A 50335-nucleotide genomic window follows, 5' to 3' on the forward strand; every position below is an offset into this window, starting at 1 on the left:
CGAGGCCGGACAGCGTGCCGTTGGGCGCGGTCACGTCGGCGACCGTGAAGCCCGTGACGGCCTCGGTGAACGCGAACGTGACGGTGGCGCTGTCGCCCACCTTGAGCGCGGTGTCCGAGAGCGTGATGGCCGAGGCCAAAGTAGGACGAGCCGTGTCCACCGCATAGTTGCCGCTGGTGGCCGTGCCCGTGCCCGCGTTGCCGGCCAGGTCCGCCAGTCCAGTGTAGTCCAGCGTGAGGACATTGCTGGCCGCCGTGGTGCCGGCACTCGGGGTCAGCGTGGCGGTCCAGGTGATGCCGCCGTCGGCGCTGGCGAGGCTCGACAGCGTGCCGTTGGGCGCGGTCACGTCGGCGACCGTGAAGCCCGTGACGACCTCGGTGAACGCGAACGTGACGGTGGCGCTGTCGCCCACCTTGAGCGCGGTGTCCGAGAGCGTGATCGCCGAGGCCAAGGCGGGGCGCGTGCTGTCCAGCGCGTAAGCCTGCGAGGCCACCGTGCCGTCATTGCCTGCGGCATCGGTGACCTTGAGCTTGAGCGTGCTGGAGCCCGTCAGGGTGACGCCCGTCCAGCTCAGGGCGGTGCCGCTGACCAGGCTGGTGACGTCCACCCAGGTCGCGCCGTTGTCCAGCGAGCCAAAGACCTTGTCGGTGCCCGCCGGGGTGCCGCTCAAGGTGGCGCTGATGGTCTGGGCGGCGGTGTGGGTGATGAAGTCCGAGGCGCTGGTGCCGGTGTCGGCGCCAAACGCGATGCCGCTGAGAGTGATGATGGGCGCGGTCTTATCGAAGTTGACCGCCGAGCTGTTGGTGGTGGCAGTGACCGCCGTCATGGCGTTGCCTACAGCGTCGGATGCATGGATGGCAAAGACCACCGCTCCTTCGGTGTCACCGCTGACCAGGGTGTGGGTGGCGGTGTAGGTGTTGCCGCTGCTCAGGCTGACTGTGGCGACCTGCCCGGCGATGGTGGCCGTGGGGATGCCGCTGTGCGTGCCATCGGTGGTGAAGGTCACGGTGATGGTGTCGCCCACCTTGGCCAGCGCCGTGTTGGCGTTGCTGCTGGCGATGCTGACGGCGGTCAGTGCGGGCGCCGTGTGGTCCAGCGTGTAAGTCTGACCGCTGGTATAGCCCGAGGCAATCGCTGCGCTGGTGCCACTAATCACAATGTCCGTGCCCGAGCTGTTCAAGTCCAGGCGCAGCGTGCCATCGCCACCCAGGCTGTTGACCGTGACGGTGTAGGTGCTGCCGCTGCCGCTCACGCTGCCGACCGATCCACTGGCAGTGCCTGTGGCGCCTGTCACGGCGAAATCGGTCGCATCCACCCCCGTCACCGCCTCGCTGAACGTCACGGTGTAGTCGACCGAAGTCGCGCTGCCTGCCACCGTGGCGCTGCCTGCGGGCACGATGCTGCTGACCTTGAGGCCGTTGGCGACCGCGATGTCGAAGCTATCCGTCACGCTCAACGTGCCAGTGCCGTTGTCCGTGGCGGTGACCTTGACGCTCAGGGTGCCCGCATCGCCCACTGTGGGCGTGCCGCTGAAGGTGCGCGTGGCGGGGGTGAACGTCAGCCAGGTGGGCAAAGCGGTGCCGTCTGACCGGGTGGCGGTGTAGGTCAGCGTTTGAGCGGGGATGTCTTGATCGGCAAAGCTGTCGTTGGCAAAAACATAGCTGAACGCCTGCGTGGCGGAAGCCGTTTGGTCCACCAGCGCGTTGGCAACGGTGGGCGCGTCGTTCACATCGGTCAGCGCCACCGAGAAGGTCTTGTCATGGGTGGCATTGCCCGCATCGGTGGTGCGCACCGTGACGCTGTAGCTGTTTTGGGCCTCGTAGTCGAGCACCGTGCCGGCCTTGAACTGCAGGTTGTTACCGCTGATCTGAAACACGCCTTGATCGCTGCCGCCCACGATGCTGTAGCTGAACAACGTGTCGCCCGTATCCACATCGGTGCTGCTCAGCGTGCCCACGTCCACCGCGCTGGTGGTGGAGGTGTTTTCTGCAAGGCTGCTGGCAGAGAGCGTGATGTTGCTGGGCGCGTCGTTCACGCTGCTGACCACAAGGCTGGCCGTGGCCATGCCGGCGGAAAACGCCCTATTGCCGCCGCCGATTGGGTTGGTGGCAGTTTGCGGAGTGCCGTTGCTAGAGGCCGTGCCACTGGTCTGGTCCCAGGCGCGGAAGCTGAGCGTGGCGAATCCGCCGTTGTTGCCGTCTGGCACATAGCGCACTTGACTGGTGCTGGCCAGCAGCAGCGCCGCTGCGGAAGTGACGGTGCCAAAAGCCGTCCAGTTGGTGCCATCGGTGGAGTATTGCCAGCTGCCGTTGCCCCCTTTGGTGGTGACCGCCATGCCCGAAAGCGCGCCGCTGTCCACATCGGCATACCGGCCCGCCAGAATGGTGGAGACCAGGGTACCGCTGCTACTGGTGTCTTCGTCGGTGCTGGTCAGGCTGTAGGGGCTGCCTGAGAGCGTGGGCGCGTCGTTCACGGCCGCCACATCCACCGCCACCTGCACGGCGGTGGCGGAGGCCAAGCCGCCGTCATGCGCCTTGACGGTGAACGCATTGATGGCCAAGCCATTCGCGTTGGCTGCGGGCTTCCACACCAGCGATTCGCCCGTGCCCAGCAGGGTAGTGCCCGGCGTGACGGCAACCCCCCCCTTGGTCAGCGTGCCGCTGGCGACCGCTTCGACCCTGAAGCTCAGCGTGGCGCCCTCGGCATCGGCTTCGTTGGCGGCGGCGGCCAAGTCGGCATGGCTGATGGTGTAGGCCGTGTCTTCGATGGCGCCGGTGAGGGTGCTGACGCTGGTCAGCGTGGGCGTGTCATTCACGCCTGTCACCCTGACTTTCAGTTCTGCCTGCTTGGTCGCCCCCACGGCGTCCTGCATCGTGTAAGTGAAAACATCATCAACAGTTTCCCCTAGGTCGAGTGCATGCGCATTGTTGGCTTGATAGGTAACGGCGCCGAATGAGTTGATCGTGAGAACGCCGTAAGTCCCCGTGAGCGGACTGCCCAAGGTGCCAGCCGTACCCGAATCGGCAACTGCACCGGTGCGGATCGCGGTCAGGCTCAATTTATCGCCTTCAGGATCCGTGTCATTGAGGAGCACACCGCCCACAGCAGGCTCGACATAAGTTTTGAACCACAGATCCCACGCAAGATTTCCGCCATAATCACTATGGAACAAGTTACCGCCGGCGTAGGACGAGGCCTCTGCTCCCACGATGTTTGCGGTGGCAGACGTGGAGTAAATATTCAGGGTGTAGACCTGATTTTCTTTCAAATAGGCTGGCGCTGAAAAGGTGACGGTTCTTTCATTGCTAGTTTCTGAGGATGAAGCGCTAAGCCAGATAATGTCAGACGTGCTTAATAGCGCACCACCCAGTCCCGCTCCTTCATAAATGCGAATGCTTGAGGAAGTCTCTGTCTCTGGCAAACCATTTTGATACAGCGTGATGCTTTTTAAATCCCCCGTCTTACCGGCCGTAAAGGTCTGATAGACAACGGCATTGGCTCCCAAAGGAATACCTGTATCAAAAGTCGTCTGCGACTGATCCAGTACGGGCACCAGACTTATCGATAACGTTGCGTTTTGCTGAACGTCGTACAGGTCATTGACCGCTGTCGGCGCTTCGTTCACGTCGTTGAGGTTGACCGTGATCGTCGCTGTCGCATCCGCCGTGGTGTCGGCATCTTCGTCATCCACGGCCACCGTCAGGCTGTAGCTGGCGCTGCCTTCGTAGTTGATGGGGTTGGCAACGGTAATCTCGCCGGTGCTGCTGTTGATGGCGAAGACGCTGCCGGTATTGCCGCTGGTGATGCTGTAAGCAAGCCCGTTGGTGTCGCCCGTCGCGCTCACCGTGCCGACCGAGGTGCCGTTGCTGGCGTTCTCGTTGACCGAAAGCGTGGCGTTGGAAATGGACGGGTTGACGTCGTTGACCGTGACGTTAACCGTACGCGTCGCCGAAGCACTGCCATCGCTCACCTGGACGGTAAAGCTGTCCGAACCGGCATAGTTCGTCGTCGGCGTGTAGGTGATCGTGCCACCGGGGGTAACGTCCGAGCTGCCCGAACTGGTGCTAGCGCTCGAAAAGCTCAGGCTACCGTGACTGGGCGCGCTGCTCTCTGTCCAGGTCAGCGTTTGCGAGCCATCGCTGTCCGACGCATGCAGCAGCGATTTGATATCTGTCGCCGAGGTACCTTCGTCCACCGTCAGGGTGGTGGTGGCACCCACGAAAGCGGGGCTGACGTTGAGCACCAACGGCGTGAAGTTGGCCAGGTCAAAATGATTGTAGCCGTAATACGGGGGCTCAGCGGTTCCATCCGAGGCTTCAATAATCACGCGATTGACTTGCTTGCCGTTGCCGGTGAATTTTGAGCCAATATCTGCTGCCGCTGTTCCGGTTCCGTCAGAACTGTTAATCACCACGGTATCCACCAGGACACCTTTGTAATAGCCCTTGATGGTGTAGGTTCCGATGTTACTAGCTACGGAATCGACGAAATCGACGAAATCGGCGAAATAGGTGAAATCGGAAAAATCAAAAGAATGGGTCAAGGATTCAATAATGAAACTCGACTCATCGTTATAGGAGCTATTTGCGTCGCGCAGCGTCGGGACAAACAGCACATCGCCTGTTGATGCATCACCGTACAAATTGGAGGTGGCCGCATTAAAGGCCGCCGTGGTGGTGCCCAGGGGAACCGATCCGAATGTCACGGTGACCGGATCGCCTGTCCCAAGCCCTGTCGCATCCTTGGTCATCACGGCTGAACCATCGGTCACCGTCTGGAACTCATCGTAGGCGTTGCCGGTGATGGTGAACAGATCGCGGTACGTCACCGCAAAGGTCTTGGCACTCGTGTTGGCGGCCACGGCGTTGCCTGCCAGGTCTTTTACCGAATTGCCGACGATGCCGATGGTGTAGGTGCCCGCATCGGCAGAGTCCCAGCTGCCGCCGGGTGGGGTGACGGTGTAGGTCACGGTATTGCCGCTGGCCGTTGCGTTGCTCACCGTCAGGCTGTTATTGGACGGGTCTTTGACCGTGACATTGCTCATGCCAAACGTGCTGCTGTCCAGGCCCGCACCGCTGGCATCGTCGTAGCTGACGCTGAAGGTGAACGATGTGCCGGTGGGCGCCGCCAGATCGGCCCGCACTGGGGTGGCTGCCGTGGGCGCGGTGGTATCAATCACGATGGCTTTGTTGGCCCCGAGCGAGTTGGCAGCGCCAGAGCTTGCCAGCGTCAGCGTGGCGTTGTTGCCAGCTGCATCTTTGATGGTGCCGCTGTTGAGCGCCAAGGCGGTGGTGCCCGCATAGTCCAGGTCGGCAGAGCTGTCTCCCGCCTGCACTGTGTAGGTGAATGTCAGGGTGTTGGTGCCGGTGCCGCTGACATAGTTGACAACGCGGTCGATGGCCCCCGTCTCCAACGTGAGCTGCGGCGTGCCTGTGACGGTGACCGATTCGCTGAAGGCCACCTGAATGCTGATGGTGTCGCCTTCGTTGTAGGCACCGTTGCTGGTGCTGGAGGTGATGCCGGTGACGGTGGGCAGCACGCCATCCACCAGCACGCCGGTCAGCGTGGGGGCGGTATAAGTCAAGGTCAAGTCGTTGCTGCTGCCGTCTTTCAGCGTGCCACCGTTCAAATCAATCGACGTGGCAATGCCAATCCCGTTGGTGTCGAGCTCGCCGCTGGCAACGGTGTAGCTGAAGGTCAGCGAGCTGGTGCCGGAGCCACTGGCATAGGTGGCATGGACGGTGCCGCCGGTGTCCAGGGTGAGGGCGATGCGCGGGGTGCCCGTGACGGTGATGGCGGCCGATGTGGCGACGGTGAAGCTGAGGACGTCGCCGGTTTGGTAGCTGCCGTTGCTGGGGGCGGTGACGCTGGAGATGGTGGGCAGCTGGTTGCTGGCAGTGGTGAAGTTGAGGGTGGATGATTGGCTGATGCCCTGAAATGTCATGCCATCAGCGTCAAAAAAGGCAGCCTGGCCGATCAAAACGTAGTAATCCGTGCCATCCGCAAGCGTCGCGGCTGGATTGATCGTGACTTGAGCGCCGGAAATTCCGACCTTCCCGCTGTCGTTACCCGCGATGCTTTCGACCAATGAATTATCGGATGCCTTGTAAATACGGATCGCACCAGAGCCCACCGACGAAATGGTTTCGTCGAACGTCAAAACAATGTTTGAACTTCCGGCAATACTCGTCGCGTTATCAGTAGGGCTTGAAATGAAAATTCGTGGCGGACGGTCATTGGTGCCGGCGACAGTCCCATAGTGACTGAAATAACTTGAAGTATTTACATAACCATCAGGGGCCAGGATATCCTGATCACCATCGTTGTCAAAATCCGCGATGGTATATTCGGCACCATAAACGAAAGGCAAGGAAACACCGAGGTTGACGGCGTCAAATGAACCGCTGCCGTTGTTGCTGTAAAATTGGTAAGGCGATCCATTGTAAGCAATGAAGTCGGTATCACCATCGACATCGTAATCAATGGCGCTGACCAACTTGACGTCACCAGATCCCGTCCGCGCGCCTGCTGCGGCCAGGGGGTCGGCGCCTGGAGTGAAAATTCCGTTGCCGTTGTTTATGAAATAACTTGAAGTACCTGTATCAGGATCAGGGGCCAGGATATCCTGATCGCCATCGTTGTCAAAATCCGCAATGGTGTATTCACGGCCATAGGCAAGAGGCAAGGCAACGCCGGGGTTGACGGCGGCAAATGAACCGCTGCCGTTGTTGCTGTAAAACTGGTAAGACCATCCATTGTAAGTAATGAAGTCGGTATCACCATCGGCATCGTAATCAATGGCGCTGACCGACTTGACGCCGCCAAATGCCGTCTGCGCGCCTGCTGCGGCCAAGGGGTCGGCGCCTTGAGTGAAATTTCCGCTGCCGTTGTTTATGAAATAACTTGAAGTATATGCATCAGGATTAGGGGCCAGGATATCCTGATCGCCATCATTGTCAAAATCCGCGATGGTGTATTCACGGCCACTGACAAAAGGCAAGACAACACCGAGGTCGACGGCGGCAAATGAACCGCTGCCGTTGTTGTTGTAAAACTGGTAGAAAGATGACGAACTGTCGACGGCAATGAAGTCGGTATCGCCGTCGGCATCGTAGTCAATGGAGGCAATCGACTTGAAACCATCAAATGCCGTCTGCGCGCCTGCTGAGGCCAGGGGATCTGGAATATTGACATATTGGGTTGCAAGCAACCCTTCAAATGCAGCGTTGGAAAGGCTTGGTACATTGATATTGCCAGAAACACTCTCCAATACCCAATCCCCCCCACGCAATGCCGATCCAGTCGTGTCAACCGAAGCGGCCACATCAGCCCCGGTGATCTGCGCCAGTTTCGCCACAAAGTCCAGGCCCACCTGTCCCTCGGCCACGTCGCAGCCATAGAGCAGTAAATCGCCATCCGCCGTCAGTGCCTGGCCTAAGGCGGCCAGTTTTTCTTGCACATCTTGGTTGGCAAGACTGGCATGGGTAACGCTATCGCTACCCAACAGCACTGCACCTTGCGCGCCATGGCCCAAGACATGGATGGCGTCGTAGCCTGAATGGTTTGCCGCCCATTCGGCCATTTGCGCCAGGCCGCTCTGCCCTGCGTCAAGCAACACCACGTCCACCCCAGGGCGCACGCCCCCTGCCAAGGTCTCCCAGCCGGTGACGCCTGTGTCAATGAAGGCGACTTCCTTGCGGTCAGGGGTGGGTGTATTGGTGATTTCAAGAGTGGAGAGGGTGTCGCTCATTTTTACAGGGGGCTATGGGTTGGGTTGAGAGAGGCTTGATTTGCCGATCAGTCTCGGGTTGGATACGTGCCGTAGTAGGCAATACAAGCGGTCAGCGCTTGTTGCGGCGGCAAAGTTGGCACCGATACTTGTGCGGCTCCGGCATTTGCATTGACGGCTAAGTTAGTCCTGAGAAATTTTTCGATCCATGTCCCTGTTTTAGCCAGCCATCGGTTCTAATCCTGCCCAGTGCGGCAGGTGCCGCGTCATGAGGACAAGGGAAACGGATGGGCAAGCGACTCGACACCCGGCTGAGCGAAGCAGACCGGCTGGCACTGGAGCAGGTGGTCAGGAAGTCAGCGGACTGGCGCGCGCGCGAGCGCGCCAAGACCTTGCTGCTGCTGTCGCAACCCCTGCTCAGTCGCGAGGTGGCCAAGCTGCAGAACCTGCACATAGAAACCGTGCGCATGACTTGGCAGCACTGGGCTAGATCGTACCCGCCGCCAGCGGGGTGACGGGTGGGTTTTTCAACGGCCTGTTAATTCGGCTGAACGTCAGGTGATGAACAACCGCTTACGTTTCATCATGCTTGATAGCCGGCAAGGAAGTTTTGCACCACGGTACGAATCCTTTGTATAGCTGCAATTTTTTAACTATTCAGCCGATGATTACGCAACGACAGGCAAGAACGACAAAACCGTTCTGTCAGACTTGCTCATTCATGTACAAACATGAACAAAGCTGACTTCCTGCTTCGCCGAGGCCGGTTTCGCCTTCGTCTTGCGACCAAGGCCAGAGCCTTCCTCTCCACAGGCTGACACGGTGGAACTCACCGCCAAATTTCTTAAATTGATCGCCGCGTTCACATCGCGGTCGTGGTTTTCGCCACAGTGCGGGCAGGTCCACGCCCGCATCGACAGCGGTAAATCGTCCAGCTTATGTCCGCAGCCCGAGCAGGTCTTGCTGCTGGGATACCAGCGGTCCGCGACGATGACTTGCCCGCCACGCATCGCGGCCTTGTATTCCAGCTGCCGCCTGAACTCGAAGAATCCCATGTCGGCGATCGAGCGGGCCAGGCGACGGTTTCTGACCATGCCCTTGACGTTCAGGTCTTCGATGCCGATGGTGTGGAAGCGCCGCGTGAGGTCCGTCGTCAGCTTGTGCAGCGCGTCCGAGCGAATCGCCGCGATGCGCGCATGGAGCTTGGCCAACCTGGCCCTGGCCTTGTTGCGATTGGCCGACCCCTTCTGCTTGCGCGACAGACTCCTGGATAACCGGCGCAAGCGGTCCAGCAGCGCCTGGTGCGGCTTGGGGCCGGGGACGCTTTCCCCCGTCGAAAGCGTTGCGAGTGCCTTGACACCCAGATCCACCCCCACCGCGCCTTGGTTCTCGGCTTGGGGTAGAGGTGAATCGTCCTGGGTATCGACGGCAAGGCTGACATACCAGCGATCCGCCACGCGCGAAACCGTGGCTGACAGGAGCTTGCCCGCAAAGCGCAACGTCTCGCGCATGCGTACCCAGCCCAGGTTGGGGATGCGGATGCGTGAACCGTCGAGAGCGAACTGGTCGTTGCTGAGGCTGAAGCGGTCGTGCTGACCCTTCTTGCGGAATTGTGGATACTTGGCACGCCCGGCAAAGAAGTTCTGGAACGCCTGCCCCAACTGGATGATGGCCATCTGCGGCGCGTTCTTCGTCACCTCCATCATCCACGGGAACTGCTCGCGCTTGACGGCGTTGAGTTGGCGGCGCAAGGCAGCTTGCGAGGGCTTGGGCAGCGTCAGATCCAGCTTGTGGGCCTCGTACTGGCGCTTCCACTCGGCCAGCGCCCAGTTGTAGGCGAAGCGTGCCACGCCCGCCGCGCGGGCCAGATAGGTGGCCTGTGCGTTGTTCGGATCGAGAGCAATCTGGTGCGCGATCAGCATGGCTGCATAATTCTGGCACGAACCCACACGGCTTGAACAGGGCTACGGTTCTTCTCGTCATGCCGTCACAGTGCGTGAGCATGAAAAAGAAGAATTGAGCAGGTTTTACGGTAACTGAATGAACCCCTCGGGGCGGCGCGAATCGAGCACGCCATCCCGAGGGGTTTCGTCTGTCTGCGGACGGCCGCGAAGGCCGCCCGTTGGCGATCAGGCCTGTGCCTTGTCGTAGGCGGCGATGCCGTCGGTGATTTCCAGATGGGCGGCTTCCTTGCCTTCCCAGCCCAGCACCTTGACCCACTTGCCGGCGTCGAGGTCCTTGTAATGCTCGAAGAAGTGCTTGATCTGGGCCAGCTGGATCTCGGGCAGGTCGTCGAGCGACTCGATCTTGGCGTACAGCGGCAGGATCTTGGCGGTCGGCACGGCGATGACCTTGCCGTCGACGCCGCCTTCGTCTTCCATCTTCAGGATGCCAAGCGCGCGGCAGGGCACGACCACGCCCGGGGGCAGCGGCACCGGGGTGATGACCAGCACGTCGACCGGGTCGCCGTCGCCCGCGATGGTCTTGGGCACGTAACCGTAGTTGGTCGGGTAGTGCATGGCGGTGTTCATGAAACGGTCGACGAAGACGCAGCCGGATTCCTTGTCGACTTCGTACTTGATCGGGTCGCCGTTCATCGGGATCTCGATGATGACGTTGAACGCTTCGGGCAGCTTGCTGCCGGGGGTGACGTGGTCGAGGGACATGGTGTCGGTCTGGATGGAGTTGAGGAAATCCGGGCACGCGGCGCGCGCCGATCGCGCCCATTTTAGCGGCCCATCCTACCCCGGCCTTACGGACGACGGCAGGCTTCGCCTTGGTGTAACCTTACACCCCATGGCAGAACGCGTCATTCCCCTGGTCGACCTGCGCAGCCCGGTGCTCGCAGCCCCCCGCCCCCTTGAGGCCATTCCCCCCAGCGGGCAACTGCTCGACGGCCTGGGTCGTCCGCTGCGCGACCTGCGCATCAGCGTGACCGACCGCTGCAATTTCCGCTGCAACTACTGCATGCCCAAGGAAATCTTCGACCGGAATCACCACTACCTGCCGCACGGCGCGCTGCTGAGCTTCGAGGAAATCACCCGCCTGGCGCGGATCTTCGTCGCCCACGGCGTGCGCAAGATCCGCCTGACCGGCGGCGAGCCGCTGCTGCGCAAGGGCCTGGAGCACCTGGTCGAGCAGCTCGCCGCGCTGCGCACCCCGGACGGCCAGCCGCTGGACCTGACGCTGACGACCAACGGCAGCCTGCTGGCGCGCAAGGCGCGCGCGCTCAAGGACGCCGGCCTGCAGCGCGTGACCGTGAGCCTGGACGCGCTCGACGACGCCATCTTCCGGCGCATGAACGATGTGGATTTTCCGGTGCGCGACGTGCTCGCCGGGCTGGAGGCGGCGCAGGCCGTCGGGCTGGGGCCGATCAAGGTCAACATGGTGGTCAAGCGCGACACCAACGACCAGGAGATCCTGCCGATGGCGCGCCATTTCCGAGGCAGCGGCGTGACGCTGCGCTTCATCGAGTACATGGACGTCGGCGCGACCAACGGCTGGCGCATGGACGAGGTGCTGCCCAGCGCCCAGGTGGTCGAGCGCATCCAGCAAGAGTTGCCGCTGGTGCAGCTCAGCCCCAACGCCATTGGCGAGACCGCCGAGCGCTGGGGCCATGCCGGTGCCGACGGCCAGCACGACCCGTCGCTGGGCGAGATCGGCGTCATCAGCAGCGTGACCCAGGCCTTCTGCGGCGACTGCAACCGGGCGCGGCTGTCGATGGAGGGCCGGCTCTACCTGTGCCTGTTCGCCGGCCAGGGCTACGACCTGCGCGCGCTGCTGCGCGGCGACATGGACCACGGCATGGGCCGCGCGAGCGACGCCGAGATCGCCTCGGCGCTGGCAGCGATCTGGCAGGGGCGCACCGACCGCTATTCCGAGCTGCGCGCCGCCCTGCCAGCGGCAGCGGGCGCGGCCGGACGACGGATCGAGATGAGCTACATCGGAGGCTGAACTTTGAACATCGGACAGGTGGATGCGCTGCTGCTGGCCGGCGGCCAGGGCTCGCGCATGGGCGGGGTCGACAAGGGGCTGCAGCAGCTGGGCGGTCGCCCCCTGGCGGCGCACGCGCTGGAGCGCTTGCGGCGCCAGCAGGGTGACCGGCTGGCCGGCTGCATGGTCAACGCCAACCGCAACCTCGACCGCTACCAGGCGCTGGGCTGGCCGGTCTGGCCCGACGCCCGGCCCGACTTCCCCGGCCCGCTGGCCGGCTTCCTGGCCGGGCTCGAACAGGCCAGCAGCCCCTGGCTGCTGACCGTGCCCTGCGACTCGCCGCTGTTCCCGCTCGACCTGCTGGAGCGGCTGGCACAGGCCGCCGAACGCGAGGGCGCCGACCTCGCGCTGGCGCTGGGCCGCGACGAGCAGGGCCGGCTGCGCCGCCAGCCGGTGTTCTGCCTGCTCCGGCGCGAGCTGGCCGACAGCCTGCGCGCCTACCTGCGGGCCGGCGGACGCAAGATCGACGACTGGATCCAGTCGCAGCACCATGTCGCGGTCGCCTTCGACGCGCCCGGCGACGACCCGCGCGCCTTCTTCAACGCCAACACCCTGGCCGAACTGCACGCGCTGGAAATTGGTCTCTGACCCCAATTAAAGATGAAAACCATCGAACAGATCGCCTCCGAACTGCAGGGCTATGACCCCGCCGCGCTGCGTGCCGACGCGGTCAACCAATTCCTGGCCCGGCTGGTCGAGCCGCTGCGCGAGACCGAATCGGTTGGCGTGTTCGACGCGCTCGGGCGCGTGCTGGCCGCTGACCTGATCTCGCCGATCAGCGTGCCGCCGCATGACAACTCGGCCATGGACGGCTACGCCTTCGCCGGCTCGCAGCTGCGGTCCGGCCAGGCGCTGACGCTGCGCGTGATCGGCACCGCCTATGCGGGCGCGGCCTGGCAGGGCGAGGTGGCTGCGGGCGAATGCGTCAAGATCATGACCGGCGCGGTGATGCCGGCCGGGCTGGACACCGTGGTGCCGGTCGAGCTGACCCGCCTGGATGGCGAGCGGGTGACGCTGGCGGCCGACAGCCTGCGCGCCGGCGACAACCGCCGCCTGCTGGGCGAGGACCTGATGGCCGGCCAGCCCGCGCTGCGCGCCGGCACCCGGCTGGGTCCGGCCGCGCTGGGCCTGATCGCCAGCCTGGGCCTGGCGACAGTCACGGTGCGCCGCCGCGTCAAGGTGGCCTTCTTCTCGACCGGCAACGAGATCCTGAGCCTGGGCGAGGCCGCGCGCGAAGGCGCGGTCTACGACAGCAACCGCTACACCCTGTTCGGCCTGCTGAGCCGGCTCGGCGTGGAGCCGATCGACCTGGGCGCGGTGCGAGACGATCCGGCCAGCCTGGAGGCGGCGTTCCGGCGCGCGGGATCGCAAGCCGATGTGGTCATCACCAGCGGTGGCGTCAGCGTCGGCGAGGCCGACCACACCAAGGCGATCATGCGGCAGCTCGGCGACATGGCCTTCTGGCGCATCGCGATGCGCCCGGGCCGCCCGATGGCGGTCGGCCGGCTGCGCCAGGACGGCGGCAGCGCGCTGCTGTTCGGCCTGCCCGGCAATCCGGTCGCGGTGATGGTGACCTTCCTGGCCTTCGTGCGCCCCGCCCTGCTGCGCCTGATGGGCGCTTCAGACAGCGCGCCGCTGCTGGTGCCAGCGCACAGCCTGGAGCCGATGCGCAAGAAGCCGGGCCGCACCGAATTCCAGCGCGGCATCGCGAGCCGTGGCGCCGACGGTCGCCTGCGGGTGCGCGGCACCGGCAGCCAGGGCTCGGGCGTGCTGCGCTCGATGGCCGAAGCCAACTGCCTGATCCGGCTGGATCACGATCAGGGCGATGTGGCCATAGGCGATATCGTTGACCTGATGCTGTTCGACGGGCTGATCTGAACTGAACGGAACTGCCTGGGGATCAGCGCGCTGGCACGCCACGGTTGGCCAGCGCATCGGCGCGCTCGTTGCCCGGGTCGCCGGCATGGCCGCGCACCCAGTGCCACTCGATCTGGTGGCCGCGCCCCTGCACGATCTCGTCGAGCCGCTGCCAGAGGTCCTGGTTCTTGACCGGCTCCTTGGAGGCGGTCTTCCAGCCGCGCGCCTTCCAGCCCGCCAGCCACTCGGTGATGCCCTTGCGCACATACTGGCTGTCGAGGTAGAGGCTGACGCGACAGGGCCGCTTGAGCGCGCTCAGGCCCTCGATCACCGCGGTCAGCTCCATGCGGTTGTTGGTGGTCTCGCGCTCGCCGCCGTAGAGCTCTTTTTCGGCCGCGCCCGAGCGCAGCAGCGCGCCCCAGCCGCCCGGGCCGGGGTTGCCCTTGCAGGCGCCGTCGGTGTAGATGGTGACAGGATTCATCGGTTTTTCGAGAGGGGATGTTTTTGCGCCACCGCGACCGGCTTGAGGCCGGCGCGGCGCGGCTGCCAGGCCGGCCCCAGCAGGTGCATGCCGCGCACGCGCTTGACCGCGACCAGGAAATAGACCGCGCCCGGCATTGGCCAGCCACGGGGCCCGAGGCGGTCCAGCCAGGCCCAGCGCTGCAGCCAGGTCTCGCTGCGCACGGCGGGGCGCCAGCAGCCCTGGGCCTGGGATTCAAGCTCGAAGCTCAGCAGCCGCAGCCAGTCGCGCACGCGGCGGGGGCTGATGAAGTCGCCCGAATCGGGCAGGAACAGCTGCGCCGCCTCGCCACGGCAGCCCAGGCGGGCCGCCCAGCGCGCGCGCCACTGGCGCAGGCCCCAGAGGCTCCAGGGATGGAAGCCCGAGATCACGACCCGGCCCTCGGGCACCAGCACCCGCTCGACCTCGCGCAGCACGGCATGCGGATCGGCGCTGAACTCCAGCGTGTGCGGCAGCACCAGCAGGTCCAGGCTGCTGGCGGGAAAAGGCAGCGCGGCCGCGTGCGTGACGAGGGCCACGGCGGGCCCCGGATCGGAACCGGTCTCGTCGGGCCACGGGAAGGCGCCGGCCGACTCGGGCAGCGCCAGCCAGCGGTGCGGCATGCGGTTGGCGCGCAGCGCGCCGAGTTCGGGCAGCCCCAGCTGCAGCGCGTGGTAGCCGAACAGGTCCGTGACCGCCTGATCGAACCGCGCCTGCTCCCAGGCCAGCAGATAGCGACCCGGCGGCGTGGCGAACCAGGCCACCAGTTCCCGACCGGAGACACTCCACTCGTTCATGCCGTCCCCGGCAGGGATCAGCCGGCGACCGGCAGCTCCTGCGCCGGTGACGGGGCCAGCACGGTGGCGCGGATCAGCTCGCGCATCGCCTTCTTCTCCTGGAAGCTCAAGGTGCGCGCCAGCTCGCGGCGCACGCGCAGCAGCAGGTGGCGATCGGTCTCGGGCGGCACACCCTGGCTGTTCTGCATCTCTTCCTGCAGGTCGAGGCGGGCGTCCGAGGTCTCCTCGGTCCACCAGGACTGGATCACCTGCCTGACCTGCTCCAGCCAGTCGTCCGAGGGCGCGGCATTGCTGAAGTAGCTCTCGGAGGAGTCGGCGTCGCGCTCGTGCTGCGCAGCCGGCGGCTGGAAGGCGACGGGACGGCTGGACTGCAGCACGGCGCCCGGCACGGTCAGCGCCTCCCAGGCCGGGGCACCCAGCGCGAGACGGCGATCAGCCTGCAGCAACATGCGGGCCCAGCTCGGAGCCTCGGTCATGAGCTTGGGCATGTCCAGGCCACCCTCGTCGCTGACCAGCGCCACCTTGAGTCCGCGCCACTGCGCCTCGTCGATATAGGGGATCAGCCGCTCGTCATCGCTGACGATCAGCACCAGGCCGGCGCCGCCATGTTGCGCGAACTGGTTGAGCTCAAGCCCGAGCGAGCGCACCAGACCCAGGCCATCATCGACCGCGTGCGGGGGCACGCTGCGCACGACGACGTCATCGCAGAGTTCGAGCACCTGCTGCTCGCAGAACAGGTAGGCGCGCAACAGTTGCGCGTCGGGCGCGCTCTGGCGCAACAGGTCGGTCAGCACCGGCATCAGGTTGTGGCGCTGCAGCTGCAGCGGTGCGCTGCCGTGCTGTCCGGCCAGCCATTTGAGATAGCGCTCGTCGACCAGCGCGACGGCCTGGGTCATGCCGCTGGCCTGGTGGCTGGAATGGAGGTGGCGCGGCAGGTTGCGTTTGCCCAGATGGAACTTCATTTTCATAAAATTAATGGCCCGATATAGGGGCTCTGATAGGAATAAGAGGCGCGATTGTGACATGGTTCAATCGGCGCGGACCGGGCTTGGCTTTATGCTTTGGGGGGTGAACTTCTTCCAGCTGCTGCTCCCCGACTTCTCGCTGATCCTGTGCGGCCACCTGCTGTGCCGCCACAGCGCGCTCAACCGCCAGGTCTGGGACCAGGTCGACCGCCTGGTCTACTTCTTCCTGTTCCCGGTGCTGCTGTTCCATTCCATCGTCAGGCACCCGCTGGACTGGCAATCCGCCCGGCCGCTGATGGGCGCCGGTCTGTGCATGGCCGTTGGCGTCATCGCGCTGGCCTACTCGCTGCCGCGCTGGCCACTGCTGGGGCGCGGCCTGGAGGGCCGGCTGCACGCCGCGGGCGCCCAGGTGGCCTTCCGCTTCAACTCCTTCATCGCGCTGGCGCTGATCGATCGGGTCGCGGGCCCCGAGGGCCTGCCGCTGCTCGCGCTGCTGATCGGGCTGCTGGTGCCGGTCTTCAATATCGGCGCGGTGCTGCCGATGGCGCGCCACGCCGGCGGCCGGCTCTGGCGCGAACTCGCGCGCAACCCGCTGATCCTGGCCACCGCCAGCGGCCTGTGCGCCAATCTGCTCGGGCTGCAGCTGCCCGAAGCCATGACGCCCACGCTCACGCGCATCGGCCAGGCGGCGATCGTGCTCGGGCTGCTGGCCGCAGGCGCGGGCATGCAGATCGGCGCCATGCGCGAAGGCAAGGCGCTGAGCGTCGCGCTGCTCTCGATCAAGCACCTCGGGCTGCCGCTGCTGGCGCTGCTGATGGCGCGCCTGTGGCAACTGCCCGAGCTGCCGACGCGGGTGCTGCTGATGCTCGCCGCCGTACCGACCGCCACCAGCTGCTATGTGCTGGCGGCGCGCATGGGCTACAACGGCCCCTATGTGGCGGGCCTGGTGACGATCTCGACCTTGCTGGGCATGCTCAGCCTGCCGCTGGCGCTGGGCTGGCTGGCGTACTGGTGAACCTGTCCTGCGCCAGCGCCCAATCTACAGACTCGCGCACCAGCTCGCTCGGATGCCCTGCCCTCGCCCGCAGCGCCGCGCGCAGCGACGGGAGATCGCCCGGGTCGGCCGCGCGCAAGGCATTGCCCAGCGCCAGCGCGAGGTTGCGCAGCCAGCGTTCGTGGCCGATGCGGCGAATCGGACTGCCCTCGGTGTGACGCAGGAACTCGGCCTCGCTCCAGGCGAACAGCTCGATCAGGCCGCGCCCCGTCAGCTGGGCGCGGGCATCGAAATCGGGCAGCGCGCTGTGCTGGGCGAACTTGTTCCAGGGGCAGGCCAGCTGGCAATCGTCGCAGCCGTAGATCCGGTTGCCCAGCGAGGGCCGGAATTCGAGCGGAATCGGCCCGGCGTGCTCGATCGTCAGGTAGGAGATGCAGCGGCGCGCATCGAGCCGGTAGGGCGCGACGATGGCGCGGGTCGGGCAGGCATCGAGGCAGGCGCGGCACTGGCCGCAGTGCGCGCTGACCGGCGCGGTGGCGGGCAGCGCGCGGTCGACGAAGATCTCGCCCAGGAAGAACATCGAGCCGGCGTCACGGCTCAGCGTGAGCGTGTGCTTGCCGCGCCAGCCCAGGCCGCTGCGGCTGGCGAGCTCGACTTCGAGCACCGGCGCCGAATCGGTGAAGACGCGATAGCCCAACGGGTCCAGCGCGGCCGCCATCCGGTCGGCTAGCTGCTGCAGGCGCTGGCGCAGCACCTTGTGGTAGTCCCGGCCCCGCGCGTAGACCGAGACCACGGCCTCGCCAGGCTCGCGCCGGCGCTGCCATTCATCCTGCAACCAGCCCGCTGGCGTGGCGCGCGGCAGATAATCCATCCTGGCCGTGACCACGCTCAGCGTGCCCGGCAACAACTCGGCCGGCCGCGCCCGCTTCAGGCCATGCGCCTGCATATAGTGCATCGAACCATGAAAACCCTGCTCCAGCCAGGCCAACAGGCCGGATTCAGCCGCGGACAGTTCGACATCGGCCACGCCGATTTGGGAGAATCCGAGTTCTCGGCCCCAGGCCTGGATTTGCGAGACGAATTGAGCAGCATCGACCATAAGACCGTTCTACCAGACTTGCTCATTCATGTACAAACATGAACAAAGCTGACTTCCTGCTTCGCCGAGGCCGGTTTCGCCCCCGTCTTGCGACGGCGGCCAGAGCCTTCCTCTCCACAGGCTGACACGGTGGAACTCACCGCCAGATTTCTCAAATTGATCGCCGCGTTCACGTCGCGGTCGTGGTTCGCACCGCAGTGCGGACAAGTCCACTCGCGCGCCGACAGTGGCAATTCGTCGAGCCGATACCCGCAGCCCGAACAGGTCTTGCTGCTGGGATACCAGCGGTCCGCGACAATCACCTCCCCCCCACGCATCGCCGCTTTGTACTCCAGTTGCCGCCGCAGCTCGAAGAATCCCATGTCGGCAATCGAGCGGGCCAGTCGACGGTTCCTGACCATGCCTTGGACGTTCAGGTCTTCTATGCCGATGGTGTGGAAGCGCCGCGTGAGGTCCGTCGTGAGCTGATGTAGCGCGTCCGAGCGGATGTTGGCGATACGGGCATGCAACTTCGCCAGCCTGGCCCTGGCTTTCTTTCTGTTGGCTGACCCCTTCTGCTTGCGCGACAGGCTCCTCGATAGCCGGCGCAAGCGGTTCAGCAGCGCCTGGTGCGGCTTGGGACCGGGGATCGTCTCTCCCGTCGAGAGCGTCGCCAACGCCTTGACGCCCAGATCCACACCCACCGCGCCTTGGTTCTCGGCTTGGGGTAGAGGTGAATCGTCATGGGTATCGACGGCAAGGCTGACATACCAGCGATCGGCCACGCGCGAAACCGTGGCTGACAGGATCTTGCCCGCGAAGCGCAACGTCTCGCGCATCCGTACCCAGCCCAGGTGGGGGATGCGGATGCGCGAGGCGTCGAGACTGAACTGGTCGTTGCTGAGACTGAAGCGGTCGTGCCGGCCTTTCTTGCGGAACTGCGGATAGCGGGCGCGGCCGGCAAAGAAGTTCTGGAACGCCTGGCCCAGCTGGATGATCGCCATCTGCGGCGCGTTCTTGGTGACTTCGAGCATCCACGGGAACTGCTCGCGCTTGATAGCATTCAACTGGCGGCGCAGTGCGGCCTGGGAAGGCTTGGGCAGTGTCGGATCGAGCTTGCAGGCCTCGTACTGGCGCTGCCACTCGGCCAGCGCCCAGTTGTAGGCGAAGCGCGCCACACCCGCCGCGCGGGCCAGGTAGGTGGCTTGCGCGTTGTTCGGATCGAGAGCAATCTTGTGTGCGATCAGCATGGCCGCATAATTCTGGCACGAACCGACACGGCTTGGACAGGGCTGCGGTTGTTCTCGTCATGCCGTCACAGTGCGTGAGCAGGTATGCGCATGAAAGATAAGAATTGAGCAGTTTTTACGGTAACTGAATGAACCCCATTGTAGAAAGCGCGCAAGCCGCGCAGGCCCCCAGCCTGGCGCAGCGCACCGTGCTGTGCGCGAGCGAGGACGACACGACCGCGCTGGCCGCGGCGCTGGCGCTCAGCCCCGCGCTGGCCAACGCGACCCTGACCTTGCACGGCGACCTCGGTGCCGGCAAGACCACTTTCGTGCGTCACCTGCTGCGCGCGCTCGGCGTGAGCGGACGCATCAAGAGCCCGACCTACGCCGTGGTCGAGCCGCACCGCGCGCCGCCCGCGCCGGCCTGGCCCACCGGACTGGCGGTGTCGCATTTCGACTTCTACCGCTTCGGCGACCCGCGCGAGTGGGAGGATGCCGGCTTTCGCGAGGTCTTCGCCGACCCCGGCTTGAAGCTGGTCGAATGGCCCGAGAAGGCGCGGGGCCTGATGCCGGCGCCCGACCTCGGCATCGAGCTGGCGCCACAGGCGGACGAGAGCCGCCTCGTCACGCTCAAGGCGCACAGCCAGAGCGGGCTGAAACTGCTGGAGGCCCTCGCACCATGAAACGACGTCATCTGCTCGGCGGCGGCCTGCTCGCGCTCTGGCTCGGGCCGGCGCAGCTCGCGCGCGGCGCCAGCTTGCTCGCGGTGCGCGCCTGGCCGGCGCGCGACTACACCCGCCTGACCATCGAGTCGGATGCGGCCCTCAAGACCAGCCAGACCTTCATTCCCGACCCGCCGCGGCTGGCGGTCGACATCGTTGGGCTGGATCTGCTGCCGGGACTCAGAGAGCTCGTCAGCAAGGTCCAGCCCAACGATCCCAATATCTCGGGCGTGCGCGTCGGACAGAACGCGCCCAACGTGGTGCGGCTGGTGGTCGACCTCAAGCAGCCGGTCAAGCCCCAGGTCTTCAGCCTCAAGCCGGTCGAGCCCTACCAGCACCGGCTGGTGCTCGACCTCTATCCGGCCCGCGCGGTCGACCCGCTCGAAGAGCTGATCCAGCAGCGGCTGCAGGGCCTGGAAGCCTCGATCGCCGCCGGTCCCGCCACCCAACGATCCGCACCGCCCCCCTCGGCCATCGCCCCCGTGCTCAAGCCGGACCCGCTCGAGGAACTGATCCAGCAGCAGATCGACAGCGGCAAGAGCGGCGGCCAGAAAACCGAAATCCGGACCGACAGCAAGGCGCCCGGCAAGTCCGACGCCCAGCCTGGCCCTGGCAGCGTGGCATCGGGCACCAGCGAGCCGCGCAAGACGGCCACGACTCCGGTGCGCAACGAACCCGAGCCGCGCGACAAGACCGATCGCCTGATCGTGATCGCGCTCGATCCAGGCCACGGTGGCGAGGACCCGGGCGCGATCGGTCCGGCCGGCACCCAGGAAAAGGACGTGGTGCTGCAGATCGCGCTCAGGCTGCGCGACCGGCTCCAGGACCTGGAGATCAAGGGCAACCCGGTGCGCGTCTTCCTCACGCGCGAGGCCGACTTCTTCGTGCCGCTGCAGGTGCGGGTCGAGAAGGCGCGCCGCGTGCAGGCCGACCTGTTCGTGAGCCTGCACGCCGATGCCTTCTACACGCCCGACCCGCAGGGCGCCAGCGTCTACGCGCTGAGCGAGCGCGGCGCCTCCAGCGCGGCGGCGCGCTGGATGGCCAATCAGGAGAACAAGTCCGACCAGGTCGGCGGCATCAACATCAAGGTCAATGACGCGCATGTGCAGCGCGCGCTGTTCGACATGAGCACCACGGCCCAGATCAACGACAGCCTCAAGCTCGGCGGCGCGCTGCTGGGCGAGATCGGGCGCGTCGGCCGCTTGCACAAGCCACGGGTCGAGCAGGCCTCGTTCGCGGTGCTCAAGGCGCCCGACATCCCGAGCATCCTGGTCGAGACCGCCTTCATCAGCAATCCGCAGGAGGAGGCCCGGCTGCTCGACCCGGACTTCCAGGACCGGCTGGCGCGGGCGTTGCAGCGCGGCATCACGCGCTACTTCGCCGCCAACCCGCCGCTGGCGCGCAGCCGCCAGCTCTGACGCCGGCCCGCATAATCGAACCCCCGGCCTGGCGCCGGACAGCCAAAGAGGAAAGAACTTGTTCAAGAACGTGATGGTCTACCGCCTCGCCCCGGACTGGGCGATGGAAGTCGAAGCCATGGAGGCCGCGCTGGCCAAGCTGCCCTTCCAACCCTGCGGCGCGACGCAGCCCGAGTCCCACGGCTGGGCGCCAGCGCGCGGTCAGGCGAACGGCGCGCTGGTCGAACTGGTCGCCGGCCAGCGCATCCTGCGCTTCATGCACGAGAGCAAGGCCGTGCCGGGCTCGGTCGTCAAGCGCCGGCTCGAGGAGCGCTGCGCGCAGATCGAGCAAAAGGAAGGCCGCAAGCCGGGCCGCAAGGAAAGCCGCGAGCTGCGCGACGAGCTGGTGCGGGAACTGCTGCCGATGGCCTTCGCGCGCACCTCCAGCGTGCTGGTCTGGCTCGACCTGGCCAACGGCCGGCTGGTGCTCGACTGCGCCAGCCAGGGCAAGGCCGACACCCTGGTCACCGCGCTGGTCGAATGCCTGGCCGGGCTGCGGGTGTCCTTGCTCAACACCCAGGTCTCGCCACAGGCCGCGATGACGCAGTGGCTCAGCGGCAGCGCCGACGAATGGCCCGAGCACTTCGCGCCCGGGCGCGAGGTCGAGCTCAAGAGCGGCGACGAGATGAACTCGGTCGTCAAGTTCACCCGCCATCCGCTCGAAGACGAGGAGATGAAGCGCCACATCGCGCAGGGCAAGCTGCCGACCAAGCTCGCGCTCGACTGGGAAGGCCGCGTCAGCTTCGTGCTGACCGAGGGCACCCAGCTCAAGAAAGTCGCCTTCCTCGACGGCGTGTTCGAGGAGCAGGCCGGCGCCGAGGACAACGGCGGCTTCGACAGCGACGTGGCGATCGCCACCGGCGAACTCGCCGCGCTGATCACGGATCTGACCACGGCGCTCGGCGGCGAGCTGGCCTGAGGCCGCCGCCGCGGACGGGCCGGGAGTTCAGCGGGCAGCGTTGGGGAAAAACAGCTGCTCGCCATTGATCTTGTAGCTGGCAATCGAGGTCTGACCAGCCGGCGACAGCAGCCAGTCGATGAACCGCTGGCCCTCGGCCGACTTCACATGCGGATGCCTGGCCGAGCTGACCCGCATCACGCCGTAGGGGTTGAACAGGCGCGGATCGCCTTCGACCAGCAGCGCCAGATCGGCCTTGTTCCTGAAACTGAGCCAGGTGCCACGGTCGGCCAGCAGGTAGCTGCCGGTCGCGGCCGCCATGTTGAGCGCCGGCCCCATGCCGCAGCCGCATTCGCGGTAGCCGCCGCCCTTGTCGGCTGCGGCCAGTTGCCAGAAGCGCAGTTCGGCCGCGTGCGTGCCGCTGCGGTCGCCGCGCGAGACAAAGGGCGCCTGGCTGGCGGCCACCTTCCGCAGCCCCGCGACGATGTCCTGGCCGCGCACCCGGGCCGGATCGGCCCTGGGGCCGACCAGCACGAAGTCGTTGTACATCACGTCGAAGCGGCGCGGCGCGAAGCCATCGGCGACGAACCTATCCTCGGCCGGCCGGTCATGCACGAACAGCACGTCGGCGTCGCCACGGCGCGCCATGTCGATGGCCTGGCCGGTGCCCAGCGCCACCACCTTGACGTCGATGCCGGAGGCTTTCTTGAACTCGGGCAGGATATGGCCGAACAGGCCGGACTGCTCGGTCGAGGTGGTGGAGGCCACGACGATGGAGGGCGCCTGCGCGGCCGCCGGGCCGCCCCAGCCCAGCGCGCCCAGCACCAGCGTGATGGCCGCCGCGCTCCAGGCGCGCCGGGTCGGCGGCAACCGGCCCTTGTCAGTGACTTTGATCAAATCGCTTCTCCTCGGACAAAAGACTGCGCTTCGGGATAATTATCCGCCAGCAGCGCATCGTTGAAAAAATCGTGCACCGGCAGGTCGGCCAGGACCCGGCCACCCTCCAGATAAAGCACCCGGCTGGCCAGGCGCTTGACCTGGCCCAGGTTGTGGCTCGCGAAGACGAGCGTCACCGGCTGCCCCGCCACCTGGCCCCGGCTGAATTCGCCAAGCAGCTGCTCGACCTCGCGCTTGGCGTGCGGGTCCAGGCTGGCGGTGGGCTCGTCCAGCAGCAGCAGATGCGGCTCCAGCGCCCAGGCCCGCGCCAGCGCGACGCGCTGCAGCTGACCGCCCGACAACGTGCTGGCGCGGCGCGGCGCCAACCCTTCGAGACCAACCCGCGCCAGCGCGCTCAGGGCGCGCTCGCTCGCCTGGCGCCAAGGGGTGCCGGCCAGCCACAGGGCCAGCGCGACGTTGTGCCGCACCGAGCAGCTCAGCATGTGGGGCCGCTGGAACAGCATGGCCTGGCGCAAGGGCTGGCTCAGGCTGCGGCTGCCAACGGTCGGCGCGCACAGGCCATGCATGACCCGCAGCAAACTGGTCTTGCCGCTGCCGTTGGCGCCGACCAGGGCCAGTCGCTCGCCCGCGCGCAGCTGCAGGCTCACGTCCTGCAGCGCCCAGACCTGGCCCAGGCGCAGCGACAGCCCCTGCAGCTGCAGGATGGGGACGCTCACCGGTTGGTCCCCTGCACGCCGACCGACAGCGCAGCGCTCAGGCGGCCGCCGGCAGTCTGAAGGGTGGAAACCACAGCCGGTGCGACGGAGCGGTCGCGCCAGCGGCGCAGGCCGGCGATGCCAGCATTGAGCAGCAACACCACGGCCAGCAAGACGCCGCCCAGGGCCAGGGCCAGCGGCAGGTCGCCCTTGCTGGTCTCAAGCGCGATGGCCGTGGTCATGACCCGGGTGAAGCCGTCGATGTTGCCCCCGACCACCATCACCGCCCCCACCTCCGAGATCGCGCGGGCGAAGGCCGCGATCAGCACGGTCAGCAAGGCGTAGCGCTCGTCCCAGGCCAGCAGCAGACCGCGCAGCCCGGCACTGGCACCGAGCGAGGCCAGCTGCTCGCCATGGCGCCGCTCGGCGTCGTCCACCAGCTGGCGCGTCAGGGCCGTGATGACCGGCAGCACCAGCAGGGTCTGCGCCAGCACCATGGCCTGGAAGCTGAACAGCCAGCCCAGGAACCCGAGCGGCCCCGTGCGCGACAGCAGCAGGTAGACCACCAGCCCGAGCACCACCGAGGGCACGGCCAGCCAGGTGTTGAGCAGCGCCAGCAGCCCCTCGCGGCCACGAAAGCGCGCCACCCCCAGCCAGGCCCCCAGCGGCAGGCCGGCCACACAGGCCAGCGCGCAGGCCGTGGCACTGACCGCCAGCGAACGAGCGACGATGGCCCACAGCACGGTATCGCGCTCGACGAGCAGCTGCAGCGCCCCGAGCGCGGCCTCGGAAAAGGCGGACATCGCTCTCAGGCCACGGGAGTGTTCAGCGCGCGGCGGCCATCCGGCGCGCGATCTCGGCCACCAGCTGGCGCGCCAGATCGGTCTTGCTGGCGTGCGGCAGCTCCTGCGCACCCTGGGCATCGACCAGCAGCAGCGCGTTGTCGTCCTTGCCGAAGGTGGCCGGGCCGATGTTGCCGACCAGCAGCGGCACCTGCTTGCGCGCGCGCTTGGCCTGGGCATTGGCCAGCAGGTCCTGGCTCTCGGCGGCGAAGCCCACGCAGTACAGCTGCCCGTTGCGCGCGCGTGGGCTCGCCGCGACGCCGGCCAGGATGTCGGGGTTCTCGACGAAATGCAGCGCCGGCGGCAGGCCCGAGCCATCCTTCTTGATCTTGTGCTCGGCGGCCGAGGCCGGGCGCCAGTCGGCCACCGCCGCCGCCGCGATGAAGACCGTGGCCGTCTCGACCTCGGCCCGCACTGCGTCGCGCATCTGCAGCGCCGACCGCACGTCGATGCGCCGCACACCCAGCGGTGTCGGCAGATGCACCGGCCCGGCCACCAGCGTGACCTCGGCGCCCGCCTCGCGCGCGGCGCGGGCGATCGCAAAGCCCATCTTGCCCGAGCTGTGGTTGGTGATGCCGCGCACCGGGTCGATCGCCTCGAAGGTCGGACCGGCGGTGACCAGCAGCTTCTGGCCGGACAGCAGCTTGGGCTGGAAGGAAGCGATCAGCCATTCGAGCAACTGGGCGGGTTCGAGCATGCGGCCGTCGCCGGTCTCGCCACAGGCCTGCTCGCCCTGCCCCACCGGCAGCACGGTCGCGCCGTCGGCCTGGCATTGCGCCAGGTTGCGCTGCGTCGCGGGGTGCGCCCACATCTCGCGGTTCATCGCCGGCGCCAGCAGCAGCGGCACGCGCTCGATCGGCCGCGCCAGGCACATCAGCGTCAGCAGGTCGGCCGCGCGGCCCTGCGCCAGCTGCGCCATCAGGTCGGCGCTGGCCGGCGCGACCAGGATCGCGTCGGCCTCGCGGCCCAGGTTGATGTGCGCCATGTTGTTGGGCTCGCGCGCGTCCCACTGGCTGAGCACCACCGGCCGGTTGCTCAGCGCCTGCATCGTCACCGGGGTGATGAACTGCGCAGCCGCCTCCGTCATCACCACCTGCACGGTGGCGCCGGCCTTGCCCAGCAGCCGGCACAGCTCGGCCGACTTGTAGCACGCGATGCCCCCCGAGAGGCCCAGAACGATATGTTTTCCTGCCAGATCCATCATGGCGAGCACTGTACACCAGGCACCGCATCGTTGCGGCCCGGGCCCAAACCGGGCAGCCGCTTTTATAATCCCCATTTCACACTCCTGCGAGCCCCTCGGGCTCGTCTGCGACATGACCAAATTTGTGTTTGTTACCGGCGGCGTGGTGTCCTCTCTGGGCAAGGGCATCGCCGCCGCCTCGCTGGCCGCGCTGCTCGAATCGCGCGGCCTCAAAGTCACCCTGATCAAGCTCGACCCCTACCTCAACGTCGATCCGGGCACCATGAGCCCGATGCAGCACGGCGAGGTCTTCGTGACCGACGACGGCGCCGAGACCGACCTCGACCTGGGCCACTACGAGCGCTTCATCACCACCCGGATGAAGAAGACCAACAACTTCACGACCGGACAGATCTACAAGTCCGTGCTCGAGAAGGAGCGCCGTGGCGACTACCTCGGCAAGACCGTGCAGGTGATCCCGCATGTGACCAACGAGATCCAGGACTTCGTCAAGCGCGGCGCCGGCTACAACACCCCGGAAGCGGTGGACGTCGCGATCGTCGAGATCGGCGGCACCGTCGGCGACATCGAGTCGCTGCCCTTCCTCGAAGCCGTGCGCCAGTTGAGCCTGCGCCTGGGTCCCAACAACGCGGCCTTCGTGCACCTGACCTATGTGCCGTGGATCGCCGCCGCCGGCGAGCTCAAGACCAAGCCGACCCAGCACACGGTGCAGAAGATGCGCGAGATCGGCATCCAGCCCGACGCGTTGCTGTGCCGCGCCGACCGCCCGATCCCCGACGACGAGCGCGAGAAGATCAGCCTGTTCACCAACGTGGCGCAGTGGGGCGTGATCTCGATGCCCGACGTCGACACCATCTACAAGGTGCCGCGCGTGCTGCACGAGCAGGGCCTCGACGGCCTGATCTGCGACAAGCTGCGCCTGAACACCCCGCCGGCCAACCTCAAGCGCTGGGACGACCTGGTCTACGAGACCCAGCACCCGCAGGGCGTGGTCAGGATCGCCATGGTCGGCAAATATGTCGAGTTGTCGGACAGCTACAAGTCGGTCAACGAGGCGCTGCGCCACGCCGGCATGAAGAACCATGTCAAGTCCGAGATCACCTACGTCGACTCCGAGACGCTGGAATCCGGCGACGTCGCGGCCAAGCTCGGCGGCTTCGACGCCATCCTGGTGCCGGGCGGCTTCGGCAAGCGCGGCGTCGAGGGCAAGATCGCGGCGGCGCGCCACGCCCGCGAGCATGGCGTGCCTTATCTGGGCATCTGCCTGGGCATGCAGGTCGCCACCATCGAGTTCGCGCGCCATGTCGCCGGCCTCGAAGGCGCCAACTCGACCGAGTTCGAGCCCCAGACCCCGCATCCGGTGATCGCGCTGATCGACGAATGGCAGAACGCCGACGGCAGCATCCAGAAGCGTGACGCCAGCTCCGACCTAGGCGGCACCATGCGTCTGGGCGCGCAGAGCTCGGACGTCGCTCCGGGCACGCTGGCGCACGCCATCTATGGCGATGTCGTCACCGAGCGCCACCGCCACCGCTACGAGGCCAACACCCAGTACCTCGACCGCCTGCGCGCGGCGGGCCTGGTGATCTCGGCGCTGACCCAGCGCGAACACCTGACCGAGATGGTCGAGCTGCCGCAGGATGCCCATCCCTGGTATGTCGGCGTGCAGTTCCACCCCGAGTTCAAGTCCACCCCCTGGGACGGCCACCCGCTGTTCAACGCCTTCGTCAAGGCCGGCCTGACCCAGCACCGTTCCAGGAAAGGCTGAGCATGAAACTCTGTGGCTTCGATGTCGGGCTGGACCAGCCCTTCTTCCTGATCGCCGGCCCCTGCGTGATCGAGTCCGAGCAGCTGCAGATGGATGTGGCCGGCCAGCTCAAGGAGATCACCACCGAGCTCGGCATCCCCTTCATCTTCAAGAGCAGCTACGACAAGGCCAACCGTTCCAGCGGCAGCACCTTCCGTGGTCCCGGCATGGACAAGGGCCTGGAGATCCTGGCCAAGGTCAGGCGCGAGCTCGGCATTCCGGTGCTGACCGACGTCCACACCGAGGCCGAGATCCCGGCGGTCGCCGCAGTGGTCGACGTGCTGCAGACGCCCGCCTTCCTGTGCCGCCAGACCGACTTCATCCGCGCCGTGGCGCAGTCGGGCAAGCCGGTCAACATCAAGAAGGGCCAGTTCCTCGCGCCGCACGACATGAAGAACGTGATCGACAAGGCCCGCGCCGCCGCGCGCGAGGCCGGCCTGCCGGAAGACAACTTCATGGCCTGCGAGCGCGGCGCCAGCTTCGGCTACAACAACCTGGTGTCCGACATGCGCAGCCTGGCGATCATGCGCGAGACCGGCGCGCCGGTCGTGTTCGACGCCACCCACAGCGTGCAGCTGCCGGGCGGCCAGGGCACCAGCAGCGGCGGCATGCGCGAGATGGTGCCGGTGCTGTCACGCGCGGCGGTCGCCGTCGGCGTCGCCGGCCTGTTCATGGAAACCCACCCCAATCCGCGCCAGGCCATGAGCGACGGCCCCAACGCGGTGCCGCTCAAGCACATGAAGGCGCTGCTGGAAACCCTGGTCGCGCTCGATCAGGTCACCAAGCGCCACGGCTTCCTGGAGGACCGCTTCGGCGAGTTCTGACCCCACCCTTTTTTCATTAGCTCCAAAGGTAAGACATGAGTGCAATCGTTGATATCGTCGGCCGTGAAGTGCTCGACAGCCGCGGCAACCCCACGGTCGAATGCGACGTGCTGCTGGAAAGCGGCGTCATGGGCCGCGCGGCCGTGCCGTCGGGCGCCTCCACCGGCAGCCGCGAGGCCATCGAGCTGCGCGACGGCGACAAGAGCCGCTACCTCGGCAAGGGCGTGCTGAAGGCGGTCGAGAACATCAACACCGAGATCTCGGAAGCCGTGCTGGGCCTGGACGCCTCCGAGCAGGCCTTCCTCGACAAGACCCTGATCGAACTCGACGGCACCGACAACAAGGGCCGCCTGGGCGCCAACGCCATGCTGGCCGTCTCGATGGCCGTCGCGCGCGCCGCCGCCGAGGAAGCCGGCCTGCCGCTGTACCGCTATTTCGGCGGCATGAGCAGCGTGCAGATGCCGGTGCCGATGATGAACGTCATCAACGGCGGCGCCCACGCCAACAACAACCTGGACATCCAGGAATTCATGATCATGCCGGTCGGCGCGCCTTCGTTCCGCGAAGCCATCCGCTGGGGCGCCGAGGTGTTCCACGCGCTCAAGAAGATCATCCATGACAAGGGCATGAGCACCGCGGTCGGCGACGAAGGCGGCTTTGCCCCCTCCGTCAACGGCCACGAAGCCGCGATCCAGCTGGTGCTCGAAGCGATCGAGAAGGCCGGCTACGTCGCCGGCGAGCAGATCGTGCTGGCGCTGGACTGCGCCGCCTCCGAGTTCTGCAAGGAAGGCCCGGACGGCTCCAAGGTCTACCACCTCGAAGGCGAAGGCCTGGTGCTGAGCGCCGAGCAGTGGACCGACATGCTGGCGAGCTGGTGCGACAAGTACCCGATCATCTCGATCGAGGACGCGATGGGCGAAGGCGACTGGGACGGCTGGAAGCACCTGACCAACGTGCTGGGCCAGAAGGTGCAGCTGGTGGGCGACGACCTGTTCGTGACCAACACCAAGATCTTCAAGGAAGGCATCGACAAGGGCATCGCCAACTCGATCCTGATCAAGATCAACCAGATCGGCACCCTGACCGAGACCTTCGCCGCCATCGAGATGGCCAAGCGCGCCGGCTACACCGCCGTGATCTCGCACCGCTCGGGCGAGACCGAGGACAGCACCATCGCCGACATCGCCGTCGGCCTGAACGCCGGCCAGATCAAGACCGGCTCGATGAGCCGCTCGGACCGCATGGCCAAGTACAACCAGCTGCTGCGCATCGAGGAAGACCTGGGTGACGTCGCCGTCTATCCGGGCCGCGACGCGTTCTACAACCTGCGCTGATCGGGGACACAGGCCATGCTCGCGCCGCGCTACTGGACCGCGCTGGGACTGGCCAGCCTGCTGGGCCTGCTGCAGTACCAGCTCTGGCAGGGGCGCGGCAGCCTGCCGCAGGTCGAGTCCTATCGCCAGCAGCTGGCCGAGCAGACCCGCGCCAACGAGCAGGCCCGGCTGCGCAACGAGCAGCTGGCCGGCGAGGTGCGCGACCTGCAGGAGGGCCTGACCATGGTCGAGGAGATCGCGCGCTACGAGCTCGGCATGGTCAAGCCCAACGAGGTGTTCGTGCAGGTGGGCACGCACAGCGGTCCGCCGCGCGAGGCTCCGCCTCAGCCCACCAAGCCCTGAAAACCAGGACGGCCACCATAGAGGGTGGCCGTTTTTCATTCCAGCTCAGCCCCTCGGGAGCTGAAAGCGAGACCTCAGTGGACCTGGTCGCCCGTCGGCGGCTGACGGTCCTGCTGCAGGAACAGGCGGGCCGCATCGACCGGGTCGAAGCGGTACTGCGCGCCGCAGAAGTCGCAGCCGACCTCGACCTCGCCGCGCTCGGCCAGAATCGAATCGATCTCGTCGATGCCCAGCCCCTTGAGCATGGTGGCGACCCGCTCGCGCGAGCAGCTGCAGGCAAAGCGGGGTGCGATCGGGCCGTCCTCGGGCTGGAAGCGCAGCAGATCCTCCTGCCAGAACAGGCGATGCAGGATGGTCTCGGCATCCAGCGTCAACAGCTCCTCGGGCTTGAGGCTGGCGGCCAGCATCGCGATGCGGTGGTAGTCCTCGTTCTCGCCCAGCGCGTCGCCCTCGGCCTGCACCGCCGCCGAGCTGCCAGCCAGGTTGTCCTGCCCGGTCGAGGGCAGACGCTGGATCAGCAGGCCGGCGGCGACCTCGCCATTGGCCGCCAGCACCAGCTTGGTGTCGAGCTGCTCGCTGCGCCGCATGTAATGCTCCAGCACCTCGGCCAGCGACTCCAGCTTCTCGTGCTGGTCGCCGCTCAGCGGTACCACGCCCTGGTAGGGCTGCTGGCCCGGCAGGCGGTCCTTGGGGTCGAGCGTGATCGCGCAGCGGCCCTGGCCGTTGACGTTGACCATGTGGCTCAGCGGCACGCCGTCGGCCACCTCGCCGTTGACAGTGGCCGTGGTGCGGAAGCTGAAGTCGGGCTGGACCTCGGTCACCGCGACCTTGACCGGGCCGTCGCCGAAGATCTGCAGCACCAGCGCGCCGTTGAACTTGATGTTGCCCTGCATCAGCAAGGCGGCCGCCGACATCTCGCCGAGCAGCTCGGTCACGGCTTGCGGGTAGCCGCCGCCGTCGCGGTGGCGCCGCAGCACCTCCTGCCAGGAATCGGTCAGGCGGACCAGCATGCCGCGCACCGGCAGGCCTTCGAACAGGAACTTGTGCAATTCAGACATGGTGGACCTCAGGCCAGTGGCTTCAGCCCGGCGCGGTGGCGGCGGGCGTTGTCGATGTAATGTTCGGCACTGCGGCGCAGGCCTTCGATCTGCTCGGGCGTGAGCTGGCGCACCACCTTGGCCGGGCTGCCCAGGATCATGGAGCCGTCCGGAAACTCCTTGCCCTCGGTCACCAGCGAGCCGGCGCCGACCAGGCAGTGGCGCCCGATCCTGGCGCCGTTGAGCACCACCGCGCCGATGCCGATCAGCGTCTCGTCGCCGATGGTGCAGCCGTGCAGCATGACCTGGTGGCCCACGGTCACGCGCTCGCCAATGGTCAGCGGGTAGCCCTTGTCGGCGTGCAGCACGCTGGCGTCCTGGATGTTGCTGCCGGCGCCGACGCTGATGCGGTCGCTGTCGCCGCGGATCACCGTGCCATGCCAGACGCTGCTGTCTGCGGCCAGGCTGACTTCGCCCATCACCTGCGCGCTGTCGGCCACATAGGCGCTGGGGTGGATCTCGGGCACGAGGTCGTCGAGTTGATAGATGCTCATGTCTAGAATTGTAAGGATGGAAGCCACCCAAACCGGACCGCAAGGTCTTGTCACCACCGAACTGCGCGCGCAGGCCCTGGCCGCGCTGTGCTGCCCCGACATCGAGCGCAAGCGCGAACTGACCTGCGCGCTGTACGCCGCGGCCGAGCGAACGCCGCTGAATCCCGCTGTCCGGCTGGCTCCGCCCGCTGGCGTCACCCTGCCCGGCCGGCCCGCGCTACCGCGCCTGGTCCAGCCCAAGCAGGTCGCGCAGCGCTCGCCGTTCACGCCCGAGGGCCGCGCCGCGCTGATCCATGCGATCTGTCACATCGAGTTCAACGCGATCAACCTCGCGCTCGACGCGGTCTGGCGCTTCGCCGGCATGCCGCGCCAGTTCTACCTCGACTGGCTGCGCGTGGCGGCCGAGGAGTCCTACCACTACGGCCTGCTGCGCGAGCACCTGCTGACCATGCCGCACGCGCAAGCGGGCCAGCACTGGGACTACGGCGACTTCGACGGCCACGACGGACTCTGGACCATGTGCGAACGGACGGCGCACGACGTCACCGCGCGCATGGCGCTGGTGCCGCGCACGCTGGAGGCGCGCGGCCTCGACGCCACGCCGCAGATCCAGGCCAAGCTCAGACGGGTTGGCACGGCGGATGCGCTGCAGGCGATGGCGCTGCTCGACATCATTCTGCGCGACGAGGTCGGCCATGTCGAGATCGGCAACCGCTGGTACCGCTGGCTGTGCCAGCGCGAGGGACTGGACCCCGTCGCGCTTTACGGCGAACTGGTGCGGCGGCACCAGGCCCCACCCCTGCGCCCGCCGTTCAACCAGGAAGCCCGGCTGCGCGCCGGCTTCAGCCAGCAGGAGCTCGACTACCTGCTCGGCGCCTGAGCCGAAAACAGGAGTTACGTCTCCTGGGTCTGGCTTTCCTCTTGCTGCAGCTCCATGGCGACCTTGACTGCCTTGCGCTTGCCGGCGTAATAACGGTCGATGCGCCACTCATTGAGGATGGCCAGACAGATCTTGAAGTTCTCACCATTCAGATCATAGAGGCGCCTGAGTTGATAGGGCGACTCGTTCTCCAGGGCGATGATGAACTCCGCCAGTATGTGCGAAGCATTCGCCTTCGGATCGGCCTGGATCATCTTGCGGGCTTTCTTGATGGCGAGCATTGATACCTTTTATCTGAAATGGGTTACGGTAGCCGGACTTAGGCGCAGGTGTCGATCACGAATCGCTCTTGAGGTGTTCTTTAGCCTGGCCCTCATCCGAGTTCGCCGCCAGGTGCTGGCGGGTCTTGTCGGCATGCGAGACAAAGACCTCGGTCAATCCGTGCCCCAGGGTGCTGGCGATGTCAAACAGATGCTTGCAGTAATCCGTCACCCTGGGAGAAATGGACTCGAACGTCGAATGGTGAATTCCCAGCAGATGATGCCCCCCCTTCGAATCGAGGATCTTTTGCGCATTCGAGGCGGAGTCTTGCAGACAGCCTTGGGTGAGACGCAGATTCAGCGCCGTCAACTTTTCGACGCTGGATACGTAATGAGTGGCCAGTTCATGGAAGGCTTCCAGTTGTGCTTTCTGGGCAGCGATGATTTGTTCATTTGTAAGCATGCCAAACATTCTAGACACAATGTGTGACTAAAATATTTCTGTCATGCACCACCTCCTCCCCATCCCCGCGTTCCAGGACAACTACCTCTGGCTGCTGCACGACGGCAGGCAGGCGCTCGTGGTCGACCCCGGCGACGCCGCGCCCGTGCTGGCCTGCCTCGCACAGCACCAACTACGGCTGCAGGCCATCCTGCTGACCCACCACCATGCCGACCATACCGGCGGCGTGGCCGAGCTGCGCGCGGCCACCGGAGCGACCGTCCACGCCCCGGCGGCCGAAACCTTGCCCGCCTCGGTCGGCCCGGTACAGGCGCTGGCCGATGGCGACCGCTTGGCCCTGCTGGGGTTGGAATTCGAGTGCCTCGCCGTGCCCGGCCACACCGCGGGCCATGGCGCCTACCATGCGGCGCAGGCACCGGGCGGGCCGCTGCTGTTCTGCGGCGACACGCTGTTCTCGGCCGGCTGCGGCCGCCTGTTCGAAGGCACACCGGCGCAGATGCTGGCCTCGCTCGACCGCCTGGCCGCCCTGCCCGACGACACCCGGGTCTGCTGCGCGCACGAATACACGCTGTCCAACCTGCGCTTCGCGCGGGCGGTCGAACCCGGCAATGCGGACATCGAGCGGCAGCTGGCGCGCTGCAGCGCCCTGCGCGAGCGCGGCCTGCCCACCTTGCCGAGCACCCTGGCGCAAGAACGCCGCATCAACCCCTTCCTGCGCAGCCGGGAGCCGTCGGTCGTCGCCACGCTGGCGCAGCACGACCCACAGGCAACTGACGAAGTCGCGCGCTTCGCTGCCCTGCGCGAATGGAAGAACGGTTTTCGCTGAAATTGGCGTTAGGGGGAACCCTGACCGATAATGGCAGTCTGATACCTATTTGGCTTTCCCCCAACTACCCGATGATCCGACACCGACTCTGGTGGCCCCTGCTGGGCGCCTTGTTCCTGTCTGCCTGCTCCAGCCTGCCCCAGCCCGACGACCAGGCCGACAACGGCCCGCAGGCGCTGACCGGCGAATCGCGCTACGCACTCAAGGCCCGACGCGGCGGCAACCCGACCCTGTCCGAGCTCGGCACCGAGTCCAGCCTCGGGCTGCGCGCGGTCGCACCACTGACCGTGCCACAGGACCTCTGGGAGCGCATCCGGCGCGGCTTCGCGATGCAAGACCTGGAAAACGAGCAGGTGCAGGAGCGCGAGCAGTGGTATGCCGCGCGACCCGACTACATCGAGCGCATGACCGCGCGCAGCCACAAGTACCTGTTCCACATCGTCGAGGAGCTCGAACGGCGCAACATGCCGACCGAACTGGCGCTGCTGCCCTTCGTCGAGAGTGCCTTCAACCCGCAGGCGGTCTCCAGCGCGAGTGCCGCCGGCATGTGGCAGTTCATGCCCGCCACCGGCAAGGACTTCGATCTCAAGCAGAACATGTTCCGCGACGACCGGCGCGACGTGCTGGCATCGACCCGCGCCGCGCTCGACTACCTGGAGCGGCTTAACCGCCAGTTCAACGACTGGCAGCTCGCGCTGGCGGCCTACAACTGGGGCCAGGGCAACGTCGCCAAGGCCATCAAGCGCAACCAGGCGCAGGGCCTGGGCACCTCCTACGCCGAGATCAACCTGCCGCAGGAAACGCGCCAGTACGTGCCCAAGCTGCTGGCGATCAAGCACATCGTCGCCCGCCCGGAGCGTTTCCGCGCCCAGCTGCCGGCCATCGGCAACCACCCCTTCTTCGACGCGGTGCCGATCCAGCGCGACATGGACGTGGCCAAGGTAGCCGAACTCGCCGGTGTGAGCGAGCGCGACCTGCGCCAGCTCAACCCGTCGATCAACAAGCCGATGTTCATGGCCGCCGCCAACCCCAGCGTGCTGCTGCCCTGGGACAACGCGGCCCTGTTCGAGGCCAAGCTGGCCACGCAGTTCGGCCCGCTGGCGAGCTGGACCGCCTGGCGCGCACCGCGCGACATGAGCGTGGCGCAGGCGGCCGAACAGCATGGAATCGATGAGCACGAACTGCGCGAACTCAACAAGATTCCGCCACGCATGCTGGTCAAGGCCGGCTCGACCCTGCTGGTGCCGCGCCACGGCAAGCTCGACTTCGACGTGCCCGGGCAACTGGCCGACCATGGCCAGCTGCTGCTCAAGCAGGAGATCATCCTCGTGCGCACCCAGGTCAAGGCACGCAAGGGCGACACGCTGGCCAAGCTCGCGCAGCGCTACCAGGTCAGCGCCGACAAGGTCGCCGACTGGAACGACCTGTCCAGCAAAGCCCGGCTCAAGCCCGGCCAGCTGCTGGTGCTGCATCTGCCCAAGCGCGAGGCCGTGGCGGCCGCAGCGGGCGAACGCAGCGCGGCGGTGGTCAGCAAGGCCAGCCCGGCCAAAAAGGGCAAGCAGGTGGCAGCGGCGGGCCAGGCGCGCGGCAAGGCCAAGTCCTCCGCCGAGCTCAAGGTCGCGCTCGCCAGCAAGAAGCGCTAAGGCCGGACGCTGACGGCGCGACCGGACTCAGCGCCGGTCAGCCAGCGCATGGGCGATGGTGCCCAGGTCCACGTATTCCAGTTCGCTGCCGATCGGCACGCCGCGCGCCAGCCGCGTGACCTTGAGCGGCAGCGTCCTGAGCGCCTGCGTGATCAGGTGCGCGGTCGCCTCGCCCTCGGCGGTGAAGTTGGTCGCCAGGATCACCTCGCGCACCTCGTGCGGTGGCTCCTGCGCCACGCGCTCGAACAGGCGGCGCAGCGCGATGTCGTGCGCCCCGACGCCGTCGAGCGGGCTGATCTTGCCCATCAGCACGAAATAGAGACCCTGGTAGGCGCCGGTACGCTCTAGCGCGGCCTGATCGGCCGGCGTCTCGACCACGCACAGCTGGCCGGCGTCACGGCGCGGGTCCAGACAGGTCGGGCAGACCTCATCCTCGGTGAAGGTGTTGCACAGCGTGCAGTGGCGCACCCCCTGGGCGGCCTGCTGCAAGGCATGGGCGAGCTGCAAGGCGCCGTCGCGGTCATGCTGCAGCAGATGGAAGGCCATGCGCGAGGCCGACTTGACGCCGACCCCCGGCAGGCGCTGCAAGGCGCGCACCAAGGTGTCAAGGGCCTGGGCCTGGCTCACGACCGCCCGATCAGAACGGGAACTTCATGCCGCCCGGCAGTCCGGGCATGCCGGCGGTGATCTTGCCCATCTTCTCGGAGCTGGTCTCCTCGGCCTTGCGCACGGCGGCGTTGAAGGCGGCGGCGACCAGGTCTTCCAGCATGTCCTTGTCCTCGGCCAGCAGGCTGGGGTCGATCGTGACGCGCTTGACGTCGTGCTTGCAAGTCATCAGGACCTTGACCAGGCCGGCGCCGGACTCGCCGCTGACCTCGATGTTGCCGAGCTCGTCCTGCGCGCGCTTGAGGTCGTCCTGCATGGCCTGGGCCTTCTTCATCAGGCCGGCGAGTTGTCCTTTGTTGAACATGTGATTTCCTTAGGTGTTTTGAAAACGAGAATCAGATCGGTTTGATGCTGCCAGTCACGATTTTGCCGCCAAAGTCGCGCAGCATCGCCTGCACGAAGGGATCTTGCATCATGGTGGCATCGGCCAGGCGCTGGCGCTCGGTCGCGGCGGCGGCCAGCCGGCTGGCCGGCGTATCGCCGGTCTGGCCGACCTCGACGCGCAGCCGCACGGCATGGCCAGCCTGCGTCAGCGCGGCCTGCAGCCGGTCGCGCGCGGCCGATTGCACCAGCGAGGCGTTGGCCGAGCGCAGCAGCCATTCATCGCTGGTGCGCGCGACCAGCTCGGACTGCAAGGCGAGCTCGCGCACCAGCGCGATGATGGCCTCCGAATCGGACAGGGCCATGACGGTGTCAAACCAGAAATCGGCTTCATCACCCCGCGCGGACGACACGGCCGGCTGCTGCGGTGGCTCTGGCCGCTGTGGCTCTGGCGCGAGACTGGCCACGGCGGCTGGCGCCGGGCTGACAGGCCGGGTCGCGGCAGCCTCCAAGGGCGCAGGTGCGGCCCTCAGCATGGCGTCGAGTTCGGCCTCGGCGTCGAATTCGACGTCGGAGCCGTACGAGCTGCTCCAGCCATCATCCATGGCAGGCGCAGGCGCTGGCCTCGGACGCGCGGCGGCCCTTGCCGGGGGCGCCGCCAGCGCCGATGAAGCGGGAGCGGTGTAGGCGGGGGCCGGCTGAACGGCAGGCGCGGGACGGACCGCCGGTATGGATGCCGGGGCAGGCCTCGGGACTGGGGCTGGCGGCACGACAGCAGGCTGGGTGGGCATAGCCGTAGCGGTCGCAGGCACGGCAGCCGCCGGGAGCGGCTGAAGAGCCCCCGACTCAGCCGGCTTCAGAGTTTTTTTTTCAGCCATGCCCGCAGGCTTGAAAGCCAGCAAGCGCAGCAGCACCATGGTCAGCGCGGCGTACTCGTCGGGCGCCAGGCCCAACTCGCCACGGCCGTGCAGGCACAGGCTGTAGAGCAGCTGGGTCTCGTCGGCCGGCAGGGCCTGGGCGAGGCGCAGCGTCTCGGACGCCTCGGGGTCATCCGACACCGAGACCGCCTGCGGCACCTGCTGCGCCACCGCCATGCGCTGCAGCACGCCGGTCATCTCTTCGAGCGCCGAGGCCGCGCTGTAGCCGTTCAGGCGCAGCGTATCCACCGTCTCGACCACGGTGCGGCCATCGCCCACGGCCAGCGCGCCGATCAGCGCGAAGACATGACTGCGATCGACCGCGCCCAGCATCTGGCGCACGGCGGCCTCCTGCAACTGACCACCACCGAAGGCGATCGCCTGATCGGTCAGTGAAAGCGCATCGCGCATCGAGCCGCGCGCGGCGCGCGCCAGCAGGCGCAGCGCCATCGGCTCGGACGCCACGCCCTCGGACGCCAGCACCTGGCCCAGGTGCTCGAACACCGTCTCGGGCGCCATCGGGCGCAGGTTGAACTGCAGGCAGCGGCTCAGCACCGTGACCGGCACCTTCTGCGGGTCGGTGGTCGCGAGCACGAACTTGAGGTACTCGGGCGGCTCCTCCAGCGTCTTCAACATCGCGTTGAACGCGGTGTTCGTCAGCATGTGCACTTCGTCGATCATGAAGACCTTGAAGCGCCCCTGCACCGGCTTGTAGACCGCCTGCTCCAGCAGGGCCTGGACCTCGTCGACCCCGCGGTTGGAGGCCGCGTCGAGCTCGGTGTAGTCGACGAAGCGGCCACTGTCGATGTCGCGGCAGGCGTCGCAGACGCCGCAGGGCGTGGCCGTGATGCCGCCCTGCCCGTCCGGGCCGGTGCAGTTGAGCGACTTGGCCAGGATGCGCGAGACCGTGGTCTTGCCCACTCCCCGCGTGCCCGTGAACAGGTAGGCATGGTGCAGGCGCTGGGTGGTCAGCGCATTACCCAGGGCCTGCACCACATGCTCCTGCCCCACCATTTCGGAGAAATTCCGGGGGCGGTACTTGCGGGCGAGGACGACATAAGACATGGCGCGATTCTAAGGTCTGCATGTCGCGCACCCATGACAAGGACTGGCCGGATTTCCCCATAAAACTCCCAGCCACGACGAAGCCGCGCGCCCTAGAGTGGAAAGCGTCATAAAACCACGAGTTCAGGAGGATTGACCATGCCCAAAACCACCCTTGCACAAGCCCTGCTGATGCGCGGCAAGCCCAGCACCTTGGTTGCCACGCTCAGGCAGACGCTGGCCCATGCCCTCGGCGAGGACGCCTCGGCCTATCCCGGCCTCGCGCAGGGCAGCGAATTCGACGCGCTGACCGAGAACGCTCTGCGCGCCTGGCAGGCCGGGGCCGGCCTGATCGCAGACGGCATCGCGGGGCCTCGCACGCTCGCCGCACTGGGCCTGCTGCAACTGCCGCCGCTGGCCGTGGCGCTGGAACCCGCGCAAGTCAAGCGCCTGTTTCCGTACACCCGGAGTTCCAGCATCGAGCAACACCTGCCCTATGTCGCGGCCGCACTGGCGGCCTTCAATCTGTGCAATCAGGATCTGGTCATCGCCGCACTCGGCACAATCCGAGCCGAAACCGAAGGCTTCGTGCCGATCTCCGAGCAGCCCTCGCATTTCAACACCCGGCCCGGTCAGTCCGCCTTCAGCGCTTACGAGAACCTCGACACCCTCGGCAACTGCGAACCCGGCGACGGCGCGCGCTTTCGCGGTCGCGGCTATGTGCAGCTGACCGGCCGCAAGAACTACGAACTTTTCGGCCTGACGCTGGGCTTTGCGCTGCACGAACAGCCCGATAGCGCTTGCGCGCCCGAGATCGCCGCCTGCCTGCTCGCTGCCTTCCTGTCCAAACACCGCGAACGCCTGGCGCAGGCCATGGCCGCTGACGATCTGCGCGGCGCGCGCAAGATCATCAACGGCGGCAGCCACGGCCTGGACCGGTTCAAGGACACCGTGCAACGCGCGCTTGCGCTCTGGAAGACGCCAACCGCGACCCTGGTCACGGCGATCAAGCCCCAGCTTGCAGTGTCGCGCCGCGCCAGCCTCGACGTGATCAAAGACGCGGCCGACCTGCGCGACCGTGCCTACCAGCCACCGCCGCATTCGTTGCTCAAGCAGTATCCGGCCGACGACCAGATCCACCGCTTCATCGGCGCCTACACCCAGGCCGGGCTGATCCTCGACCAGGGCCGAGAAGGCGCCTGCACCGGCTTCGGCCTGGCCTGCGTGGCCAACTACCTGCGCTGGCGCCGGGCCTTGATGGCGGACGGACTCGAATCAGTCAGCCCGCGGATGCTTTACCAGTTCGCGCGTCGCTACGACGAGTACGAGGGCGAGAACTACGAGGGTTCGAGCTGCCGCGGTGCCTTGAAAGGCTGGTATATCAACGGCGTCTGCCTCGAATCGGACTGGCGCTACCAGCCTGGCGGCGCGAGCCAGCCAAGCCCGGGCTGGAACCTGCGCGCGCGCGAGCACACGCTGGGCGTGTACTACCGGATCGCGCCACAGGCCATCACCGACTTGCAGGCCGCGATCCAGGAAATCGGCGCGATCTACGTCTCGGCCTACACCCACGAAGGCTGGGAGCATGTGCCGACGCACCAGACCGCGCCGGGCTCACATGCCAACCTGCCCGAGATAAGCTACGCCGGCAAGCCCTCGCGCACGGGCGGCCATGCCTTCGCGCTGGTCGGCTACAACCGCACCGGCTTCGTGCTGCAGAACTCCTGGGGGCCGGACTGGGGCGCAGGGGGGTTCGCGGTCATCAGCTACGCCGACTGGCTCGCGCATGCGATGGATGCCTGGGTCGCGGCACTCGGCGTGCCCGGCGTGGTCGCGGGCCAGCTCGCGAGCGAGCAGACGGCAAGCAGCCAGGCGCAGGCCGCGGCGCGACAACTGCACTGGTGGGACCAGGAAACCGCCTACCGCCACAGCCTGGTGCTAGGCAACAATGGCCGCGTGCAGCGCTATGACACGGTCGATGGCGTCACGCGCACGCTGCAACACCAAGCCTGCGTGCTGCCCGACGCCTGGTTCCGGCAAAACGCGCAGCCGGTCAAGCGCCTGGTGCTCTACGCCCACGGCGGGCTCAACAGCGAGGCGGCGGCGATCGAACGAGCGCAGGCCATGGGCCGCTACTTCCTCGGCAACGGCTGCTATCCGCTGTTCCTGGTCTGGAAGAGCGGGCTGCTCGAATCGATCTCCAACCTGCTCAAGGACCACAGTGACAAAACCACCCCCGCCGGACTGGCCGGCAACTGGTTCAGCGACGGGTTCAGCGACCCGGTGCTTGAAAAAACCGTGGGCCGCCCGCTGGTGCGACCGATCTGGAGCGAGATGAAGGAGAACGCCGAGCTCGCAAGCGAGAACGGGCACGGCGGCGATCTGCTGGCCGAAGCGCTGCGCCAACTCGCGGCGAGCTGGGGCCAGGACTTCGAACTGCACCTGATCGGGCACTCGGCCGGCTCCATCATCCTGGGTCGGCTGCTGGCGAAGCTCACGCAAAAAGGTCTGGGCGAGCGCATCGGCAGCGTGCATCTGTACGCGCCGGCCTGTAGCGTGAGTTTCGCGAACCGCTACTACGCGCCGCACGCCGAGATCATGCAGCGGCTGCACCTGCACCTGCTCTCGGAGCGACGTGAGCGCGACGACAACGTTGGCCAGATCTACCGCAAGTCACTGCTCTACTTCGTCTCGAACGCGCTCGAAGCCGACCCGCGTCTGCCGATACTGGGGCTCGAAAACGTGTTCAAACCCGACTACCAGGGCTGGGATGGCTCGGCGAACACAGCCGAGGTGCTGCTGAACTGGCGCACCAGCGCCGAGCTCAGCCGGCTCAAGTCGCGCCTGCATGTGCATGACGAGGAAAGGATCACGACCCGCATCGGCCAGGGCAATGCGCTCGCGCCCCGGACCGAGAAAACATCGCACGGCGGCTTCGACAACAATGTACAGGTGATCGCCCGGACGATCGAAACCATCACTGGGCTCAAGCAACTCGCGCTGCCGGTCGATGATTTGATCGGCTTCTGAGCCGCACACGCCGAAAAACGCCAGCCGCAGCGCGTACAATATCGATTGACGGGCCTTCCCGCATGGGGAAGCGGCCAACCGGGTCAGGTGGGGAACCAAGCAGCCCTAACCGCGGAGCCAGTGCCGGGGTAGAGGCTCGTCACCTAACATCAAAAAATTGAGTGAAATCAGCAATCTAACTTGCTTGACTTCCCAAGTCACTCAGTCTTAGCTAGGCAGCACCCCCAAACCCAGCCCGCTCCAGCATCTCGTGCTGCCGACGCCAATCGGGCATGAACCGCGCGACCAGGCTCCAGAACGCCTTGGTGTGGCTCTTCTCGACCGTGTGGCAGAGCTCGTGGACGATGATGTAGTCCTGCACGCTGGCGGCCAGCTCCATCACCTTCGGATGAAACTGCAGCATGTTTCCGGCGTCGCAGCTCGCCCATCGGCTTTGAAATGTCCGGATGCGCGCCCCAGCGGCCTTCAGCCCTGTTTCACGCTCCCAGTGACGGACTCGCGGCGGCAGCTTTTCCTCGGCACGCTCCCGGTAAAAGCCCTCCAGCAGCAAGGCGACCTGGCCTGTAGCGAGTGACGGTCCCCAGGGGCACTCGACAACGAAGCGCGAGGCGGTGAAGGCAAGCCGGGGCACGGACAAGGCAGGCAAATGCAGGACCTCCGTGAAGTAGCTGCGGCCGCAATACCTCAGCCGGCTGCCCGTGACAATGGCGTCCTCGACCTGCGGCTGGTTGACCAGCGCCAGCCGCTCTCGTATCCAGCGCGCACGCTGTCGCACCAGCGCCTCCTGCTCGGGCTCATCGACCCACGGCCCGCGCAACAGCACTGGCTGGCCACGTTCGACCGTCACGTAGTGGTGTTTCAGACCGGCATCGGGCTGGAACTGCCACTCGATGGTGGTCTGTCCGTACTGCAAGCGTGGCATGGCTCAGTTCTTCAGCAGGATACCCAGCAGCTGCCCGGCATGTTCGCGCGCCACCGAGCGCTGCCATCCCGCCGACGGCACCAGCAAGCCGCTGATGCGTTGCTTGACGGCGGGATGCAGGTCCGGCATCGCCTTCCAGTTGCTGGACGCCGTGGTGTGGCTGAGCTCGGCGTCCTCGAACAGCTGGGTCGTCACGAGCCGCGCCTCTTCGCTCGAAAGATGCGACTCCAGGTAATGGAACACCGCCGACTGGGCCGGGATGGCGAAGCCGGTGTTGTCCTTGCCCTTGATGCGCTGGCCGAACAGGCCCAGCTGCTCCAGGAACCTGGCCTGGGAGATGCGTCCGGCCTTTTCCTGTTCGAGCAGCTTCTCCAGCTCCTGCGCCAGCTTGTCGAAGAACGCCGGGTCCTTGTCGCGGCCGGTCACGATGGTGTGCTTGAGCTGGTTCTTCATCACCAGCGCCTGGCTGCCGGGACTGGCCAGCTTCTTCAGCCGGGCCATGTCCGACGCATCGAGAATCGACACCTCATTGGCGAGCAGCTGCTTGGCCGGGCTGGCATCAATGTACTCATCGAGCAACTGCTGCAACAGCACCGACTCCAACCGGGTGATGCGTTCGCGGTACGCCGTGCCGGGCAGCTTGTCGCGCAGCATCAGGCGGATCTCGGCGAACAGCGTGAAATAGGACTTGAAGGGCGCCCCGCGCACATCGGGCAGGATGATGTCGATGCTGCGGTTGAACTGCTTGGCCAGTTCCAGGAAGTCCTCGACCGCATCCAGCCGGCTCGCCGGGTCCAGGAAGGCCTCGGCATCGCTCTTGTAATCCTCGCGCTGGGTCAGCGGGTCGTGCTTGCGCGGCAGCAGCTTGAGCAGGCGGTCGAGGGTCGCCTGCAGCCTGGGCAATTCGCTCTCGACGCCCTGCCAGACCTGGGCGGGCTTGAGCTCGCCACCGTATAGCTTGAGCGCGTGGTCCAGCTGCTCCACCACGCCGTGGTAGTCGACGATGTAGCCCGCGTTCTTGCCCGCCAGGGTGCGGTTCACGCGCGCGATGGCTTGCAGCAGGGTATGTTCCTTGAGCGGCTTGTCGAGGTACATGGTGCCGACGATGGGCGCATCCCAGCCGGTGAGCAGCATGTCGGACACGATGATGAGCCCGACGTTGTTGGCATGGACCTTGCCGTCCTGGCCCTTGGCCTCGTCGCCATAGGGCAACGGAAACAGCTTGCTGACGAAATGGGCGATCTGCTCGGGCGGCAGGGTGACCGGCTCCTCGCAAGCCTTGATTTCGGCGCGTACCCGTTCCTCGATGGTCCGAATCTTCTTGGCATCGAGCTGGTACTCGGCCGCCGCTTCCTGCAAGGACGCGCCGGTGCGCGACGCCGTGATGCTGGCCAGCGACACGACCACCCGGCTCTCGAAGGTCGGCAGCCCCTGCCGGGCGCGCTCTTTCATGATGGCGTCGAGCAGGTCCTTGTAGCGCACGGCCATCTCGCGCCCGTCGCACACCAGCATGCCCTTGAGTCCCTTGGCCCGCACGCTGCCCAAGAAATGCTCCACCAGATGGTACGCCACCTGCTCCATGCGGTCGCCGGCCTGGCGCCAGCGCGCGAGCAGTTCCTTCTTCAGCGCCTGTTGCCGCGCCTCCGTTTCCTGCGCGAACTGGTCCTTGAACGCCTGGTCCAGCTTGGCGTTGGCGGCCAACGCCACCCAGGCGTCCTGGTACTTGAGGGGCAGCGTGGCCCCGTCGGCCACCGCCTCGTGCAGCCGGTACTCGTCGATATACTCGCCGCCACCAAACTCGGCCAGCGTGTGCTTGTCCTCGTTCAGCAGCGGCGTGCCGGTGAAGGCGATGAACTTGGCGTTCGGCAGGCTGGCCCGCATGAAGGCGGCCAGGAAGTCGTACTGGCTGCGGTGCGCCTCGTCGACCAGCACGTAGCAATTGGACTTGTTGCTCAGCACGCGGAAGTTCACCGGCTCGCGGCTGACTTCCTCCCACTTGGGCGACAACAGGACGCCGTCTTCATCATGCTGGCCGAAGTGCGCGTTGCGCTCCACGACCATGAAGAAGTCCTTGCCGTCGCGCACGCGCCGGTGCCGGCTGGCTTGCAGGGTGTCGCGGCCGTCCGCCGAGGATTCCGATGCCAGCTCCACCTCCTGGCCGGCCTCGTCCTGCTCCTGGAACTTCTGGACCGTGCTGGTGAACACGCTGCCATAGTCGTTCGACAGCATCTTGACCAGGCCATCGACCGAGACCGCCTGGATGGCCTTGATGCCCACCGCATGGAAGGTGTCGAAGATCTGCTGGTCCAGATCGCGCCGGTCGGTCAGCACCAGCACCAGCACCGTCGGATTGTCCAGGCCCGTGCTCTCGGCGCGCAACAGGCGGGCCAGCAAGGCCATGGTGAGCGACTTGCCGCTGCCCTGGGTGTGCCAAACCACGCCGCCGACGGGCTTGGGCGCGGTCAAGCGCTGCACCGTCCTGCGCACCGCGCGCCACTGCTGGTAGCGCGGCAGCTTCTTGACCGTCTTGCCATCGCGGGTCTCGAACAGCACATAGTGGGTGACGAGTTCCAGAAAACGGGCAGGCTCGAACAAGGCCCACAACAGCTGCTCCTGCTCGCTCGGCTCGGCCCCCAGCAGGGCGGCGACCTCGGCGCGCTCGGCATCCTGCAGCCGGTAATGCAAATAGAAGGCCGGCGGGGTGAAGATGGCGCCATACCGCCCTTGCCGTCGATTCAGCGCGACGCTGACCTGGTTGAACACGAACTGGTCGGGGAAGGCGGCCCGGTAGCCGTCCAGCTGCGCCAGCGCCTCGTCCAGCCGGTGATGGCTGGCCTTGCATTCGATGATGGCCAGCAGCAGCCCGTTGACGAACAGCAGCAGGTCGGGCCGGAACAGGTCGCCGTCGGCGTTGCGGCCGACGTACTGGTCCACCACATGGAAGTCGTTGCGGGCCGGCGCGGCGGCGTCGAAGCAGCGCACGCTGCGCGGCCTGCCCTCGGCGTCCTTGAGCTGGATGTCGGAGCGGTGCAGCACCTGCTCCCAGAACGCCTTGTTGGCGGGCAGCAGTTCGTCGTTGACGCGCTTCCTCAGCTCGATCAGCGCGGCGTCCACGCCACCGGGCGCGCTCGCCAGCCATGGGTTGAGCCACAACAGCCGGGGCTTGAGGATGTCCTCCAGCACCGGGGCCAGGTGGCGGTGTTCGACCTTGACCTGGCTGCCGGGCAGATGCTGGTAGCCCAGCTTGACCAGCCAGTCGATGGCGGGTGTTTCGACTCCGACCTTTTCCGCGTTGCCCATCTCTCGTTCCTCTGCATGGTTCTTCAGTTGGCCCGTACAGATTTTCCATGCTATGAGTCCGAGCCGGATCGCTGTCGAATTTTATGACAGCCCCTCCCCCCAGTCACCCACCGCCTGGCAAACCGGTTCCGATGCCGGAAAAAACCATTACCAATCAACAAGCTGCACAGCAAGCCGAGAACCGGAATCGCTTGGCACGATTTCTGCTGAGTTTAACCAGCGGAAGCCATGACAGCCGCCAGCAAGGCCGAAACGGCGACCGCAAACATCCATCATGCCCATGCACTGAAACATTCACGACCGAGGTATTTCATGAAGAACTTGAAACAGTTCATTTTCACCGCCCTGATTGGCGCCGGGACACTGCTATCAGGCACCTCAGCAAGCGCCACCAAAATATTCAGCTTCAACGCCGAACGAGCAGATGGTGACACCTTCCAAATCAAATTACAAACAGAAGATGCATTAACAACCGAGTCCTACGGAGCACACACCAATGTGGCCGCCGGGCTCACATCCCCGGCCTACACCTTTACCGGCTACAAAATCACCGGAATTTCAGGGTTCTGGTTCGAAGAATTCGCCTTGGACATGCCACTCCCCATCAAGTCCCTGCTACCCGTCGGCTCGATTGTCGAAAACAGCATCTACAACACCCCACCGGGCCTCGACACCAGCGCCCACTCCCCCACGGACAACCTCTTCAACCCCAACAAGGGATTCTCCCCGCCCTGGGCTGGAGAAGGCGGCAAGTTTTCCTATGGCGGCGTCGCATTTGTCGTGGATTTCTCAAGTCTGGTAAATTCCCCGCAGTACGGCAGCCTGTACAGTGGTCCGCTCGAAAAGGATTATCAGCTCTACACCGACCCAGGTACACTTAGATATGCAGGTTGTCCTGGGTCATGCGTCGGGGTCACAGAAGTTCCCGAACCAGACACCCTGTTATTGAGTCTTGGAGCCACGCTTGTTTTACCATGGATGCGCAGCGCACGCCGCCGAGATCAAACAAGAAACGAGCCAGGCATTCAACAATCTGAAACGCAGACCCGTGGTTGATTGATAGCCATCAATACAAGGACTCACCAGCATCGTCAACGAGTTGGCGATGCTGTCACTCGCAAAAAACCGATATCGAATCCGATATTTTCCGCGTTGCCCATCTCTTGTTCCTATCGGTGTTCTTGTCGGGCATTGTCGTTCAGGCGGACACGGGCTCCTCGTCGATCTTGACTCGCCATTCGCCGGTCAGGAGCTTTTGCATCAGGCCGCGCTTGAGGGTTTGATATTGCTCCCACTTGATTTGTGTCAGCCTGATTTTTTCCTCCGCTGCGTCAAGGGCTTCATTTATGGCACATTGCTCAGATAATGGCGAAAGCAAAATCTTAATATTCGCTAAGGCCAATAATCCTAACGTCTTATTTCTTCCTGCCCCTCCGGGCGAGGCCAGGCCAATAGCCGCCAAACCTGGAGGAGTAAGAAGGTATCTGGCAACAAAATTGACGCTAGCCCTCACTTGATCAACAGCACAGGCAATGTACCTATGTGAACCATATCGACCTTCATCCTCCGTTCTAGCCACAGCGACAGCACCCTCCCAAGCAAACACATTGGAGAGCAACAGATCGCCTGCCTTGATGATAAATAAGCGCTTATCCCCTACTTCAATACCGCTCAGCGCAGGCTTATGGAAAGTCCCTTTTCCAAACGACCGAAGCCCAAGCTCTGGATAGACTCCATCCAGCCTAACATCAACCTCACGCCGAATGACGGGTGCGACCTCCCCCATTCGCACCCATTTCCAATTGGCAGGATATGTTTGCGAGTTATCCGTCATGAAATTGACATGAGAAATCCACCTACCATCTGCATTCCGGATTCCGACGCCCCGGCTGAACAGCGTCTGCATCAGCCCGCGCTTGAGCGTTTGGGTCGCCTCGATCTGGCGGGCAATTAAATCCAGCTTGTCGTCCACGGCGGTGAGGATGGCGGCGATTTTCTGCTGCTCTGGGAGTGGAGTTCGGGGAATAGGCAATGACAGCACAGTCTCTTTCGAGATGTTCTTCATGCTATTGCTAGTGCCAGTTGCGCCAGCAGCAATCAGCCGGCGAATATTTGAATGCTGCAACCAATAAGATAGCCAACGCTGCGAATGCGGCCGCCCCGATGGCTTGGTTTGCCATAGACGGTCAGGCAGAAAAAGGTATGGAGCATCTTCAGCCACGTAGCCCGACTCACCGACAAGCGCAGGCGTGTTCATGCGGCTGATGATGATTCGATCTCCGACTACGCTTGTTGCAACCCTTGACAAGTCTTCATGCACGACCACTTTGTGATACTTCGGAAAGAACCTACCTTTCAAAACCGCACTGGACTTCAACACTCCAATTTCACCCTCAATGCAGCCGGAGTCTGTCTCAACGGAATTGACGCTAACGCCTGCTTGAAGTTCCGCCACAAAGTCACCAACCACCCCAATTTCCCAATCTGCGGCAATGGCCCCTATTGGAGTTTCCCGAAGAAGACTCGTCTTAAACTGGATCATGCCTTGGCCTCCACCAACCCCAACTCCACCAGATACCCATTCAACCGCGCATCGATCCGCGCCTCCTCCTCGGCCAGCACCGCCAGCTGCGCCAGCGTCGCCGCCACATCGACCGTCGCTTCGGTCTCGCCGTTGTCGATGTAGCGCGCGATGTTGAGATTGCCGTCGTTGTTGCGGATTTCGTCCAGCGTCACCACGCGGCAGTAGTGCTCCACCTCGGTCTGCTGCTCGAACGCGGCCTGGTGCGCGGCCTTGATGCGGGCGATGTCCTGCGGGCGCAGCATGTTCTGCGCCTTGCCTTCGAGGTAGTCGCGGCTGGCGTCGATGACGATGACCTTGCCCTTCAGCGCCGAGGGCTTGCGCTTGTTCAGCACCAGCACGCAGGCCGGAATGCCGGTGTTGTAGAACAGCGCCGAGGGCAGGCCGATGATGGCTTCGATCAGGTCGCCCGGCTGGTTGCCGCTGGCGGCGTCGGTGCCGAACAGCAGCCCCTCGCGAATCCGGCCTTCCTCGCCGCTGCGGAACAGCACGCCATGCGGCAGGATGATGCCCATGCGCCCGTCGGCCTTCAGGCTGGCCAGCATGTGCTGGGCGAAGGCCAGGTCGGCATAGCCGCGCGGCGGGATGCCGTAGCTGAAGCGGCCATAGGGATCGCTGACCTGCTTGTAGTTGGGTGCCTTGGGCTTCTTGTCGCTGTCCTGCTCGGCTTCGCTGGCCAGCTCCAGCGGTGTCCACCAGGCCTTGGCCGAGAACGGCGGGTTGGCGATCACCCGGTCGAAGGTCTTGAGGTAGTCGCCTTCCAGATGCCTGGGCTCGACCAGCGTGTCGCCGCGCTCGATCTCGGCCCGCATGTTGTGCAGGTAGAGGTTGAGCTTGGCGATGGCCCAGGTGCCCAGGTTCTTTTCCTGGCCATACAGCAGCACATTGGGCCGGTCGCCGAGCAGCTTGCCGCCGGGCAGCTGGGCGATGTGGTGCGCGCTCTCCACCAGCATGCCGCCGCTGCCGCAGGTGGGGTCGTACACGCTCATGCCCGGCCGAGGGTCGAGCAGTTCCACCACCAGTTGCACCACGGCCTTGGGCGTGTAGAACTCGCCGCCCTTCTTGCCGGCGTCATCGGCGAACTGCTTGATCGAGATGCGCGTCAAACCCCGTCCTTCAGGACGGGGAAGGAAAGCGCGGACGCCGAAGGCGTCCTTGGGACGTTCAGTGCGGCGTCTGCTGTTGCTCGATGTACTGCCGGATGACGGCGATGGGTGCACCGCCGCAACTCCCGGCGAAATAGGAGGGTGACCACAGTGCATCACCCCACAACTTCTCGCGGATGGTTGGGTAGTTTTTCTTGCGGATCATGCGGCTGGAAACGCCCTTGAGGCTGTTGACGAGTGCGGATACCGCTACCTTGGGCGGGTAGTTCACCAGCAGGTGAACATGGTCGTCCTCGCCGTCGAACTCGATCAGTTCTGCCTCGAAGTCGGCGCAGACGCTGGCAAAGATGCCGCGCAGATCATCGAGAACGGCGTGGGTGAAGACGCCGCGCCGGTACTTGGTCACGAAGACCAAGTGAACATGCATCAGGAATACGCAGTGTCTGCCGCGTCGAAGATCGCTTTCTTGGCTCATAGGCCAAACTATAATAGGGACCATGCAGCGCCTCCAGGCATTCAAGTACGAACTGCGCCCGAACGGCGAGCAGGCGCGCCGGATACGCTGCTTCGCCGGGGCGTGCCGGTTCGTCTTCAACCAGGCGCTGGCGTTGCAGAAGGCGAA

Annotated in this window: 42 protein-coding genes and 1 other RNA gene; 19 read left to right on the top strand and 24 right to left on the bottom strand. The window is 65.7% G+C overall.

The window, feature by feature from the left end; all coding sequences use genetic code 11:
- Positions 1-7750 (bottom strand): DUF4347 domain-containing protein (locus PHR85_RS11585; protein ID WP_300054457.1); only part of this gene is annotated, 7750 nt, incomplete at its 3' end.
- A gap of 266 nt (positions 7751-8016) precedes the next feature.
- Here PHR85_RS11585 and PHR85_RS11590 point away from each other — a divergent pair.
- The gene (locus PHR85_RS11590) at positions 8017-8244 is read left to right on the top strand and encodes a hypothetical protein (RefSeq protein ID WP_300054458.1); all 228 of its coding nucleotides are present in this window, start codon (positions 8017-8019) and stop codon (positions 8242-8244) included.
- A 204-nt stretch (positions 8245-8448) separates the two neighbouring features.
- Here the strand turns inward: PHR85_RS11590 and PHR85_RS11595 are convergent, their stop codons facing one another.
- Both PHR85_RS11595 and ppa read right to left on the bottom strand, forming a co-directional pair.
- Entirely contained in the window at positions 8449-9651 is a 1203-nt protein-coding gene (locus PHR85_RS11595; protein ID WP_300054460.1) for an RNA-guided endonuclease TnpB family protein, read from the bottom strand.
- 207 nt (positions 9652-9858) lie between these two features.
- Positions 9859-10395 carry an inorganic diphosphatase gene (gene ppa, locus PHR85_RS11600; protein ID WP_300054462.1) on the bottom strand — a complete coding sequence of 179 codons (537 nt, stop codon included), beginning with the start codon at positions 10393-10395 and terminating at the stop codon, positions 9859-9861.
- 130 nt (positions 10396-10525) lie between these two features.
- On the opposite strand from ppa, the gene moaA reads away from it, so the two are divergent.
- Genes moaA through glp form a run of 3 tightly spaced genes read left to right on the top strand, consistent with a single transcriptional unit; the run spans position 10526 to position 13600 of the window.
- The gene (gene moaA, locus PHR85_RS11605) at positions 10526-11683 is read left to right on the top strand and encodes a GTP 3',8-cyclase MoaA (RefSeq protein WP_300054464.1); all 1158 of its coding nucleotides are present in this window, start codon (positions 10526-10528) and stop codon (positions 11681-11683) included.
- Between the two features lie 3 nt (positions 11684-11686).
- On the top strand, positions 11687-12310 hold the full coding sequence (gene mobA, locus PHR85_RS11610; RefSeq protein WP_300054468.1) for a molybdenum cofactor guanylyltransferase MobA: 624 nt from the start codon (positions 11687-11689) through the stop codon (positions 12308-12310).
- 12 nt (positions 12311-12322) lie between these two features.
- Positions 12323-13600 (top strand): gephyrin-like molybdotransferase Glp, encoded by a 1278-nt coding sequence (gene glp, locus PHR85_RS11615; RefSeq protein WP_300054470.1) that lies wholly within the window; start codon positions 12323-12325, stop codon positions 13598-13600.
- A 22-nt stretch (positions 13601-13622) separates the two neighbouring features.
- Here glp and rnhA read toward each other — a convergent pair whose 3' ends face one another.
- The 3 genes from rnhA to PHR85_RS11630 are packed head-to-tail and all read right to left on the bottom strand — an operon-like array spanning position 13623 to position 15837.
- Positions 13623-14060, bottom strand: coding sequence for a ribonuclease HI (gene rnhA, locus PHR85_RS11620; protein ID WP_300054472.1), 438 nt, complete (start codon positions 14058-14060; stop codon positions 13623-13625).
- Positions 14057-14875 (bottom strand): class I SAM-dependent methyltransferase, encoded by an 819-nt coding sequence (locus PHR85_RS11625; protein WP_300054474.1) that lies wholly within the window; start codon positions 14873-14875, stop codon positions 14057-14059. Before PHR85_RS11625 ends, rnhA begins: the two co-directional genes overlap by 4 nt.
- A 17-nt stretch (positions 14876-14892) precedes the next feature.
- Positions 14893-15837, bottom strand: a complete 945-nt coding sequence (locus PHR85_RS11630) for a hypothetical protein (RefSeq protein ID WP_300054476.1) — start codon at positions 15835-15837, stop codon at positions 14893-14895.
- Positions 15838-15943: 106 nt separating this feature from the next.
- Here PHR85_RS11630 and PHR85_RS11635 point away from each other — a divergent pair, with 106 nt between their 5' ends.
- Complete coding sequence (locus PHR85_RS11635) at positions 15944-16855, top strand: AEC family transporter (protein ID WP_300054477.1); 912 nt, start codon at positions 15944-15946, stop codon at positions 16853-16855.
- On the opposite strand, the gene queG is transcribed toward PHR85_RS11635, so the two are convergent.
- Together queG and PHR85_RS11645 are read right to left on the bottom strand one after the other, a co-directional pair.
- Complete coding sequence (gene queG / locus PHR85_RS11640) at positions 16815-17933, bottom strand: tRNA epoxyqueuosine(34) reductase QueG (RefSeq protein WP_300054478.1); 1119 nt, start codon at positions 17931-17933, stop codon at positions 16815-16817. The genes PHR85_RS11635 and queG overlap by 41 nt on opposite strands.
- Before the next feature lie 26 nt (positions 17934-17959).
- Positions 17960-19162, bottom strand: a complete 1203-nt coding sequence (locus tag PHR85_RS11645) for an RNA-guided endonuclease TnpB family protein (RefSeq protein ID WP_300054480.1) — start codon at positions 19160-19162, stop codon at positions 17960-17962.
- A gap of 128 nt (positions 19163-19290) precedes the next feature.
- Between PHR85_RS11645 and tsaE the strand changes: the two genes are divergently transcribed.
- Genes tsaE through PHR85_RS11660 form a run of 3 tightly spaced genes read left to right on the top strand, consistent with a single transcriptional unit; the run spans position 19291 to position 22239 of the window.
- A complete protein-coding gene (gene tsaE, locus PHR85_RS11650; RefSeq protein WP_300054482.1) occupies positions 19291-19824 on the top strand; it encodes a tRNA (adenosine(37)-N6)-threonylcarbamoyltransferase complex ATPase subunit type 1 TsaE in 534 nt (177 codons plus the stop codon).
- On the top strand, positions 19821-21281 hold the full coding sequence (locus PHR85_RS11655) for an N-acetylmuramoyl-L-alanine amidase (protein ID WP_300054484.1): 1461 nt from the start codon (positions 19821-19823) through the stop codon (positions 21279-21281). The genes tsaE and PHR85_RS11655 overlap by 4 nt, the downstream gene beginning before the upstream one ends.
- Positions 21282-21339: 58 nt before the next feature.
- On the top strand, positions 21340-22239 hold the full coding sequence (locus PHR85_RS11660) for a recombination-associated protein RdgC (protein WP_300054485.1): 900 nt from the start codon (positions 21340-21342) through the stop codon (positions 22237-22239).
- A 27-nt stretch (positions 22240-22266) separates the two neighbouring features.
- Here the strand turns inward: PHR85_RS11660 and PHR85_RS11665 are convergent, their stop codons facing one another.
- Genes PHR85_RS11665 through coaBC form a run of 4 tightly spaced genes read right to left on the bottom strand, consistent with a single transcriptional unit; the run spans position 22267 to position 25856 of the window.
- The gene (locus tag PHR85_RS11665; protein ID WP_300054527.1) at positions 22267-23052 is read right to left on the bottom strand and encodes a substrate-binding domain-containing protein; all 786 of its coding nucleotides are present in this window, start codon (positions 23050-23052) and stop codon (positions 22267-22269) included.
- Positions 23053-23111: 59 nt separating this feature from the next.
- Entirely contained in the window at positions 23112-23831 is a 720-nt protein-coding gene (locus PHR85_RS11670) for an ATP-binding cassette domain-containing protein (RefSeq protein ID WP_300054487.1), read from the bottom strand.
- Positions 23828-24613 carry an ABC transporter permease gene (locus PHR85_RS11675; protein WP_300054489.1) on the bottom strand — a complete coding sequence of 262 codons (786 nt, stop codon included), beginning with the start codon at positions 24611-24613 and terminating at the stop codon, positions 23828-23830. Before PHR85_RS11675 ends, PHR85_RS11670 begins: the two co-directional genes overlap by 4 nt.
- Before the next feature lie 22 nt (positions 24614-24635).
- Complete coding sequence (gene coaBC, locus PHR85_RS11680) at positions 24636-25856, bottom strand: bifunctional phosphopantothenoylcysteine decarboxylase/phosphopantothenate--cysteine ligase CoaBC (RefSeq protein WP_300054491.1); 1221 nt, start codon at positions 25854-25856, stop codon at positions 24636-24638.
- A gap of 112 nt (positions 25857-25968) precedes the next feature.
- Between coaBC and PHR85_RS11685 the strand changes: the two genes are divergently transcribed.
- The 4 genes from PHR85_RS11685 to ftsB are packed head-to-tail and all read left to right on the top strand — an operon-like array spanning position 25969 to position 30163.
- Positions 25969-27624, top strand: coding sequence for a CTP synthase (locus tag PHR85_RS11685; RefSeq protein WP_300054493.1), 1656 nt, complete (start codon positions 25969-25971; stop codon positions 27622-27624).
- Positions 27625-27626: 2 nt separating this feature from the next.
- Positions 27627-28487 (top strand): 3-deoxy-8-phosphooctulonate synthase, encoded by an 861-nt coding sequence (gene kdsA / locus PHR85_RS11690; RefSeq protein ID WP_300054494.1) that lies wholly within the window; start codon positions 27627-27629, stop codon positions 28485-28487.
- A gap of 35 nt (positions 28488-28522) precedes the next feature.
- Positions 28523-29821, top strand: a complete 1299-nt coding sequence (gene eno, locus PHR85_RS11695) for a phosphopyruvate hydratase (RefSeq protein ID WP_300054495.1) — start codon at positions 28523-28525, stop codon at positions 29819-29821.
- 15 nt (positions 29822-29836) lie between these two features.
- The gene (ftsB, locus tag PHR85_RS11700) at positions 29837-30163 is read left to right on the top strand and encodes a cell division protein FtsB (protein ID WP_300054497.1); all 327 of its coding nucleotides are present in this window, start codon (positions 29837-29839) and stop codon (positions 30161-30163) included.
- A 74-nt stretch (positions 30164-30237) separates the two neighbouring features.
- Here the strand turns inward: ftsB and PHR85_RS11705 are convergent, their stop codons facing one another.
- Positions 30238-31221, bottom strand: coding sequence for an Hsp33 family molecular chaperone HslO (locus PHR85_RS11705; protein ID WP_300054499.1), 984 nt, complete (start codon positions 31219-31221; stop codon positions 30238-30240).
- An 8-nt stretch (positions 31222-31229) separates the two neighbouring features.
- On the bottom strand, positions 31230-31754 hold the full coding sequence (locus tag PHR85_RS11710; protein ID WP_300054501.1) for a gamma carbonic anhydrase family protein: 525 nt from the start codon (positions 31752-31754) through the stop codon (positions 31230-31232).
- A 16-nt stretch (positions 31755-31770) separates the two neighbouring features.
- On the opposite strand from PHR85_RS11710, the gene PHR85_RS11715 reads away from it, so the two are divergent.
- Positions 31771-32634 carry a ferritin-like domain-containing protein gene (locus PHR85_RS11715; protein WP_300054502.1) on the top strand — a complete coding sequence of 288 codons (864 nt, stop codon included), beginning with the start codon at positions 31771-31773 and terminating at the stop codon, positions 32632-32634.
- Between the two features lie 14 nt (positions 32635-32648).
- Here PHR85_RS11715 and PHR85_RS11720 read toward each other — a convergent pair whose 3' ends face one another.
- Both PHR85_RS11720 and PHR85_RS11725 read right to left on the bottom strand, forming a co-directional pair.
- Entirely contained in the window at positions 32649-32915 is a 267-nt protein-coding gene (locus PHR85_RS11720; RefSeq protein ID WP_300054503.1) for a hypothetical protein, read from the bottom strand.
- Positions 32916-32970: 55 nt separating this feature from the next.
- Positions 32971-33357: a phasin family protein gene (locus PHR85_RS11725; RefSeq protein ID WP_300054504.1), complete on the bottom strand. Its 387-nt coding sequence runs from the start codon at positions 33355-33357 to the stop codon at positions 32971-32973.
- 43 nt (positions 33358-33400) lie between these two features.
- Between PHR85_RS11725 and gloB the strand changes: the two genes are divergently transcribed.
- Both gloB and PHR85_RS11735 read left to right on the top strand, forming a co-directional pair.
- Positions 33401-34183, top strand: coding sequence for a hydroxyacylglutathione hydrolase (gloB, locus tag PHR85_RS11730; RefSeq protein WP_300054506.1), 783 nt, complete (start codon positions 33401-33403; stop codon positions 34181-34183).
- A gap of 71 nt (positions 34184-34254) precedes the next feature.
- The gene (locus PHR85_RS11735; protein WP_300054508.1) at positions 34255-35826 is read left to right on the top strand and encodes a transglycosylase SLT domain-containing protein; all 1572 of its coding nucleotides are present in this window, start codon (positions 34255-34257) and stop codon (positions 35824-35826) included.
- 27 nt (positions 35827-35853) lie between these two features.
- On the opposite strand, the gene recR is transcribed toward PHR85_RS11735, so the two are convergent.
- Genes recR through dnaX form a run of 3 tightly spaced genes read right to left on the bottom strand, consistent with a single transcriptional unit; the run spans position 35854 to position 38795 of the window.
- Positions 35854-36453, bottom strand: a complete 600-nt coding sequence (recR, locus tag PHR85_RS11740) for a recombination mediator RecR (RefSeq protein WP_300054509.1) — start codon at positions 36451-36453, stop codon at positions 35854-35856.
- Between the two features lie 10 nt (positions 36454-36463).
- Positions 36464-36796 carry a YbaB/EbfC family nucleoid-associated protein gene (locus PHR85_RS11745; protein ID WP_300054510.1) on the bottom strand — a complete coding sequence of 111 codons (333 nt, stop codon included), beginning with the start codon at positions 36794-36796 and terminating at the stop codon, positions 36464-36466.
- A gap of 31 nt (positions 36797-36827) precedes the next feature.
- Positions 36828-38795, bottom strand: a complete 1968-nt coding sequence (gene dnaX / locus PHR85_RS11750) for a DNA polymerase III subunit gamma/tau (RefSeq protein WP_300054512.1) — start codon at positions 38793-38795, stop codon at positions 36828-36830.
- Between the two features lie 138 nt (positions 38796-38933).
- Here dnaX and PHR85_RS11755 point away from each other — a divergent pair, with 138 nt between their 5' ends.
- Together PHR85_RS11755 and ffs are read left to right on the top strand one after the other, a co-directional pair.
- Positions 38934-41804 (top strand): peptidoglycan-binding protein, encoded by a 2871-nt coding sequence (locus PHR85_RS11755; RefSeq protein ID WP_300054514.1) that lies wholly within the window; start codon positions 38934-38936, stop codon positions 41802-41804.
- Between the two features lie 47 nt (positions 41805-41851).
- Positions 41852-41948: signal recognition particle sRNA small type (gene ffs / locus PHR85_RS11760), an RNA gene on the top strand.
- 67 nt (positions 41949-42015) lie between these two features.
- On the opposite strand, the gene PHR85_RS11765 is transcribed toward ffs, so the two are convergent.
- On the bottom strand, positions 42016-42726 hold the full coding sequence (locus PHR85_RS11765) for a SprT family zinc-dependent metalloprotease (RefSeq protein ID WP_300054516.1): 711 nt from the start codon (positions 42724-42726) through the stop codon (positions 42016-42018).
- 3 nt (positions 42727-42729) lie between these two features.
- On the bottom strand, positions 42730-46026 hold the full coding sequence (locus PHR85_RS11770; protein WP_300054518.1) for a type I restriction endonuclease: 3297 nt from the start codon (positions 46024-46026) through the stop codon (positions 42730-42732).
- Between the two features lie 228 nt (positions 46027-46254).
- Between PHR85_RS11770 and PHR85_RS11775 the strand changes: the two genes are divergently transcribed.
- A complete protein-coding gene (locus tag PHR85_RS11775; RefSeq protein WP_300054520.1) occupies positions 46255-47082 on the top strand; it encodes a hypothetical protein in 828 nt (275 codons plus the stop codon).
- A 142-nt stretch (positions 47083-47224) separates the two neighbouring features.
- On the opposite strand, the gene PHR85_RS11780 is transcribed toward PHR85_RS11775, so the two are convergent.
- From PHR85_RS11780 to tnpA, 3 genes are read right to left on the bottom strand one after another with little or no spacing between them, the layout of a single operon-like run.
- On the bottom strand, positions 47225-48568 hold the full coding sequence (locus PHR85_RS11780; protein WP_300054522.1) for a restriction endonuclease subunit S: 1344 nt from the start codon (positions 48566-48568) through the stop codon (positions 47225-47227).
- Positions 48565-49713, bottom strand: coding sequence for an N-6 DNA methylase (locus tag PHR85_RS11785; RefSeq protein ID WP_300054523.1), 1149 nt, complete (start codon positions 49711-49713; stop codon positions 48565-48567). The genes PHR85_RS11780 and PHR85_RS11785 overlap by 4 nt, the downstream gene beginning before the upstream one ends.
- A 58-nt stretch (positions 49714-49771) precedes the next feature.
- Positions 49772-50188 carry an IS200/IS605 family transposase gene (gene tnpA / locus PHR85_RS11790; protein WP_300054525.1) on the bottom strand — a complete coding sequence of 139 codons (417 nt, stop codon included), beginning with the start codon at positions 50186-50188 and terminating at the stop codon, positions 49772-49774.
- 22 nt (positions 50189-50210) lie between these two features.
- Here tnpA and PHR85_RS11795 point away from each other — a divergent pair.
- The coding region (locus tag PHR85_RS11795; protein ID WP_300050643.1) for a helix-turn-helix domain-containing protein at positions 50211-50335 on the top strand (125 nt) is incomplete at its 3' end.

Source organism: Malikia sp., assembly GCF_028687635.1.
In the GTDB taxonomy this organism is placed as follows: Bacteria; Pseudomonadota; Gammaproteobacteria; order Burkholderiales; family Burkholderiaceae_C; genus Malikia.

Coding starts and splice junctions, on each gene's coding strand:
- PHR85_RS11655 (WP_300054484.1), top strand. CDS start 19,821: ATGAAACGACGTCATCTGCTCGGCGGCGGCCTGCTCGCGCTCTGGCTC.
- PHR85_RS11775 (WP_300054520.1), top strand. CDS start 46,255: ATGACAGCCGCCAGCAAGGCCGAAACGGCGACCGCAAACATCCATCAT.
- PHR85_RS11590 (WP_300054458.1), top strand. CDS start 8,017: ATGGGCAAGCGACTCGACACCCGGCTGAGCGAAGCAGACCGGCTGGCA.
- tnpA (WP_300054525.1), bottom strand. CDS start 50,188: ATGAGCCAAGAAAGCGATCTTCGACGCGGCAGACACTGCGTATTCCTG.
- glp (WP_300054470.1), top strand. CDS start 12,323: ATGAAAACCATCGAACAGATCGCCTCCGAACTGCAGGGCTATGACCCC.
- PHR85_RS11770 (WP_300054518.1), bottom strand. CDS start 46,026: ATGGGCAACGCGGAAAAGGTCGGAGTCGAAACACCCGCCATCGACTGG.
- PHR85_RS11675 (WP_300054489.1), bottom strand. CDS start 24,613: ATGTCCGCCTTTTCCGAGGCCGCGCTCGGGGCGCTGCAGCTGCTCGTC.
- PHR85_RS11715 (WP_300054502.1), top strand. CDS start 31,771: ATGGAAGCCACCCAAACCGGACCGCAAGGTCTTGTCACCACCGAACTG.
- gloB (WP_300054506.1), top strand. CDS start 33,401: ATGCACCACCTCCTCCCCATCCCCGCGTTCCAGGACAACTACCTCTGG.
- PHR85_RS11720 (WP_300054503.1), bottom strand. CDS start 32,915: ATGCTCGCCATCAAGAAAGCCCGCAAGATGATCCAGGCCGATCCGAAG.
- dnaX (WP_300054512.1), bottom strand. CDS start 38,795: ATGTCTTATGTCGTCCTCGCCCGCAAGTACCGCCCCCGGAATTTCTCC.
- PHR85_RS11595 (WP_300054460.1), bottom strand. CDS start 9,651: ATGCTGATCGCGCACCAGATTGCTCTCGATCCGAACAACGCACAGGCC.
- PHR85_RS11735 (WP_300054508.1), top strand. CDS start 34,255: ATGATCCGACACCGACTCTGGTGGCCCCTGCTGGGCGCCTTGTTCCTG.
- PHR85_RS11685 (WP_300054493.1), top strand. CDS start 25,969: ATGACCAAATTTGTGTTTGTTACCGGCGGCGTGGTGTCCTCTCTGGGC.
- PHR85_RS11710 (WP_300054501.1), bottom strand. CDS start 31,754: ATGAGCATCTATCAACTCGACGACCTCGTGCCCGAGATCCACCCCAGC.
- tsaE (WP_300054482.1), top strand. CDS start 19,291: ATGAACCCCATTGTAGAAAGCGCGCAAGCCGCGCAGGCCCCCAGCCTG.
- ftsB (WP_300054497.1), top strand. CDS start 29,837: ATGCTCGCGCCGCGCTACTGGACCGCGCTGGGACTGGCCAGCCTGCTG.
- PHR85_RS11780 (WP_300054522.1), bottom strand. CDS start 48,568: ATGATCCAGTTTAAGACGAGTCTTCTTCGGGAAACTCCAATAGGGGCC.
- queG (WP_300054478.1), bottom strand. CDS start 17,933: ATGGTCGATGCTGCTCAATTCGTCTCGCAAATCCAGGCCTGGGGCCGA.
- PHR85_RS11755 (WP_300054514.1), top strand. CDS start 38,934: ATGCCCAAAACCACCCTTGCACAAGCCCTGCTGATGCGCGGCAAGCCC.
- ppa (WP_300054462.1), bottom strand. CDS start 10,395: ATGTCCCTCGACCACGTCACCCCCGGCAGCAAGCTGCCCGAAGCGTTC.
- PHR85_RS11645 (WP_300054480.1), bottom strand. CDS start 19,162: ATGCTGATCGCACACAAGATTGCTCTCGATCCGAACAACGCGCAAGCC.
- PHR85_RS11765 (WP_300054516.1), bottom strand. CDS start 42,726: ATGCCACGCTTGCAGTACGGACAGACCACCATCGAGTGGCAGTTCCAG.
- kdsA (WP_300054494.1), top strand. CDS start 27,627: ATGAAACTCTGTGGCTTCGATGTCGGGCTGGACCAGCCCTTCTTCCTG.
- moaA (WP_300054464.1), top strand. CDS start 10,526: ATGGCAGAACGCGTCATTCCCCTGGTCGACCTGCGCAGCCCGGTGCTC.
- coaBC (WP_300054491.1), bottom strand. CDS start 25,856: ATGATGGATCTGGCAGGAAAACATATCGTTCTGGGCCTCTCGGGGGGC.
- PHR85_RS11725 (WP_300054504.1), bottom strand. CDS start 33,357: ATGCTTACAAATGAACAAATCATCGCTGCCCAGAAAGCACAACTGGAA.
- rnhA (WP_300054472.1), bottom strand. CDS start 14,060: ATGAATCCTGTCACCATCTACACCGACGGCGCCTGCAAGGGCAACCCC.
- PHR85_RS11630 (WP_300054476.1), bottom strand. CDS start 15,837: ATGAAGTTCCATCTGGGCAAACGCAACCTGCCGCGCCACCTCCATTCC.
- PHR85_RS11705 (WP_300054499.1), bottom strand. CDS start 31,221: ATGTCTGAATTGCACAAGTTCCTGTTCGAAGGCCTGCCGGTGCGCGGC.
- eno (WP_300054495.1), top strand. CDS start 28,523: ATGAGTGCAATCGTTGATATCGTCGGCCGTGAAGTGCTCGACAGCCGC.
- PHR85_RS11745 (WP_300054510.1), bottom strand. CDS start 36,796: ATGTTCAACAAAGGACAACTCGCCGGCCTGATGAAGAAGGCCCAGGCC.
- PHR85_RS11625 (WP_300054474.1), bottom strand. CDS start 14,875: ATGAACGAGTGGAGTGTCTCCGGTCGGGAACTGGTGGCCTGGTTCGCC.